A 50,124-nucleotide genomic window follows, 5' to 3' on the forward strand; every position below is an offset into this window, starting at 1 on the left:
CGAAGACCAGTACGCCGTTGCGCCAGTCGTAGAACCACAGCACGATCAGGCCGGTCAGGGCGACCAGCAACGACAATGCCAGCGGCCACTGACTGCGGCGCTGGGCCTCACCCGCCATCAGCACGCCACTCCCCGGACAATCGGGCCGGCGTCCCGCGCGATCACGCCGGCGTCCCAGGCGGTCGTGCCGGTCATTGCGGGAGGGTGGATTCGGCGGCCTCGACGACGTTGGTGAGGAGCATGGCGCGGGTCATCGGGCCGATGCCGCCGGGCATCGGGGCGATCCAGGCGGCCTGCTCGCGGGCGGCTGCCTCGATGTCGCCGACGATCTTGCCCTCGGCGTTCCGGCTGGTGCCGACGTCGAGCAGGACGGCGCCGGGCTTCACCATGTCCGCGGTGATCAGGCCGGCCGAACCGGCGGCCGCGATCACGATGTCACCGGTACGGACGACAGCGGCGAGGTCCTTCGTACCGGTGTGGCACTGCGTCACGGTCGCGTTCTCGCTGCGGCGGGTGAAGAGCAGCCCCATCGGCCGCCCCGCGGTGACGCCTCGCCCGACGACGACCACGTGCGCGCCGGCGATCGGTACGTCGTAGCGCCGGAGGATCTCCACGCAGCCCTTCGGGGTGCACGGCAGCGGACCTTCCTGGCCGAGGACGAGCTTGCCGAGGCTGACCGGGTGCAGGCCGTCGGCGTCCTTGGCGGGGTCGATCAGGCCGAGGATCGTGTTCGTGTCGACGTGCTTGGGGAGCGGGAGTTGGACGATGAAGCCGGTGCACTCCGGGTTCTCGTTGAGCTCCTTGACCTTGGCCGCGATCTCGTCCTGGGTCGCGGTGTCCGGCAGTTCGACCTGGATCGAGGAGATCCCGACTGCCGCGCAGTCGCGGTGCTTGCCCGCCACGTACGTCCGGCTCCCCGGGTCGTCGCCGACCAGGATCGTCCCGAGCCCGGGCACCACGCCCTGCTCGGCGAGCTTCGCGACCCGGACCTTCAGCTCGTCCTTGATCGCCGCCGCCGTCGCCTTGCCGTCCAGAATCTGAGCCGTCACGACTCCGAAGTCTGCCACGCGAGCCGGCTGTCCCCCTACCCGGACCGCCACCACTCACCAAGTCCGCCGGGGTGCTGGTGCTCCCGCGTGGGATCGGCAGGCGGGATGCGCCTGCGGCGGGTTGGTGAGTGGCTGGGGTCCGGACCGCCAGGCCATCACAACTGGCGGCGCCGACCGCGGTCACGCAGGGGGCCGGGAGAGGCGGGCAATTGTGATGGCCTGGGGATCCGGAATGTGCGGGGAGCTGGCGTGGTTCGAGCAGATAGTTTATTCTTGAACTATTAGCCCAGCGAGGAGCACAGCATGCCTGCCGTGACCGTCAGCGACATCACCGTTCTGCCGCGGATCAGCCCGCAGGACCCGGCCGTCGTGCGGGAGCGTCCCGTGAAGTCGGTGACGTCCGCGCCGAGCGGCTTCGAAGGGGAGGGCTTCCCGGTCCGGCGCGCCTTCGCGGGCGTCGACCTGCGCGACCTCGACCCGTTCATCCACATGGACCAGATGGGTGAGGTGGAGTACGCACCGGGTGAGCCGAAGGGCACTCCGTGGCACCCGCACCGCGGCTTCGAGACCGTCACGTACATGCTCGACGGGATCATGGAGCACCAGGACTCCAATGGCGGTGGCGGCGTGATCTCCAACGGGGACACGCAGTGGATGACCGCCGGCAGCGGGCTGTTGCACATCGAGACGCCGCCGGAGCAGCTCGTCACCAGCGGTGGCCTGTTCCACGGCATCCAGCTCTGGGTGAACCTGCCGAAGGCGCTCAAGTGGGCGCCGCCGCGGTACCAGGACATCCGCGGCGGCGACGCGGCGCTGCTGTCCACGCCGGACGGCGGCTCGCTGATCCGCGTGATCGCGGGCTCGGTCGACGGCCACGACGGCCCCGGCTCGACCCACACTCCGATCACGCTGGTGCACGCGACCGTCAGCCCGGGCGCGGAGCTGATCCTGCCGTGGCAGCAAGACTACAACGCGCTCGTCTACGTCCTCGCCGGTCAAGGTACGGTCGGCGCCGAGCGACGCCCGTTCCGCAAGGGGCAGCTCGCCGTCTTCGGTCCGGGCGACACGATCCGTACCCAGGCCGGTACGACGCAGCCGCAGGCCGAGCCGAACCTCGATGTGCTCGTGATCGGCGGCCGCCCGATCCGCGAACCGATCGCGATGGCCGGGCCGTTCGTGATGAACACGCGCGCCGAGGTGATCCAGGCGTTCGAGGACTTCCAGGCCGGCAAGCTCGGCAGCATCCCGGCCGTCCACGGCGCCCCGACCGAGCTCCGCAGTACGGACAACTAACCCTCGGGGTAGAACAAGAACAGCGTGCAGCCCGCGGCGGACTGCGGGATGTGCGACGACCCGGCCGGGGCGTGGATGAACGAACCGGCCGGGTAATCACGTTCGCCGTCGTTGAACACGCCGTCGACCACGAACACCTCCTCCGGACCAGGGTCGTGGACGTCGATGCCCTCCCACTTGGATCCCGCGTCCATCTGCAGTACGTACGCCTTCGCGACGGCCCCGGACCACAACGGCCGCAGCCGGATGCCAGGGAACACGTCACGGACCGGCGCGTCGTCGACCGACGCCCACTCGTAGCTCTCCATGCCCCGATCATCGCGTTGTGCACGCCTTCGACCCAGTGTCTGAATTGTCCCGATCAGGTACTTTTCTGCCATGCATCGCGTCGTCGCGCTGGTCACCGCTCCGCAGGCGAGCTTCGAGTTCGGCTGTGCCGCGGCCGTGTTCCGCGATCCGCCGTACCGCTTCAGCGTCTGCACCGAGCAGGCAGGGAACGTCCGTACCACCGAGGGTTTCGACATGGTGGTCACGTCCGGCCTGCGGGCGCTCGACCGCGCCGACACGATCGTCGTACCGGGCTGGTTGCCGATCAATCGCGAGCCGTCAGCCGCGGTCGTCCGGGCGCTGACCCGCGCACATCGACGCGGCGCGCGGCTGGTCAGCATCTGCTCGGGTGCGTACCTGCTCGCCGCGACCGGGCTGCTCGACGGGCGCCGCGCCGCGACCCATTGGCGGTACGCCGACGAGCTGCAGCGCCGATTCCCTGCAGTACAAGTAGATCCGGACGTCTTGTACGTCGACCACGGGGACGTCGCGACGAGTGGTGGATCCGGGACCGGGATCGACCTGTGCCTGCATCTCGTACGCAGCGATCACGGGGCGGCGTACGCGGCGCGAGTCGCGCGGCGGATGGTGATGCCGCCGCATCGCGAAGGCGGTCAACTGCAGTACCGGACGGAGGAGCCGCAGTCGGCGCAGTCGCTGGGCGCGGTCCTCGACTGGGCGGCCGAGCATCTCGCCGATCCACTCACCGTCGACGACCTTGCCGCGCAGCTGAACGTGTCAACGCGAACGCTGGCTCGTCGTTTCGAGGAGCAACTGGGTACGGCTCCGGGGCAGTGGTTGCTCGCGCAGCGGATCGCCAAAACCCGTGTACTGCTTGAGGAAACGGACCTCCCGGTCGAGACGATCGCGACGAAGGCCGGTCTGTCCTCGGCAACAAATCTCCGCAGACGCTTCCGCGCCGCCGTCCACACCACCCCCAGCGCCTACCGGCGCGCATACCGGGGTACGCCTACGATCCCTTCATGATCCGACCCGCGATGCCGGACTGCCCGGAGTGCAGCCGGCCGTTGCCGCAGGATCGCCGGTACGCGATCTGGTGCCGGCACTGTGGATGGAACCTCGAGCCGGCGCCCGCCCCGCACGAGCCGGCCTGGCAGCTCGAGCGCGAGCGCAGACTTGCCGACTCGCTGGCCGAGCGTCCCGCGTCCGGTCCGGAGCGCTCGGTGAGCGCCTTCCTGTTGTCGGTTCCGGTTCTCCTGATCCCGCTGCCGGGGCTCCTCGGCGGGATCGCGCTGCTCGTGTTCTATCGGCCGATCTGGTTCGCGGCGCCGTTCGCCGCGGTCCTGTTCGTCATCACCGCGATCTTCCGCCCGCGCATCGACCGCCTCCCCGGCAGCGCACAACCGATCACGCGCACCCAAGCACCCCAGCTGTACGACGTACTGGATCGCCTCGCCGCCCAGACCGGGACGCCGAAGCTGCAGTACGTCGTCCTCACCCTCGACACCCGGATCGCGATCGAACGCGTCGGCCTGCGCTACCGCCGTACCCTCAGGATCGGCCTGCCGTCCTGGACGGTCCTCAACCCCCAGGAGCGGTACGCCGTCCTCGCGCACGCCCTGTACGACGACCGGCGCGGCCTGCACGACCGCGTACTCGGTGCCGCGCAGCACGTGATCGGCGAGCTCGCGGCGGCCGTCACGCCAGGTGCGCTCGACTCGGCCGGAGACGGACGGATCAAACACTCCGAGGGGGTCGTGGTTATCGTCGGGCAGGGCAGCGACGACCAGATCCTGCACAGCTGGCTCGTGAAGCTCGGGAGCGCCGTCCTGGGACCGCCGATCCGCGGGTACTACCGGTTGTTGCGCCGCCTCGATCTGGCGGGCCGGCAGCGCCGCGAGTACCGCATCGACCGGCGGGTCGCCGAGCACATCGGTTCCGAACCGGCGGCTGCCGCTCTCGAACGCGTACTGCTCGCCGACATCTGCTACCGCGCGCTGGAGCGGGCTGTCCGCCTCGGTCGTGCGGACGATCCGCTCGAGGCCTTGCGCCGTACGGCCGCCGAGATCCCCGAGCACGAGTTCGCTCGGCTGGTACAGGTCGATCGGGCGGGCAACGGGCGCAGCGACGCGGACCATCCGCCGACCTGGCAGCGGACCCGGCTGCTGCGCGCGCACCCGACGCCGACGACCAGTGTGTTTGCGCCGAACAAGGATGACGAGCTGAGGGCTGCGGCCCGGGCGGCTGTCGTGAGCCTGCACGACTGACGAGATCTGTCAGTCGTCGGGTCGGCCGTGCCGTGACCGCGGATAAGGTCGGCGGTATGACGAGTGTTGCTGCGGATCTTGCGCCGTCCGGTGTGCTGCGGGCTTCGATCAATCTTGGGAATCCGGTGCTGGCGCAGGGGACGCCGGAGGCGCCGGGCGGGGTGACCGTCGATATTGCATATGAGTTGGCGCGGCGTCTCGAGCTGCCGTTGGAGTTGGTGTGTTTCGACGCGGCGCGCAAGTCGTTCGAGGCGCTGACCACGGGGCGTGCGGACATTTGTTTCCTCGCGATCGAGCCGGCGCGGGCGGCCGAGGTCGCGTTCACCGCGCCGTACGTGGTGATCGAGGGCGTCTACGCCGTACCGCAGGACTCGAAGCTGACCGCGGTCGCCGACGTGGATGCGCCCGGCGTACGGATCGGCGTGAAGCAGGGATCGGCGTACGACCTCTATCTGACCAGGACCGTGCAGCACGCGACGATCGTCCGCGGGAGCGACGGCGTCGACGTGTTCCGCACCGACGGGCTCGAGGTCGCGGCCGGGATCCGCCAGCCGATCACGCAGTACGTCGACGCGCACCAGGACCTGCGCCTGATCGACGAGCGCTTCATGCAGATCCAGCAGGCTGTCGGCACGGTCAAGACGAAGCAGCCCGCGACTGTCGCGTACCTGCACGCGTTGATCGAGGACCTGAAATCCAGCGGCGCCATCGCAGCCTCCCTCGCCGCAGCCGGCCAGTCCACCACGCTGGTCGCACCACCCGCCTGACCGCAGAGGCAACCCCGGAGACCGGTTCTCACGTTCTACGTGAAGCAGACACCGATTTCTGGGGTGAGGAACTGTGAAATTCACGCGTAGAGGTATGCCCGCGATCGCCGTGCTGGCGGTCGCGGGCCTAGTGCCTTGCGTCGGAGTACTGACGCCGGCCCAGGCAGCACCTCCCGCCCAACCGGCACCTTCCGCCCAACCGGCCCCGAAAGCGGCGAAGGCCGATGTCAGCGTCACGCTGGTCACCGGCGACCGCGTCCGGCTCCCCGGCGGGGACGTCGGCAAGCTGACGATCGAGCCGGGCGCCGGGCGGCAGCACGTCGGCTTCATGACGCAGCGGGTCGAAGGGCATGCGTACGTGATCCCGGCCGACGTCAGCAAGGACGTCGGCAGCGGCCGCATCGACCGTCGGCTGTTCGACGTCGCCGAACTGGTGAAGGACCGGTACGACGACGCGTCGACCAGCACGATCCCGGTGCTCACGACGTACAGCGGGACCGCCAAGCGCGCTGTACCGGCGGGGGCGAAGGTCACCCGGCAGCTGCCGTCGATCGGCGGCGCGGCGATGAAGGTCACCAAGAGCACCGCCAAGAATTTCATCCGTACGGCGGGATTCAGCAAACTGTGGCTGGACGGCAAGCGGCAACTACTGCTCGACCAGTCGGTGCCGCAGATCGCGGACCGGATGCCTGGCGCGCCGGGTACACCGGTAAGGGCGTCCCGGTCGCCGTACTGGACTCAGGTATCGATGCGACCCACCCCGACCTCGCGCCCCAGATCGCGGGGGAGAAGAACTTCACCACCGAGTCCGCCGACGACGTGGTCGGGCACGGTACGCACGTCGCGTCGACGATCGCCGGCACCGGTGCCGCCTCGGACGGGCGCTACAAGGGCGTCGCGCCGGACGCGCGGATCTACGACGGCAAGATCTGCGAGGTGTACGGCTGTGCGGAGTCGGCGATCCTGGCCGGCCTGGAGTGGGCCGCGAACGACGTCAAGGCGAAGATCGTCAATCTCAGTATCGGCGGCCCGGACACTCCGGAGCTGGACCCGATCGAGGAGGCCGTGAACCGGCTGACCACGGAGGCCGGCACGCTGTTTGTGGTTGCCGCCGGCAACAGTGGGCCGGGTGACGCGACGATCGAGTCGCCGGGCAGCGCGGACGCGGCGCTGACCGTCGGCAACGTGACCAAACAGGACGTGCTCAACGAGACCTCGAGCCGCGGCCCGCGGATCGGCGACAGTGCGGTCAAGCCCGACGTCACCGCGCCGGGCACCGACATCGTGGCGGCGAAGTCGAAGGACTCGACGGTCGGTGAGCCGGTCGGCGACAAGTACCTGCGGCTGTCCGGTACGTCGATGGCAACCCCGCACACCGCCGGCGCGGCCGCGATTCTCCTGCAGGAGCATCCGTCCTGGACGCCGGCCGAACTGAAGGCCGCGCTGATGGGGTCGGCGAAGGTCATGGACGACCAGACGTCGTTCCAGCAGGGAGCCGGCCGGATCAACCTCACCACCGCGATCAAGCAGAGCGTGGTGGCCGAGTCGGGCAGCGTGTCGTTCGGCAAGGCGTCGTTCCCGCACACCGACGACCAGCCGGTCATTCGTGACGTGACGTTCCGCAACCTCGGCGACGCTGCGGTCACGCTGTCGCTGTCGACGGTTCTCAACGGGCCCGACGGGGCAGCTGCTCCGGCCGGTGCGCTCAAGCTCAGCGCGGACTCGGTCACCGTACCGGCGGGTGGTACTGCGGTTGTGCAGGCGACGTCGGACACCAGCCTCGGTGGCGCGGACGGCCTGTACAGCGGGCGGATCACGGCCACGGGTGGCGGCCAGACTGTCGTCGTACCGGTCGGTGTGGAGAAGGAAGGCCCGACGTACAACCTGACCGTCAAGCCCGTCCAGCGGGACGGTACGCCGGCTGTGGACTACCTGGTCAGTGTGATCGGTGTCGACAACGACGTGGTCGCGTTCGACGTGCCGGATGCGACTGGGACGCTGACGATGCGAGTGCCGCAGGGGCAGTACCTGGTCGACACGTTCCAGGAGTTCGAGCGCGGTACGGACGACTGGATCTTCTTCAGCATGGTCGCGCCGCGCGTGCAGCTGACCGAGGACCGGACCGTCGAACTGGATGCCCGGCAGGCGAAGCCGGTCACGACCACGGTGCCGAACGCCGGCGCACAGCAGGCCAGCTCGAGCATCGGGTACGACCGTACGACCAAGAGCGGCATTTATATCAACGACGCCGGGGCTTTTGGCTCGGGCACGTTGTACACCTACAACGCCGGGCCGACGCTGACCGAGGACGAACTGGTCGGGCACGTCACGTCGCAGTGGGGCGTGCCCGGTGCAGACGGTCTGTTCACCAACACGCCGTACCTGTACGGGATCGCGAACTACTTCCCCGGCGGCTTCCCGACCGGTTTCGATCGCAAGGTGAAGCAGTCCGACCTCGCGACCGTGGACGCCACGGTGAACGCGACCGATGGCAAGCGGCTGTTCAAGATGCTGTTCCCGACCGGGCCGAACGGTGACAGCGGCCTCGCCCGGGTGATCCGCCTCGACGCCCCGCGGACCATCCGGTACTACGTCGACGAGACGAAGTACGGCTTCGCCGGCTCGACCGACGAGGACACGGACGGCTCGGACGTCCCGTTCGGGAAGTGGCACCTGGAGGGGAAGTCGATCCTCTACAAGGCCGGGCAGCACTACCAGGAGCGATGGAACGCGGCGGCGTTCACCCCGTCGACGGCCGCTGCGACACGGTCGGCCGATCGGCTCTCCGTGGCGATCTACGGCCTCACGGACGCGGACGGGCACGTCGGCTACACCGAGATGACGCCGGCCAGTACGAAGCTGTACCGGGACGGCGCCGAGGTCGGATCCAGCGACCGGTTCGGCACCGTGGAGGCCGCGGGTCAGCCGGCCGGCAAGGCGACATACAAGCTGGTGACGACCGGGACGCAGGAGCTCTGGCCCTTGTCGACCCGGACCGAGCTGGAGGCGACGTTCAGCTCGTCCGCGGACCAGCAGAGCCTGCCGATCTACACCGTCGGGTTCCGGCCGGACGTGGACGGGACCAACGCGATGGCGCGCAAGCCGGTCACCGTACTGCCGTTCCAGGTTCGGGGCGCCGCGGCGCGGGTGAAGATCGAGTATTCCGGTGACGGGGGCGCCACGTGGCGGCAGGCGCCGGTCGCGGGCGGGAAGGCGATCTTCCCGACGCCCGCCGGCAAGGCGGTCTCGTTGCGCTCGACCGCGACGGATGCGGCCGGCAACAGTACGACGCAAACCGTGCTTGCCGCCTACACCTTGCGGTGAGAACGAACAGCAGGCCCCCACTTTCGTGGGGGCCTGCTGGTGGTTTGCTGTCAGCCGATCAGGCCGAGCGCCTTCACGGCGTCGCGCTCCTCGCCGAGCTCCGCGGTCGAGGCGTCGATCTTGCCGCGCGAGAACTCGTTGATGTCCAGGCCCTGGACGACCTCCCAGTTGCCGTCCTTGGTGGTCACCGGGAACGACGAGATCAGGCCCTCGGGGACGTCGTACGAACCGTCGGAGACGACCGCCATCGAGGCCCAGTCGCCCTCGGCGGTGCCCTTCAGCCAGTCGCGGGTGTGGTCGATGGTGGCGGCCGCGGCGGAGGCTGCCGACGACGCGCCCCGGGCCTCGATGATCGCGGCGCCGCGCTTCTGCGTGGTCGGGAGGAAGTCGTTCTCCAGCCAGTCCTGGTCGTTCACCACCTCGGCGGCGTTCTTCCCGGCGATCTCGGCGTGGAAGATGTCCGGGTACTGGGTCGCGGAGTGGTTGCCCCAGATCGTCAGCTTCTTCAGATCGGTGACGTGCACGCCGGCCTTCTTGGCGAGCTGCGCCATCGCCCGGTTGTGGTCGAGCCGGGTCAGCGCCGAGAACCGCTCCGACGGGATGTCGGGGGCGTTGCTCTTGGTGATCAGGGCGTTGGTGTTCGCCGGGTTGCCGGTGACCGTGATCCGGACGTCGTCGGCGGCGTGGTCGTTGAGCGCCTTGCCCTGGACCGTGAAGATCGCGCCGTTCGCCTCCAGCAGGTCGCCGCGCTCCATGCCCTTCGTCCGCGGCCGCGCACCCACCAGCAGCGCGACGTTGACGCCGTCGAAGACCTTGTTCGGGTCGTCGCCGATCTCGATACCGGCGAGAGTCGGGAACGCGCTGTCGTCGAGCTCCATCACGACACCCTCGAGCGCCTTCAGCGCCGGGGTGATCTCCAGCAGCCGCAGCTCCACCGGCGTGTCCGGCCCGAGCAGTGCACCGCTCGCGATCCGGAACAGCAGGCTGTACCCGATATTCCCTGCGGCCCCGGTAACGGCCACCTTCACCGGTGTAGTGCTCACGACTCGCTCCTAGCTCATCCGATTGTGTGCTTCGGACGCTAGCAAGCCCCAGGCCCGCACCCAACGCTGGGGCACCACCGACTTGCTCACACCGTCCTTGAGCACCCACCAACCGTTTTCACCGGTCGCGGACGGTTGGTGCGTGCTCAAAGACGGGGGCTGAGAGGATGGGCGGGTGGAGCGGCGGACCGGGTCGGGGATGGCCAGCGTTGAAGCGCAGGGGGACGGGACGTTCGTGTTGCGGGTGGACGGGTCGCCGCAGTCGCAGGTCGATCTCGCGGATCCGGCGAACCTGCCGTTCGAGTACATGCGGCGGATCGGGGACGTGGTCGACGCGGTCGCTCCGCGGCGGCAGCCGGTTGCCGTACTGCACGTCGGCGGCGCGGCGCTGAGCCTTCCGCGGTACGTCGCCGTGACGCGGCCGCGCTCGCGGCAGATCGTGCTCGAACCGGACGAGGACCTGACCGAGTTCGTTCGCGAGGCGCTGCCGCTGCCGAAACGGTCCGGGATCAAGGTGCGGCCGGTCACCGGGCGGGCCGGGATCGCCGGCGTGTACGACGACTCCGTCGACCTGGTGATCCTGGACGCGTTCGAGCATGAGGCGGTGCCGGCGAACCTGGTGACGGCCGAGTTCTTCGCCGAGTGCGTCCGCGTGCTGCGGCCGACCGGCGTACTGGTCGCGAACCTCATCGACGGGAAGGCCGGGCTGCCGTTCCTGCGGCGGACGGCGGCGACCGTACGGGACGTGGTCGGGGCCGGCGTCGTGCTCGCGGAGCGGAAGATCCTGCGGGGCAAGGGCTTCGGGAACGTCATCATGGTCGCGTCGCCGCAGCCGGTGCCCGACCTGACGGCCGCGGGCCGCCGCGCGCAACCGCCGTACGACGTGATGCCGCTCCACGAGCTCGCCGGCAAGGCCGCGCCACTGACCGACGCCGAAGGCTTTGTCACCCCCCGCGCGCCGGCCTCGGTCTTCCGCAGCTGACCCTGTACCGCCAGGCAGGCAGAAGTGACCTTTCGAACCATAAAACCCGACCAAATCCGGGGTTCTGCCTGCGTGGCGAACCGGCTCCCGTTCCGCGAGACGGGGCGAAAGCGGGACGGGGCGGGTGCGGGAGTGCCTACGCGGTTCGTAGGGGTGGGAGGGTGGGTCGTCGGGTGGTGAGGCGGTTTAGGGCGTTGGTTGCGGCGGCGCGTTCGGCGGGGGTGGCGCCTACGGTGCGGACCAGGTGGTCGAGGCGGTCGCGGCCGGGGAGGCGGGTGCCACCCAGCCAGGCTTGGATAGTGGCCCGGGGGATCCCGGTTGCCTGCGCGAGTGCGCGCAGCGACCGTGGCCGGACGAGCGCCGCGAGTGCAGTGCCCAGCTCTGCCAGGGTTTCCGCGTGATTCAGCAGGTCGACGAGGTCGCGCGGGTCGCGGCTTGCGTCCTCCCACCGCCGGCGCCAGACGGGCATCAGGTCGGCAGCGACACCACAGCCGGCCAGGTACGCCGCGGTCACCTCCCAGGTCGGCAGTTGCTTGCCGCTGGTCGCGCGGATCAGGTGCGGATGCGAGTAGTGCGCGCGCTGCGCCAACTGACGGTAGCTCAGGCCCGCGTGCCGACGTACCCGTTGCAAGGCCGCGGCGAAGGCTTCGACATCCTGCACGTGATCAAACATAACTCAACATGTTTCAACAGATCAAGAGACCGTTAGGCTGGGGTCCGTGTCTGTCGCGAAGGTTGCCGCCCTGGCCTACTACCCGGTGAAGGGCCTTGCCGGGATCCCCGTCGAGAGCGCTGAGGTCGGTCCGACCGGCCTGCTCAACGACCGGCTGTTCATGCTCGTCGAGCCGGACGGGACGTTCCTGAGCCAGCGCAAACTGCCGGCCATGGCCACGTTGCGCGCCGAGTTGGCGGGTGCCGCGCTCCGCCTGTCGGCGCCGGACGGCCCGGACCTCGAGGTCGGGATCCGGTACGACGGGAAGCGGCGCGACGTCAGCTTGTTCGGGAAATGGTTCGGGCAGGGCGTGGTGCAGGACCCGGCCGCGGATGCGTGGATCACCGATCGACTCGGGACCCCGGCCGCGTTGGTGCGGGTGACGCCCGAGCACGAGCGGCCCGGCTGGGGAGCGCACCGCGGGCTGACCGGCTTCGGTGACGCGCACGCGCTGATGATCACGTCGCAGTCGTCACTCGACGGGCTGAACGCGCGGATCCTCGAGCACGGCGGGAACGCCATCCCGATGAACCGGTTCCGGCCGAATCTCGTCGTGTCCGGCTGGTCCGAGCCGCACACCGAGGACAAGGTGCTCCGGATGACGGTCGGCTCGGTCGAGATCGGGTACTCGGCGCGCGGGATCCGCTGCGCGGTGCCGACCGTCGATCAGGCGTCGGGCGCCAGGTCCGGGCCGGAACCGACCCGGACGCTGGCGACGTACCGCCGCGAACCCACCTACGGCGGCGGGGTCAGCTTCGGCATCAAGGCCGCAGTACTTGCCTCCGGCAACATAAGCGTCGATGACGAGATCGTCGTCCAGGAATGGATCCCGGCCGGCACCGACCCCGCCGAGCCCACTGGTTAACAGCCGACGCGTGCACGGCCGGTGACTGCCTTGTAGGTGCAGGTGTCGAAGGTCTTGCCGGCCGGGGTCTGGAAGCGGGCAGTGTCGCCGGTGTTGTTCCAGACGTACCAGCTCTGGTTCCAGTAGAGCGTCAGCGCCCGGTTGCGGTTCTTGCCAGTACGGACGATCACGGTCGACCGGCCCGGCAGGACGTACCCGCGCGGGAACACGAACACGTGGTTCGCCGCATCCAGGACCCGGAACCCGGACAGGTTGATCGGCCGCGTGCTGATGTTCCGAACGGTGAAGAACTCGTTGTTCAGTTGGGCATTCGTACGGGTGTCCGCCCCCGGCGGGTCGTACTGGATCCCACTGAGCACGGCCGTGATCGCCGCGTCGGCCGTCAATGGTGCGAGTACTGCCGTACCGGCCAGCACCACGGCGGCCGTTGCCGCGGAGAAGAGCGTGCGAAAGCGACGTACGAACAAAGGAATGTTCCCCCTTGGCAGTGGGCCGATGTCCCCCGGCCCGATGAACGCGAACTGCCGGTTCCCCCCGGCGGTCGCACACGCTAGCGGTCACGCTCTGTGCTCGTCAAGCCCTCAATCAAGGGGGGTTGTGACGCCGTGGTCGAGGAGCTTGACCCGGCCCTCCAGGCCGGCCGCACGGAAGGCTGCCACGAAGGTGCCGGGGCCCTCGGTGAAGTGCGTCCAGCCTTCGGTGTGCACCGGTACGACGGTTGCGCCGTCGAGGATGCGTGCGGCCTCGACCGCGTCCTCCGAGGTGAGGGTCAGGTTGGCGCCGTCGAGCAATGCCGTACGGGCGGCGCCGGCGAACAGGATCGCGACGTCGATGGACGGGAAGCGGTCGGCGATCTCCTTGACGTACCCGAGCGAAGCGTTGTCGCCGGACACGTAGACGGTCGGGATTCCCTCGCCCTGCAGGACGAACCCGGTGACGACCCCGAGAAGCTTCTCGGCGCCCTCCGGTCCGTGCAGTGCCGGTACGCCGGTCACCGTCACGACGCCGCCGTCCGGCCTCGGGAGATCGATCGACTCCCAGTTCTGCAGCCCGCGGACACCGTCGATGCGTTCCGCGGCGCCAGGGGTCGAGAGGACGGTCGGGATCGACGGCAGCAGTGCGCGGCCAGCGTCGTCGAGGTTGTCCTTGTGCTCGTCGTGCGAGACCAGGGCGATGTCGATCGGGCCGAGTTCGGCGACCGGGATCGCCGGCCCGGTCAGCTTCGTCATCACCCGGCCGCCGGGGAGTTGGTAGTTCCGCGGCTCGTCGAAGGCCGGGTCGATCAGGAACGTCAGGCCGCCGAGGTTCAGGACGGCGGTCGGGCCGCCGATGTGCGTGAGCTTCATGACTACGATCCTGCGCGCCGGCGGGCCGGGTCGCCATTGGCCCGGGAGCCATAGTTACCGAAGATCGGGCCATAATTATCCCCATGCGTACTGTCGCGGTCTTCGCGTATCCCGGGATGAGCCCGTTCCACCTGTCGGTGCCTTGCCTGGTCCTGGGTGAGCGTCGCGGTCTGCCGGCCCGGTACGACGTACAGGTCTGTGCGGAGACGCCCGGATCGTTCCCGACCAGCGCCGGGTTCGGCCTCACGGTGGAACACGGGCTCGACGCGATGGAGCGGGCCGATGTGGTGGTGCTGCCGAGCTGGGAGCCCGGGCTGGTCGCGTCCGACGTACTGCTGGAGGCGATCCGGCGCGCGCACACGCGAGGGGCGACCGTCGTGGGGTTGTGCGTCGGCGCGTTCCTGGTGGCCGAGAGCGGGATCGCCGCGGGGCGCGAGGTGGTGACGCACTGGCGGTTCGCCGAGGAGTTGCGGTCGCGGTACCCGTCGCTGAAGGTGCGCGCGGACGTGCTGTGGTCGGATCAAGGAGACCTGGTGACGTCGGCCGGTACGGCTGCCTCGTTGGACTGCTGCTTGCACCTGGTCCGGATGCACCACGGGTTCGAGGTTGCGGAGAAGGTTGCCCGCGACATCGTGGTCGCGCCGCATCGGAGCGGTTCGCAGGCGCAGTACATCCCGGTGCCCGTGCCGCCGGATCCGGCCGACGACGTGATCGAGAAGGCGATGGTGTGGGCGCGGGCCCGGCTCGACCAGCCCGTGTCGCTCGACGAGTGGGCCGGGGCGGTCGCGTTGTCGCGCCGTACGTTCACGCGGCAGTTCCGGGCGCGGACCGGGAGCTCGGGGCAGGCGTGGTTGTTGCAGCAGCGGCTGGACCGGGCGCGGTTGTTGCTGGAGACAACCGATCTGTCGATCGAGCGGATCGCGGCGGAGAGCGGGTTCGGCAGCAGCGATGCGCTCCGGCACCATTTCCACATCCTGCTCGGTACGACGCCGCAGCGGCACCGGCAGGAGTTCTACAGCAGCACGAGCAGGATGTAGATCACCGGCGCCGCGAAGGTGACGAGCAGGATCCAGGCCATCATCCGGTGGCCGGGTTTGCCGCGGTCCAGGGACGAGGCGAAGTACAGTACGGCGCCTTCCTCGGTGTGCCGGCTGAGCCCCATCTTGCGGGCCTCGTCGGGCCGCGGATCCGGCCGCTCCTCGCCGAACGCGTCCGGGTGGATCCCGAAGTGCGCCGGCCCGGCCCGATCATCACCCTCGAAAAACATCCAGCCTCCCGCAGGTTGGTGGACCAGGTTGTAGATCCATGGTCGCACCAACCCGCGAGAACAGCGCCGAACCACTACGAGAAGTTCGCCACCCAGGCGTAGCGCGTAGTCGTCCCGCAGAGCAGCGGGCAGAGCAGGCCGCTGTCGTGAGGGGCCGAGCCCGTGCCGACCCCGAGGGTTGTCAGACCGCAGTTCAGAACGGTGCTCTTGCTGTTCTTCATGATCTGGTTGTAGGCCTGCTGCACGGTCATCTTGTCGCCGCCGGCACCTGCTTGCGACCCAGAGCCACCGTTCAGGTTGCTGCCCGACGACGCTCGGCTGCCGGCCGTCGACCGCGCACCATTGGTGAGGCTCGGGTCTTCCTTCAGCGAGGCGCAACCGTTGTTCACGCGGGCGTTGTCGATCATGTCGAAGAGTTGTTGCTCGGTGCCCTGCATGCCGCCGTCGACCGGGGGTGGTGGGGTGGTTCTTGTGGGGGTGGGGCTCGGTTTGGTGGTGGTGACGGTGCGGCCGGGGGAGGTCGGGGCCGTGGTGGGGTCGGTCGACGACGGGGCCGAGGTGGGCGCCGTGGTCGGGTTGCGGGTCGACTCCCTGGTGGGGGTGTCGGTGGGGGTGTCCGTCGGTGAGTCGGTCGGACTGCTCGTCGGAGTCGCCGAGGGAGTGTCGGTCGGGGTCGCGGACGGCGTACCCGTCGGAGGTGCCGTGGGGGTTGGTGTCACCCGGGCCGACGGGGTCGAGACGGCGGGCTTCGTCGACGGGGTGATGTACGTGTCGTCCGTCCGCGTCACCATCGGGATCGAGGCGTCGGCCGGGTCGTTCTGCGGCTGGTGCAGCAGGATCCACGAGATCGGCGTGATCACCACGATGACCGAGGCAACCGCGATCAGGGTCCGCCGCCCGCGCGAAGCCCGTCCGCCGGCCGCCACCCGAGCAGCACTCCGCCGTCCCGGCCCAGACCCCTCACCTCCAGCCCCACCGGACCCGGAACCCCCGGACCCGGCGCCGGAACCTCCGGACCTACCCGGCCCAGAACTCCCACGCCCGCCGGCCCCAGAACCACCGGCCCCAGCAACATGCGAACCTTCGCCGGCCGAGTAAGCCCCCAGCCCACCAGCACCCGCACCTGCGGATGCCTGTCCGTACGCCGACTCACCCGCGGCCGCGCCGCCGGACGCCTGTCCGTACGCGGACTCACCCGCGGGCGTGCCGCCGGGCGTTTGTCCGTACGTCGACTCGCCGGCTCGTGCGCCGAAAGCACTTCCGGCACCATCGCCGAGCCTGCCGCTCGCCGTCCCAGCGCCCACGCCGTCCGCGAAGCCGGCAGACGCTGCCCCGGCCGCGTACTCGGATGGGGTTGTGGTGGTTGGGGGTTCGGGTGTGGAGGGGGTGGTGGGGCGGCGGCCGGCGGTGGCGCCGGTGGCCGCTAGGTCGCCTGATGCGGTGCTGGCGCTGCGCGCGGCAGGTGCTGCTGAGGCGTCGGCCGGCGCGGCGTCCGGTGGCGTGTAGGCGGCAGGCGCGGAGGGCGCAAGCGCGTGGTCGGCCCGCGCGGCGGGGGTGGAGGCCGCGGGGGTTTGGTCGGGTGGGGTGGAGGTGGCGGCGGGGCCTAGGGAGGCCCAGTCGTCGGCTGCTCGGCGGGTCGACCAGGTGCCGGCGGTTTCGCCGAGACCTTGCGGCGCGCCTGCTCCGTCGCCCGTTGCGGTTCCGCGGGTTACATCTGCGTCGCTTGTTGCGGGGCCGCGGGCGGCTCGGCGGGCTCGGGACGGAGGTTCGGCGTCGGCGCCGATCGACTGCTCGACCCACGACGGCGAACCTGCCGGTCGCGCACTCGACAAGCCCTGCGAACCAAGCCCACCCTCGCGCGCACCCGACAGCCCGCCCGAAGCAAACCCGCTTTCGCGCGTGCCTGGCAGGCCCCTGGACGCGTCGGTGCCGGCCAGGTCTGGTGCGTCAGGGGTGGTGTAGCTGGGCAGGGCGCCGCGCGGTGCGTACTGCGGTGTGGCTGGGCGGGACTGGTTGCTCCCGGCCCAGAACGGCGACTCGTTGCCGCCGCCCTTGGGCGCACTCGCCCAGAACGGGGATTCGTCGCTGCGCGGTGCGTAGCGCGGTGGTTCGGGCGGTGCGGGCGGTGTGGATTCCGCGGGCGGAGTGGACCGGTTGCCGGAACGCGACGAGCGGGAGGCCGCTCGGGTCGCCTTCCTCCGGGGTTTGTACCGGCCGTTGCCGGACTCGGACATTATTTCGTTGTTCCCTTCAAAGTCGCGCCCCCACGACGTTCCTCGTCGTCGAGGTGGCCCTCACAAGCCGCCTCACCGGAGCCCCCCAGGAACGTCCGGCAACATGACAAGGACGGATCTACCCGCAGCGACCGACCGGCAACCGGTCGGACATTGTGGCTCTGGGACAACGTTCCAGCCACACTCGGTGCCTTCGGCACAATGACATCCATGACGACAACCACCATGGCGCCGGCCCTCAGCTTCGGCCGAAGTCCTGGACCCAACTGCCCGGCCCGTAGTCGGATTTGACCCGGCCGGCGTCGTACCCGATGCCGATCGTGGTGAACCGGCAGTTCAGGATGTTCTTGCGGTGCCCGTCGCTCTGCATCCAGGCGGCGACCACCTTCTGCGCGCTGTCGTACCCGGCCGCGATGTTCTCGCCCCAGCTCGACCCGCGGTATCCGGCGGCCTTCATCCGGTCGCCCGGATCCCGCCCGTCGGGGCTCGTGTGGTCCATGTAGTGCCGGCGGACCATGTCCGATGCGTGCGCACCGGCCGCCTCGACGAGTGCACTGTCCAGCCGGAGCGGGCCGCAGCCCTGCTGCTGACGGATCTGGTTCGTGTACTCGAGGACCTGCCGCTCCTGCGCGTTCGTCCCGCCACCACCGGTCGGTGGCTCCGACGTGTCCGTCGGCGTCGGGTCGGACGTACGGGTCTTGGTCGGCGACGGCCTGCCGGTCGGTGTCGTACTCGGCCGGCCAGTCGTACCGCGGGTGGTGCGCGGCGTGGTCGGACGTACGGTCACGGTCGTCACGCCCGTCGTAGGCACAGTCGGCCCGGTCGGCCCGGTCGGCGTCGTGGACACACTGCTGGGCGAGTCGCTCGGCGTACCGGAGGTGGCCGGCGTACCCGAGGTCGAGACCGAGCTCGGCGTCGGCGCCGCGCCGAGGGCCGGTGTGCCGACCACGGCTGTCGTCGTCGTGCCGTTCGGCAGCGTCTTGGTGATGGTGATCAGCGGCGTCCCGGCCGTCGTACCCTCAACGGCCGAACCGTTGTCGAGGCGGGTGTCCTCGGAGACGTTGAGCACCTTGGCGGCGCCGTCGGCCTGGCTCGTGTCGTGCGACATCAGCCAGACGACCGGTCCGATCGCGACCAGCACCGAGAGCGCGCTGACAACCGGAGCGACCAGGCCACGGCTCCGCCTGCGAGCTCGTCTGCTGCCGCGGTGCCGCCGGGGGGTGGGCGAATCCGTCATGGGGTGGGCGAATCCTCTTCGTTTCTTCGTGTTGCCGAAACTGCGCGTCGTTCCCCGTGGTCCAGCCAGGTCCCCCCTGGTCACCGAACAGCGACCTTAACCGACGCGCGAGGTCATCGTTACAGAGACGAGAGGCCTCTTAACGATTCCTGAAGAAAACGATTGACTGAACGTCGCCGCGCCGCCTGGACTTCCCGGCGATCAGCCGCCGAAGTCCTGCACCCAGCTGCCGTTGCCCCACTCCGGTTTGACCTGGCCGCCGTCGTACCCGATGCCGATCATCGTGTAGTCGCAGTTGAGGATGTTCGCGCGATGCCCGGGGCTGTTCATCCACCCGGTCACGACCGCGGACGCGGAGGTGTAGCCGACGGCGATGTTCTCGGCCATCGCGCCGCCGCGGAACCCGGCCGCCTTCATCCGGTCGAACGGGCTGCGGCCGTCCAGGCTGTCGTGCGCGAAGAAGTGCTCGGCGACCATGTCGGCCGCGTGCGCCTCGGCCGCCCTGGTCAGCGATTTGTTGAACGTCAGCGGGCCGCAACCGGACTTCGCCCGCTGCTGGTTGGTCAGCGTGAGCACCTGCTGCTCGACCGTTCCCGATCCACCGCCCGGCTTCGGCGGCTTGGTCGTCTTGGTCTGCGTCGGTGTGGGCGTCGCGGTGTGCCGCGGTTTCGGTGTGTACGTCGACTTGCCGGGCGTCTTCGTGGCAGTACGCGAAGGAGTCTTGCTCGGTGTCCGCGTACTGCCCCGGCTCGGCGCTGTCGTGGATCTGGTCGGCGTCGGGATCGGCGTCGGTGTCGGTGTCGTACGGGACGGTGTGTACGTCGGAGTTGCGGACGATGCGTCGTCACTCGCGGGAGCGACCGACGTGATCGGAGTCTCCTGGCCGGTCGCCTTCGGGTTGTCGGTCTGGCGTACGACGAACCACCCGACGCCGCCCAGCAGGACAAGGGCCGACAACGATGCGATCAGCGGACCGGCCACGCCGTTGCCGGGGGACCGTTTGTGGTTCGTCATGCTGAGCAGCCTTGCCCAGGTCAGCGCTTGCCAACTCCCCGAGCACCAGCCACTTCACGAACCTTTGACTATGGCAGTCGTTTGAAAGGAAGGAGAAGAAATCCCGCTTCGCGGGGGTTGGGGGACGTCAGCGGGAGCGGGCGATGACGATGTCTGCGACGACCTTCCAGCCCAGGCTGCGGTAGAGCCGGAGGCCGTCGATCGACGCGATCAGGATGCCGCGCTTGGCGCCCTTCGCCGCGGCCGTCTCGACCAGCGACGCCATCACCGCACTGCCGAGGCCGCGCCGGCGGTGCGCCGGATCGGTCTCGATCCGGTCGGCCACGGCGTCCTCACCGACCACGGCCATCCGCCCGCTCGACACCACGCCGCCGTGCTGCGTGGCGCGGGTGATGATCAGGTCGTCCTCGAGCTCGGTGTGCAACGCGTAGCGTTCGTGCAGCTTCAGCGCCGGCTGCTCCGACAACTGGATCGTCATCAGCCAGTCCTGGTCCTGCTGGACCTCGAGACCGAGGTCCTCGAGCTGCTCGATCCGGGCTTCCTTGTCGTCGGTGGCCAGCGTGATCCAGCCCGAGCCACGGCCGCCGCCGTCGGCGAAGGCCAGCTGGGCGGCGCGTTCCACCCGATCCGGTTTGCCGTCGGCATCCAGTACCACGTACTCCGTCGGGCGGCTCTCCTCGCCGGCCCGGACGATCAGGATGCCGTCGTCGGCGTCCTCAACCGTGGTCCAGCCCCGCGAGACGGACCACCCGGCCTGCCAGCGGCGGACGAGTTCCTCACGATCTCTCACCCGTCGATTCAAGCAGCCCGGCAGCGCGACGGCGAGGGGAACCGGTGTCGCGTGACACCAACTGGCCGTAAACCACTGCCTGCGGGCGGTGACCAATACTCCCCCACGCTCGCGCAGGTCAACCCTTCGGGCCGCCCCCACACTCCAACGGATATCCATCCGCGTTGCGGGTTCTCCACTGGAATGCGAGCAGAGAAGCCACAACAGGAGTGGATATCCGCTCCTGTTGGGGGGCGCCGCTCAGTCGGTGGCCGGCGGGGTGGTGACCGGCGGGGTGGTGGTTTGTGGGGCGGTGTACTCGTCGGCGAGCAGGTCGTAGGTGAGCATGTTGTCGTAGCTGCCGTCGCGGCGCGGGTCGGCCTGGCGTTCGTTGCCGACCTTGGTGAATCCGTTGATCTCGGCAACGTGCGCGGAGGCGGTGTTCGCGTCGGCGCAGCGCACGATCATTCGCCGGCGCCCGAGGCCGCCGTCCTCGATCGGCCTGAACGCGTGGCTCAGCAGCAGTTGGACCGCGGTCGTCATCACCTGGCGGCCGCGCGCGGCGGGGTGCATCCAGTACCCGATCTCGCCACGGGTCTTGTCCATCCGGCCGCCCAGGCCGAAGACGCTGACATTGCCAAGGAGTTCGTCGGTCTGCGCGTCCGCGATCGCCCACGCGACTGCCTCACCGCTCGCCGCGGCCTCCGAACGGGTCGTGATGAAGCCCAGTGCGTCCTCGAGCCCGTACGGCGACGGCATCCCCGTCAGCCACAGCTGGGTCCGCTCGTCGTTGCACGCCTCCATCACCCGCTGGGCATCCGACTCGCGCAACGGCCGCAGCCGGATCCCGTCGCCTTCGAGTACGGGCACGGTCCACCAGTTGCCCTTCGGCTCCAGCGGGTCGTCGCGCCCGATCGTCGCGACCCATTCGTCCTTGCGGACGCCACGGGCGCGGCCGCCGCCCGGGATCGTCACCAGGTCGTGGAACCCGACCTTCCAGGCGACCTTGCGGCTGCCCAGGTTGCCGACGAACGCCCGCCAGATCACGCGCTTCCAGCCCAGCTCGTCGAACGCGTACCGGACGACGAGCTTGAGCGCCCGCGTCATCACGCCCTTGCCGCGGACCTCGGGCGACACGGCGAAGCCGACCTCGCCGACGCCGCCCTCACCGTCGTGCAGGTCGATCGTTCCGACGTACTGGCCGTCGTACTCGATCACCCAGCCCCACGCGGTGTTCTCACGCCAGCCGTTCGGGACCAGCTGGGTCAGGAAGTTCACGGCGTGCTCGCGCAGGTACGGGAGCGGGATCGTGGTCCACTGCTGCATCTCCGGGTCCTGGCAGAGCCGGTACGCGGGGTCTACGTCGGCCGGTGTCGCCGCACGCAGGGTCACCACGTCGTCGGTCAGCACGGGCACGTCTTCGGGAAAGCGCATGCTTCAGGGTGACTCGCTGCCACCTCGTCGGCAACGCATTTCACTGACACGAAGACGTTTCGACACTAGGCTGTGGAGCGTGAACGCAGCCGGAGCAGAACCGCCCCGCGGGCGTGGGGGCCAGTTGGCCGCCCAGCGGCAGGCCACGATCGTTGCCGAGGTCAACAGCCGCGGTGCGATCACGGTCGCCGAGCTGGTCGACCGGTTCGGCGTGTCGGACATGACGATCCGGCGCGATCTGGACGCCCTCGACTCCAGCGGCCTGCTGCACAAGGTGCACGGTGGCGCGACGTCGGTCGGTCTGCGCAGCGCGCACGAACCGGGCTTCGACGCCAAGCTGACGCAGGAGTCCGCGGCCAAGCAGGCGATCGCTGCAGAGGCCGCCACCCGCGTGCAGCCGGACAGCGCGATCGGCATCGGCGCCGGTACGACGACGTACGCGCTCGCCCGTCAACTGCTCCGCGTGGAGAACCTGACCGTCGTCACGAACTCGGCCCGGATCGCGGACGTGTTCCACGGCAACGGCCGCTCGGATCGCACCGTCGTACTGATCGGCGGCATCCGGACGCCCTCGGATGCATTGGTCGGCCCGATCGCCACCGCCGCGCTGGCGTCGCTGCACCTGGACCTGTTGTTCCTCGGGGCGCACGGCGTCGACGCCGAGCACGGGCTGAGCACACCGAACCTGATGGAGGCCGAGACCAACCGGTCGTTCATCGCCGCCAGCCGCGAGGTGGTCGTGGTCGCGGACCACACCAAGTGGGGGACCGTCGGTCTGAGTACGTTCGCGAACTGGCCGGATCTGGACGTGATCGTCACGGACAACGGCCTCTCGGCCGCCGCCCGCAAGGCGATGCGCGACACCGGCTGCGACCTGATCGTCGCGTCCTAGCCCGAGTCGCGTCCTTACCCGAGTCGCTTCCTAGCTGACCCGCGAAGCCCCCGCGGACGGTGTCGCGGCGAGTGAGGTCGGGGCCGTGAAACCGTGCTCCGCAAAGGCTTTCTCGATCGCGGACAGCACCGCGTCCGCCGCCGGCGCCTCGACCAGCGCGATGATGCAGCCGCCGAACCCGCCGCCGGTCATCCGCGCACCGAGCGCACCGGCCTCAAGTGCGGTGTCGACCGCGACGTCCAGCTCCGGAACGGTGATCTCGAAGTCGTCGCGCAGCGAGGCGTGCGATGCGGTGAACAGCGGACCGACCTCGCGCAACTTCCCGGCGTGCATCAGCGCGACCGCGTCCTCGACCCGCCGGATCTCCGTCACCACATGCCGTACGCGACGCCGTACGACGTCGTCGGACAACCGGGTCAGCGCATCGTCGAGATCCCCGAACGCAATCGATCGCAGAGCCGGTACGCCCAGCTCGGCGGCCGCCTGCTCGCAGCTCTTCCGGCGCGCGGCGTACTCGCCGTCGACGTGCCGGTGCGGTGCCTTCACGTCGACGACGAGCAGGGCGAGGTCGTCGGCCGGCGGGTCGAACGGGATCTGGTCGGTAGACATCGCGCGGATGTCGAAGAACAGCGCGTGGCCCGCGGTGCAGCACATCGACGCCATCTGATCCATCAGCCCGACCGGCGCACCGACGTACTGGTTCTCGGCGCGCTGGGCGAGCCGGGCAACCTCGGCCGGGTCGACCTCGATGCCGCGCAACCCGAGCAGCGCGACGGAGGTGGCACACAGCAGCGCGGCGGACGACGACAGGCCTGCGCCGGACGGGAGGTCGGAGTCGACGAGCAGGTTCGCCCCGCCGATCGCGTACCCGGACTCGCGCAGCACCCAGGCGGCACCAGCGGGGTACGCGGCCCAGTCGCCCACCGAACCCGGGGCCAGCTCGTCGAGCGCGAACTCGATCACGCCGTCGTGCCCACTGGACGCGACCGCGATCCGTCCGTCGTCGCGCTTCGACGCGGTGATCAGGATCCGGTTCGGCAGCGCGATCGGCAGCACGAGCCCGTCGTTGTAGTCGGTGTGCTCACCGATCAGGTTGACCCGGCCCGGTGCCCGCCAGCTGCCGTCCGGCGCCGTACCGAAGACTTTCTCGAAGGAGCTCACGAACCGGCCTTCCGCAGGGTCTCGGCCACGTCTTCCGGCCGGGTGTCGCTGATGAATGCGCCCATGCCGGACTCGGAGCCGGCCAGGTACTTGATCTTGTCCTTCGCGCGCCGGATCGACAACACCTCCAGGTGCAGGTAGCCGAGCTCGCGGTCGACCCGGACCGGGGCCTGGTGCCAGGCGGCGATGTAGGGCAGCGGCTCGCCGTACAGGCCGTCGAGGCGGTGCAGGACGTCGAGGTACAGCTCGGCGAAGTCGTCGCGCTCGCCGACCGACAGTTCGTCGATGCCGCCGACCTGGCGGTGCGGGTACAGATGCACCTCGACCGGCCAGCGGGCGGCCTCCGGGACGAACGCGGTCCAGTTGCCGTTCTGCGCGACGACGCGGGTGCCCTCCTTGCGTTCGGCGGCCAGGACGTCGGCGAACAGGTTGCTGCCGGCAACCTCCTGGTGCTTGCGGGCCTGCGCCAGCAGGGTCCGCATCCGCGGCGGGACGAACGGGTAGGCGTAGATCTGGCCGTGCGGGTGGCTGAGCGTGACGCCGATCTCGCGGCCGCGGTTCTCGAACGGGAAGACCAGTTCGACGTCGTCGCGGGCGCTCAGGTCGGCGGTCCGGTCGGCCCAGGTGTCGACGACCAGCCGCGCCTGACCCTGCGACAGGCCGGTGAACGAGCCGTTGTGGTTGCTCGTGAAGCAGACCACCTCGGTCCGGCCGGGGCCGGCGAAGGACGGGAACCGGTTCTCGAAGACGGCGACGTTGTAGTCGTGGTCCGGGATCTCGGTCGGGTTGCCCGGCTTGCTCGGGCAGAGCGGGCACTGGTCCGCCGGCGGCAGGTAGGTCCGGGTGTTGCGGTGCGTGGCGTACGTGATCACGTCACCGGTCAGCGGGTCGGTGCGCAGCTCCACCTGGGGCTGCGGGGCGGGCAGGCCGCGGGTGTCCTCGAGCGGTACCCGGACCGGCGCGTCGGCCGGGTCGTAGTAGATCAGGTCGCGGCCGTCCGACAAGGTGGTGTCGGTACGGCGTACACCGCGCGGTGTCTTCATCGTGTGACCTCCCCGGCCGCACGCTGCGTCCGGCCAGGAATCATCGTAAACCAACAAACTCGAACATGCATCGTGATACCCGTCGCCGGTAGAGTAGCTAGATGGACGACTACGCCCAACGCCCGCCCTCTCGGCTGTCTACGAGAGGGCGCTAGGAACTCCGACCCATGAACGACACCCTGCTGAACATCGTTCTGATTCTGGTCTTCGTGCTGATCGGCGGGGTCTTCGCCGCCGCCGAGATGGCCCTCGTATCACTGCGGGAAAGCCAGCTGAAGGCCCTCTCCCAGCGCGGCAAGCGCGGCGAGATCGTCGCCAAGGTGGCCGCCAACCCGAACCGCTTCCTGTCCGCCGTGCAGATCGGCGTGACCCTGATGGGCTTCCTGTCCGCCGCCTTCGGTGGCGCGACGCTGGCCGACGGCCTCTCGCCGCACCTGCAGAACCTCGGCCTCCCGGAGTCGGTGGCGGACACGGTCGCGCTGATCCTGATCACGATCCTGATCTCGTACGTCTCGATCGTGATCGGCGAGCTGGCCGCGAAACGTCTCGCGCTGCAACGGGCGGAAGGCTTCGCGCTCGCCCTCAGCCCGCTGGTGGACCGGATCGCGTCCGGCGCCCGCCCGGTGATCTGGCTGCTCTCGCGGTCGACCGACCTGGTGGTGCGCGCGCTCGGCGGCGACCCGAACGCGAACCGCGAGGTGATGAGCGACGAGGAGCTCCGGGACCTGGTCTCGGCGAGCGAGTCGCTCGGCGAGGAGGAGCGCAAGATCGTCGACGACGTCTTCGAGGCCGCCAGCCGGCAGCTCCGGGAGCTGATGCTGCCGCGCACCGAGGTGGACTTCGTCGACGCCGAGATGCCGGCCTACAAGGCGGTCAAGTTCGCCGCCGAGCGGCCGCACTCGCGGTACCCGGTGATGAACGGCTCGGCCGACGACATCGTCGGGTTCGTGCACGTCCGGGACCTGTTCGACCCGGCCGTCGCGTCCCGCTCGGTCCGGGTCGGGGACCTGGCGCGCGACGTCCTGATGCTGCCCGACACCGCGAAACTGCTGCCCACGCTGACCGAGATGCGCCGGCGCAGCACGCACCTCGCGATCGTCCTCGACGAGTACGGCGGTACGGCGGGCATCGTGACGCTCGAGGACCTGGTCGAGGAGCTGATCGGCGACATCAAGGACGAGTACGACGAGGAGCCGGCCGAGACCACCCGGCTGCGCAGCGGCGACATCGAGGTCGACGGCCTGCTGAACCTCGACGACTTCGCCGACGCCACCACGATCGAGCTGCCCGACGGCCCGTACGAGACCGTCGGCGGCTTCCTCGCCGCCCGCCTCGGGAAGGTTCCGTCGACCGGCGACGAGGTCCAGCTGATCGCGCACACCCTGACCGTCACCGAGATGGACGGCCGCCGGGTCGCCCGCGTCCGCCTGCACCTGGTCACACCGGCTGAGGAACAGTCCGAGTCTCCAGCGCCTGTCGCCGAATGAGGACGACCAGCCCGCCGACGACGTACCCGAGGCCTTGGAAGACCAGTACCGGGATGATGCCGACGATGTCGCCGAGCAGGCCGGCGGCGGCGATGCCGAGCAGTACGGCGACGCTCTCGGCGGCACCGACAGCGCCGTAGATCCGGCCGCGGGTGCCGTCGACGGTCAGGTTCTGGAAGACGGTCATCATGCCGGCGACGGTGAGCGCTCCGGGCAGGCCGACGACGATCATGCAGACGAACGCCGGAATCACACTCTGCGATGCCAGCGGGTAGAGGAACAGCGCGGTGTCGATCAGCCCGAACGCGAGTGCACCGATACCCCACAGGCTCGCGGCCGGCCAGCGGGATCCGATCGCGGCCGCGACCAGTCCACCGACGATCCCGCCGATCGCCTGCGACGAGACGATCAGTCCGTACACCTGCCCGTCGCCGCCGATCTCGGCGCTCACGAACGGCGCGAACAGCGTGCTCATGATGCCCTCGCCGAAGCCGGTGACCAGGCAGAACACGAAGAACAACCGCATCGCCGGACCCGCGACACACAGCCGCAGCCCTTCGGTCCACTCCTCCTTGAGCCGCTTGATCGCGCCGCCCGCCGACTCCTCGTCGTGCTGCGGTTTCGCGTGCCGGTGCCGCATCCCAGCGACCAGGACAACCGCAACCAGGAACGTCGCGGCGTCCCCGAGCGCGAGCAGGGTGAGCCCGCCGGCCGCTGCCAGTACGCCGCCGAGCGCCGCGCCGATGAGCCGGGCGAGGTCGCGGATCTGGCTGTTCAGCGCGTTCGCGGTCACCAACTGGTCCGCGTTCACCAGCACCGGTACGAGTGACTGCTCGGCCGGCGTGAAGAACTGCTGCAGACAGCTCTGCGCGAGCACGACGCCGTACACGATCCAGATCGTGCTTGCGTCGTGGACGGCGATCAGCGGCAGCAGGACCACCGCGTTCAGGACGTTCGTCACGATCATGGTGGTCCGCTGGTTCCACCGGTCGACGAAGACGCCGGCCAGGGAGCCGAGCAGTACGGCGGGCAGGAACGACGCGAGCAGCAGGCCGCCCGAGGCCAGCGTGGATCCGGTCAGTACGTACACCTGGAACGCGAGTCCCGTGCGCAGCAACCAGTCGCCGATCAGCGAGATCAGCCCCGCGCTGAGCATCAGCCGATAGTCACGCTGCCGTACCAGGACGCCCCACAAGTCCTTCATGCTCTTACTCCTCGGGCGAGATCGTGACGATCTGGGTCATGGAGACGTGCCTGCTCCCGGGCGGACGGGTGGACTGGTCGTCGATCGGTCGCTCGTCGACCCAGTGCTGGATCAGGGCGTCGATCTGGGTGACGAGCTCGGCCAGCTCGTCGCCGGTCAGGTAGAAGCCGCTCTGGCCGATGCCTGCGTGCTCGCGCCAGACCTCGTCCTCGGACGGGCGTTGCTGCTGCCACTGGCTGAGGCGTTCCAGTGCGCGTTCGGCCAGCAACTGCTCGAGTACCTCGGCCGCCGCGGCGCCCTCGGGAGTTCGGGCGGCATCCCGCCAGGACTGCGAGGTCGACACCAGTCGCCAGGGCCGTTCCCGGTTGTCCTTGCCGGGCGCGGGCTCGACGAAGTCGTACTTCGCCAGCTGCCGCAGGTGATGTGACGCCAGCGCCTGACTGATCCCGAGCCGCCGCGCCGCCTCGGCCGCCGTCAGCGGCCCCTCGCGCCCGAGCAGCGACTGCAGATCCAGCCGCACCGGATGCGCCAGCGCCCGGATCGCCAGCGGATCGTCGAGCAGCCGGGCCCGCCGCGGATCGTTCTCCAAAGACATGCTTGGAATATGCATTGGACCCGATGGCGATGTCAAGCCATTGCTTGGAATGTGGTGCGGCGTGCCGAAGAACGGGTAGTGGTCCGCCCTCATCCGGTGGTGCGTGGCCGACTGCGGTGCGGCGCGGCGGCGCGGCGGGGCCGACCGGGAACCACTACCCGTTCTTCGGTACGGCGTGCTCGTGGAGCCAGCGCAGGGCGGGTTCGGCCTGGGTGAGGATGGTGATGTGGCTGAGGGCCTGGTGGAGGTCCAGGGTGGCGGTGGGGAGGTGGGCGGCCAGCCATTCGCCGTGTGAGCTGGGGATGATGCGGTCGGCGGTGCCGTGCTGGAGCAGGACGGGCGCGGTGATGGTGGTCGGGTCGCAGCCCCACGGGACGACGTACGAGCAGTCGTCGTCGACCGCGCCGTCGGGGCCGTTCGGCATTGCCTTGTCGCCCGCGACCGAGCCGAGCCAGCCCCACTCGCCTGCGAACAGTGCGAGATCGTCGTCGGTGAACTCCGGGTCGTACTCGACGGACTCGTTCTGGAGGCGTTCCGCGCGCCCGGCGGCCGCGGCGTGCAGCGATGCGAGACCCGACGGGATCATGCCGTCGTACCAGTCGAGACCTTCGGCGGAGTACGGCGCGATCGCGGCCAGTGTGGCGACAGCGGTGACCCGATCGCCCAGGACCGCGGCCGCGCCGAGCGCGAACGTGCCGCCGCCGGAGTAGCCCATCAGGGCGCAGGTCTCGATGCCGAGTGTGTCGAGGACTGCGATGAGGTCGGCCGCACCCGATGCGACCGTGCGACCCGGATTCGGTGACGAGCCGCCGTAGCCCGGTCGGTCGAACCCGATCCAGCGGATCCCGAGCCGTTCGCTCATCGCGGCAAGCGGCGCGGGCGGCGTACCGAGGTTGGGTGTGCCGTGATGCCAGACGACGGTCAGCTGCGCGTCGCCGCCGGGCGCGCTGTCGTACCCGTGCAGCACTCGTCCGTCGGCCAGCCGGAAGTCGATCTCGTCCATGCCGCGAAGCCTAAATGCTCCGAATGTCGAGTGCGCGGTGTCGTGTCCGACCTCTGCTGCGAAGATCCACTTGACCCGAAAGGACTACCGGACATGAAGTACCTGCTGCTCATCCACAGCAACCCGATCACCTGGGGCCACCCGTCGTTCCTGCACACCGAGGAGGGCAAGGCGCTGCCGAAGAAGGCCCGCGAGGCGCTCGCCGCGCAGCTCGACAAGCTGCTCACCGACCTCGACAAGAGCGGCGAGCTGATCACCGCCGTACCGCTCGACCCGCCGTCGAAGACCCGGGTGGTCCGGGTCCGCGAAGGCATCCGCGCCACCACCGACGGCCCGTACTCCGAGGCCAAGGAGCAGCTCGCCGGCGTCTTCCTGATCGACGTCGCCGACCAGCAACGCGCCGAAGAAGTGGCCGCCACCATCCCCGAGGCCGAGTTCTACGCCGTCGAGGTCCGCCCGGTCTCAGTGTTCGACTAGGCGGGCGTGGTTCTCGGTTGTGGCCAGGGCGGGGTTGAGGGCGCCGAGGGCCAGCCAGGTGGCGCCTCCGACTCCGTCGCGGGCGGTGTGGACGTCGCCGGCGAAGTGTTCCCGGATCAGTTGGCCGACCGGGGAGGACTCGCCGGCGACGCTGCCGGCCAGCACCATGGGGCCGCTGTGTGCGGAGGTCTTCAGCCGTGCGACGGTCTCTGTGAGCAGTTCGGCTGCGCGTTTCACCAGGGTTTGTGCAGTCTCGTCGTGCTGGGCGTACGCCGCGATCACCGCGGGCGCCAACTCTGCGAGCAGGACCGGTGGCCGGCTGTTCACCGTCCGCACCACATCGTCACGTAGTGAGTCGTATCCTTCACGATGTGCAACGGCAGGCTCGTCCCGATCGGGCAGGAGCGCCTGCACGACGGCCCGTTCGAGGAGGCCCAGCGGCTCCCGCAGGTCCAGCGCCTGCAGGACGCTGCGGACCGCTTCCCGGCCGAGCCAGAATCCGGATCCGTCGTCGCCGAGCAGCCAACCGTGCCCGCCGGACGTACGGAGCAGTTGATGGTTGCGCACCAGGCCGGCGTTGCTGCCGGTGCCTGCGATCAGTACGGTGCCGTCCGGCTCCGGCGTACCGGAGGCGAACGCGACCTCGAGATCACCGATGTACGCCGGGGCCACGGTGAGGCCCGCGCCGGTCCAGGCGGCCTCGAACTGCGCGGCCACCTCCGGCCGCTGCAGCGCGACGCCCCCGGCCATGCCGACGACCCCGGCCCGCACGGCCGCCGCATGCAGCCCGGCGAGCGCGGTGTGAAGCGCCTGGCCGAAGTTGGCCGCCGCACTTGCGGGATGACTGGTCGGATTGCCGCCCGCGGCAGCACCGCGACCGACTACGTTGCCCTCGGAGTCCGCGATCACGATCCGGGTGGAGGTGCCGCCGAGGTCCCCGCCCAGGACAAGTTCGTCCGACATACGCCATGCTCCAAACTGCTTACGCAACTGTCCCGAATGGGGAGATCAGACGGATGAGCCTTGACTTTAGCTGTGAGTTGAGAAAAGTTCTGTCCAGCAAACCGCAAACTCGCGCATTTGTCGGCACTTCGAGTGTCGCAACGAGCGGATCAGTCGAGGGGTGGGCCTGATGGCCGGCAGTCACATGGGGGAGACGGGCAGTACGGGCGGCGTGAGCGCGCAGGCTTATGTGCAGACCCTGATGCCGGTGCTGGCGGCGGTCACCGCCGAGATCGACGGCCCGATCCAGGACGCCGCCGAGCTGATGACGACCTCGCTGCGCGCTGACGGCGTCATCCAGGCGTTCGGTTCCGGGCACTCCGAGGCGCTCGCGATGGAGATCGCCGGCCGGGCCGGTGGGCTGATCGCGACCAACCGGATCGCGCTGCGTGACCTGGTGCTGCTCGGTGGCGAGCCGCCGGAGCTGCTCCGCAGTGCCGAGCTGGAGCGCAACCCGGAGTACTCGCGGAAGCTCTACGACCTGTCCGCGGCCCGGGCGGGCGACGTCTTCGTGATCGCCTCGAACTCCGGTGTGAACGGGTCGATCGTCGAGCTCGCGAGCGTGGTGAAGGAGAAGGGTCACCCGCTGATCGCGATCACCTCGCTGCAGCACACCGGTGGGATGGATTCCCGGCACCCGTCCGGCAAGAAGCTGATTGACTTCGCGGACGTGGTGCTCGACAACCAGGCCCCGTACGGCGACTCCGTCCTGGACCTGCCCGACGGTGCCGGCAAGGTGTGTGCGGTCTCGTCGATCACCGCCGCGCTGATCGCGCAGATGCTGGTCGCCGAGGTGCTGCGCCGGATGACCGACGCCGGCGAGACGCCTCCGGTGTACCTGTCCGCGAACATCCCGGGCGGCGACGAACACAACCACGCCCTGGAGGCCCGGTACGCGGGTCGCATCCGCCGTACGGCCTGAAGCCACCCCGACGTACTAGCCTGCCGTGATGCTTAAACGGCGGACGTTACTGCAGGGGGCGCTGGCCGGTGCGGTGCTGAGCGGTTGTTCCAAGGAGCCGGTCGCGCCGTCCGTGTCGCCGAGCAACCCGTTCACCGTGGACGGGTCTGCCTCGGTGGACGTGATCGTCACCGAGGAGTACGGCGGGTTCGCGGCGGCGGCGTACCGGAAGAAGTACGCCGGCGCGACCATCAGCCCGAAGCTGACGGCTCAGCTGTCGGACGACCTGCTGCCGCGGTTCGCGACCGGCACGCCGCCCGACGTGGTGCTCTCCACCGGCGACCAGAAGCTGACCCTCGGCAAACTGGTCAAGGACGGCCAACTCGCGGAGCTGCAGCAGCTCCTGGACGCGCCGTCCTGGGACGACCAGGCGGCCAAGGTCAAGGACCAGTTGGTGCCCGACATGCTGGAGGTCGGGCAGTTCGACGGTACGCAGCGGACGCTCAACTACATCTCGAGCGTGTACGGCATCTGGTACTCGGCCAGCCTGTTCCAGCGCAACGGCTGGGATGTTCCGCGGACCTGGCCGGACCTGCTGGCGCTCGGCTCCGACATGAAGGCGGCCGGCCTCGGCCCGTTCATCTACGCCGGTACGCACCCGTACTACCTCCTCGAACTGGTCCTCACGCTTGCGGCCAAGACCGGCGGCCCGGACGTGACGAAGCGGATCGACAACCTGGAGGACGGCGCCTGGAAGGACGAGAGCGTCACCAAGGCGATCAACGCGGTCGGCGAGCTGACCAAGCGCGGTCTGCTCGCGCCCGGCACCGCGCAGTACGACCATCTCGGCTCGCAGAAGCGCTTCCTCGCCTCCAAGGCCGGGATGCTGCCGTGCGGGAACTGGCTCGAGAACGAGATGAAGGGCCTGGTCTCGGACGAGTTCGCGCTGACCGTGTTCGCCGTACCGGCGCTGGACTCCTCGCCCGCGATGGCGAGCGGGCTGCACGTTGCCGGGACCGCGCCGTTCCTGGTCCCGGACAAGGCGAAGAACAAGGCCGGTGGGCTGGAGTACCTGCGGGCGTTGCTGTCGGCGGACGTCGCGCGGCAGGTCAGCTCGGAGTCCAAGCAGCTCACCATCGTTCGCGGCGCGGCCGACGGGCTGGAGTTGACCACGGCGCTCGGCTCGGCCCGGGACCTGCTGTCGGCAGCCGGCGACCAGATCATCAAGTGGTACTTCGACACCTGGTACCCGGACTTCGCCACCACGGCTGCCGAGGCCACCGGGCAGTTCATGGCCGGCGGGCTGCAGCAGTCCGAGTGGGCCGGCCGCATCCAGGCGGCCGCGGACAAGGTCAAGCAGGACGCCGCGGTCACCAAGTACCACCGGGACTGAGATCTGAGTTAGGTTAGGGCAACCTAACCAACCCTGTGAGGTTCGCATGCGCCCGCTGGTGCTTCTGGCCGTACTCCTGCTCGCCCTGACCGGCTGCGGAAGCGGAGCCGACGACGACGTGCCGCTGGCTGCCGCCCAGCAGGGTGGCGCGTTCCCGGTGACGATCAAGAACAAGTACGGCGACACCGTCGTCAAGCAGGCACCGCAGCGGATCGTGACGGTCGGCCTGGTCGAGCAGGACGCGCTGCTCGCGCTCGGCGACGTACCGGTGGCGACGACCGAGTGGTTCGGGGAGAAGCCGGGCGCGCTCTTCCCGTGGGCGAAGGTGAAGCTCGGTGATGGCGCCGTACCGCAGGTGCTGAGCGGCAAGGACGGGCTGCAGTTCGAGAAGATCGCCGCGCTGCAGCCGGACCTGATCATCGGGCTGTACTCCGGGATCACGGCCGACGACTACCAGAAGCTCAGCGACATCGCGCCGACGGTCGCGCAGCCGGCCGGTGTACCGGACTACGGCGTGTCGTGGCAGGTGGTGGCGCGGACGGTCGGGCGGGCGGTCGGCAGGCCGGACCAGGCCGACGAGCTGGTGAAGGGCATCGAGAAGCGGTTCGCCGACGCACGGGCCCAGCATCCGGAGTTCAAGGGCAAGACCGCGCTGATGGCGACGCCGTACGAGGGCTACTTCATCTACGGGACGCAGGATCCGCGCTCGCGGCTGCTCACCGACTTCGGGTTCACGCTGCCGGCCGGGCTGGACAAGACGATCGGGGACAAGTTCGGCGCGAACATCAGCAAGGAGCGGATCTCGCTGCTCGACCAGCAGGCGCTGGTGTGGTTCCCGACCAAGGGCGGTACGGCGAAGCTGCAGGCGGACCCGCTCTACAAGAACCTCAAGGTCCGTACCGAGGGCCGGGACGTGTTCATCGAGGAGAACTATGACGACCAGCTCTACGGCGCGACCAGCTTCGTCTCCGTACTGAGCCTGCCGATCGTCCTCGACGAGCTCGTCCCGAAGCTCGCGGCCGCGGTGGACGGAAACCCCGCAACTAACGGGTAGAACCGCGCCGCCGCCCGGCCTTACGCTCTGAAGTGGGAAGTGAGAGCGATGGCCTGGCTGACAGCATTCGGTGTGTTCCTGCTGCTCTGCGGCCTGCTCGGGCTCCTCTTGCCGAACCCGCCGCCCGCACCCTGGCGGCGTCGTATGCGTCGTCGGGTGCGTCGCCGGACCGCTCGGCTGACGGCGCGGCTGCACCGGACGACGGTCCCGGCGCCGGATCCGTTCGACACATTACGCCTGCAGACCCGCCTGACCTGCCTGTCGAGCAAGATCCGTCGGGTCGAGTCCACACCCCACGTCTACGCCCGTGCCCACCGCCTGATGGCGCTCGAGGCCGCGTACGACGACCTGCTGGACGAGGCCTGCCGCCTGGCCGGTTGCCCCGACCCGCCCGACCAGAAACGCTCCGAGGCGAAGCGCTGGCAGGAGGAGCAGGAACTGGCCGCCCGCGGCTGGACCTGGTGACTCATAGTCCCTGCGATATGACTGATCCGCCGCCCGGTGACGGGCCGGACTTCGATCGCTGGCAGAATCAGCCCCATGTCCCATGCTGCGTCTGACCCCTCCGCAGCCGGTTCTCAGCGGCGCCCGCGGGTGCTCTCCGGGATCCAGCCGACGGCGGACTCCTTCCACTTCGGCAACTACCTCGGTGCGTTGCGGCAGTGGGTTGCCCTGCAGGACGACCACGAGGCGTTCTACTGCGTCGTCGACCTGCACGCGATCACCGTGGAGTACGACCCGAAGGCCCTTCGCGAGCGCACCCGGCGGTCCGCCGCGCAGCTGCTCGCGGCCGGGATCGACCCGGAGCGGTCCACCCTGTTCGTCCAGTCGCAGGTGCCGGAGCACGCCCAGCTCGCCTGGGTGATGTCCTGCATCACCGGGATGGGCGAGGCCAGCCGGATGACGCAGTTCAAGGACAAAACCGCGAAGGGCGGCGCCGACCGCGCCACCGTCGGCCTGTTCACCTACCCGATCCTGCAGGCCGCGGACATCCTGGTCTACCAGGCCGACCGGGTCCCGGTCGGTGAGGACCAGCGGCAGCACGTGGAGCTGACCCGCGACCTGGCGCAGCGCTTCAACCACCGGTTCGGCAAGACCTTCCGGGTGCCCGAGGCGTACATCGTCAAGGAGACCGCGAAGATCTTCGACCTGCAGGACCCGAGCTCGAAGATGAGCAAGTCCGGGTCGTCGCCGGCCGGCATCATCGACCTGCTCGACGAGCCGAAGGCGAGCGCGAAGAAGATCCGCTCCGCGGTCACCGACTCCGGCCGGGACGTGGTCTTCGACGAGGAGAACAAGCCCGGCGTCGCGAACCTGCTGACCATCTACTCGGCGCTCACCGGCAAGAAGATCAGCGAGCTCGAGGACGAGTACGCCGGTCGTGGGTACGGCGACTTCAAGAAGGACCTGGCCGACGTGGTGGTCGAGTTCGTCACCCCGTTCCGGGAGAAGACGCTGACCTACCTGGACGACAAGGCACAGCTGGACGCGATCCTCGCGGCCGGTGCCGAGCGCGCCCGCGCGGTCACCGAGCCGACCCTGGCCCGGGTCTACGACCGGCTCGGTTTCGTCCACGCATGACCACTATTGGTGTCGCGATTCCGATTGCGGAGCCGTACGGTACGGAGCTGCAGAAGTACCGCTCGGACTTCGGGGACCCGATGGCCGCGTCGATCCCGACCCACGTCACGCTGCTGCCGCCGACCGAGATCGAGGCCGCCGAACTGCCGGTGATCGACGAGCACCTGCTCGCGCTGGCGGCCCGGTTCCCCAGGTTCCGGATCCGGCTGCGCGGCACGGCGACGTTCCGGCCGATCTCGCCGGTGGTGTTCGTACCGCTCGCGGAGGGCATCTCTTCGTGCGAGGTGCTGCAGTCGCGGGTCCGGTCCGGCCCGCTGCAGGTCGATCTCAAGTTCCCGTACCACCCGCATGTCACGGTCGCGCACGACCTGGACACGGATGCCCTCGACCGCGCCTACGACGCGCTCTCGGAGTACGACTGCGTCTTCGACGTCGAGTACTTCAGCCGTTACGAACACGGCGCGGACGGCGTGTGGCGGCCGCAGCGTTCGTTCCCGCTGGCAGGCTGAGGCTCCTTACCCCGGGTACAGGAGATCCATGAACCTCAAGTCGGCGTGGCAACGGTTCCGCCGGACCCAGCTGTGGCGCGCCTGGAAACGGTACGGCGACCGCCGCGGCAACCGCCTGGCCGGAGCGACGAGCTTCTTCGGGTTCCTGTCCCTGTTCCCGCTGATCGTGCTCGCGGCCGCGGTCACCGGCCCGCTGCTCGGCCACGACGCGATCGAGGCGCTCAAGGACGCGCTGCAGAAGAACCTGCCCGGGATCGGCGACAAGATCGACATCGACTCGCTGATCTCGAACGCCGGCACCATCGGGCTGGTGTCCGGGGTGTCGCTGCTGCTCACCGGCCTCGGCTGGATCGACTCGCTGCGGGCCTCGATCCGCTCGATGCACGAGCTGGACGACGAGCCCGGGAACGCCGTCAAGCTGAAGGTCGTCGATCTCGGCGCGCTGATCGGCCTCGGGCTGCTCGGCCTGATTGCCACCGGCGCCTCGTCGATCCTCACCGGGCTGTCCAAGCGGATCGTCGACTGGACCGATCTGGACGGGACCTGGCTGGCGCACTGGGGGCTCGGGCTGTGCAGCATCGTGGTCGGGATCGCGGCCGGCGCGGTCCTGTTCACGTACCTGCAGACCGCGCTGCCGCGGATCCTGCTGCCGCGCAAGGTGGTGCTGATCGCGGCGCTGGCCGGCGGCATCGTGTTCTACCTGGCGCAGCGGCTCGGGAACGTCTACGTGAACCACGTGATCGGCGCGAACGCTGCGTACGGCGCCCTCGCCCTGCCGCTCGCGCTGCTCGTCTGGATCTACCTGATGACCCGCGTGATCATGCTGGTCGCGGCCTGGACCAAGGAAGCCACCCTCGACCGCGAGCCGGCCATCGAGACTGCCTCCGAGACTGCTTCCGAGACTGCCTCCGAGATCGACTCAGAGCCTGAGCCGTTGCTGCTCGGGCCGCCCGGCAAGCGGTTCAAGGTGGTGCCGATCCCGGAACGTAAGGCCGACACCGTGGCGGTCGCCGCGGGCGCGGTGCTCGGAGCCACCGTCACCACGCTGGCCGTCCAGGCGCTCCGAGCAGTACGTACGGTCCGCCGTTCTTGACCGTCGGGTCAGTGACGGCGGCGGCGGAGGGTTCGCGGGCGGCGCAGGAACAGGCTGAGAAGCAGGACCGGCGGCGCGGCGTACACCCAGACGGGGATCCGGAACGCGAGCGACGTGACGGCCTGGCCGGGGTTGAGCGCGGCGCGGGTCGGCGGTTCGCCGGCCTTCCGTACGGTCGGCTTGTCCTGGCCGCCGGACTTGCCGGTGGACTGGTTCTTCGGCGGGGCGGCGGCCGGCTTGATCAGCGTACCGACCGGCTTGAGCTTGGCGTAGTTCGCGAACGACCAGGTCAGCAGGTTGCCGGCGTCCTCGGTGATGCCGTGCGGCGCGTTCATCATCGTCACCACCAGCGTGTGCCCGTTGCGGCGGGCGGCGCCGACGAACGTGTTCCGGGCGAGGGTGGTGTAGCCGGTCTTCACGCCGAGCGCGCCGTCGTAGCTGAACAGCAGTTTGTTCTGGTTGGCGACCTGGTAGGTGCCCTTGTTCCCGACGTTCGGGAAGTTCGTGTACTTGGTCGACGCGTACTTCGCGAAGTCCTGCCGCTGCAGTCCGGCCCGCGCGAACAGGGCCAGGTCGTACGCACTGGAGAACTGACCGTCGGCGTCCAGCCCGGTCGGGTCCGTGACGTGCGTGTCGAGCGCGTTCAGGTCCTTGGCCTTCAGGTTCATCCGCTGGATGGTCGCCGGGACGCCGCCCTGGTCGTGGGCGCAGAGCGCGTGCACGGCGTCGTTCCCGGAGGCCAGGAACATGCCCTGGAAGAGCAGGTCGACGGTGTAGTGCAGGCCCGGGTAGACGCCGACCTTGCTGCCGATGATCCCGGCGTCCGCGCTCGTCCCGATGACCGGATCGGTCTTCTTCAGCCGCGGCAGCAGGACCAGGGCGGTCAGCGTCTTGAGCGTGCTCGCCGGTCGGAGCTTGGCGTGCGGAGCCTTGGCGGCCAGCACCTGACCGGTGTCCAGATCGGCCACCACGTACGCCGATGCCTGGACGGCCGGCGGTGCCGCCCCGTTGGCGACCACCGTCGGCTTCGCGGTCATCAGCTCGCCGCCGACGGGGCCTTCTGGGCCCTGCCCGGCAGCGGTCGCTGTCAGAGGTCCGGCTCCCACCAGTGCGGCGGTAGCGCAGGCCGTCAGAAGCAAACGCATCGGCCGCACTCTAGTTCCCCACCGGTCCAGATGTCACAGTCGGGTCTCGCTGCCTGGATCGGGTACCGCATTGACAGCGGTCGCCAGGCTTGAGTCAATGGACTGGAAACAGACCAATAGGGTTTGGGAGTGGTCGGGTTGGATGTGGAGGAGCTGCGGGGACTGGTGGCGGCGGGGGTGGTCGACACGGTGCTGGTGGCGATCACGGACATGCAGGGCCGGTTGCAGGGGAAGCGGTGCGGGGCTCGGTACTTCCTCGAGGAGGTGCTGAAGCACGGGACCGAGGGGTGCAACTACCTGCTGGCTGTCGACGTGGACATGAACACCGTCGACGGATACACGATGTCGTCCTGGGAGCGCGGGTACGGCGACCTGGTGATGGCACCCGACCTGGACACGCTGCGGCTGATCCCCTGGCTCGAGGGGACCGCGCTGGTGCTCTGCGACGTGCAGTGGCTCGACGGTACGCCGGTGGTCGCCTCGCCGCGGCAGGTGCTCCGCAAACAGCTCGACCGGCTCGCTGAGCGCGGGCTGCAGGCGTACGTCGGCACCGAGCTCGAGTTCATGGTCTTCGACGACACCTACGAGACCGCCTGGACCAAGCAGTACCGCGACCTGGTCCCCGCGAACCAGTACAACGTCGACTACTCCCTGCTCGGCACCTCGCGGATCGAGCCGCTGCTGCGCGACATCCGCACCGGGATGGAGGGCGCCGGCCTGTACGTCGAGTCCGCGAAGGGCGAGTGCAACCTCGGCCAGCACGAGATCGCGTTCCGGTACGACGAGGCGCTCGCGACCTGCGACAACCACTCGATCTACAAGACCGGCGCGAAGGAGATCGCGGCGAAGCACGGCAAGAGCCTCACGTTCATGGCGAAGTACGACGAACGTGAGGGCAACTCGTGCCACATCCACCTGAGCTTCCGCAGCCCGGACGGCGATCCCGTACTGGCCGGCGACGGTGCCCACGGTTTCTCGCGCCTGATGGAGCACTTCATCGCCGGGCAGCTCGCCTGCCTGACCGAGTTCACCTACCTGCTCGCTCCGAACATCAACTCGTACAAGCGGTTCGCGAAGGGCAGCTTCGCCCCGACAGCTGTTGCGTGGGGCCTCGACAACCGCACCTGCTCGCTGCGCGTGGTCGGTCACGGCGACTCGCTGCGCGTGGAGAACCGCCTCCCGGGCGGCGACGTGAACCCGTACCTCGCGGTCGCCGCGATCGTCGCGTCCGGCCTGCACGGCATCGAGGAGGAGCTGGAGCTCGAGCCGCTGCTGGAGGGCAACGCGTACGAGTCCGACAAGGAGCACGTCCCGTCGACGCTGCGGGAGGCCGCCGCGCTCTTCGCCGGCTCGAAGCTCGCCCGGACCGCGTTCGGCGACGAGCTGGTCGACCACTACGTCAACGCCGCGCGCGTGGAGCTCGACGCGTACGACGCCGCCGTCACCGACTGGGAGCGAGTCCGTGGTTTCGAACGCCTTTAGGGCCTGTCGGGTAGTCCAGCGCCTACTGCGGGGCACTCGGCACGGCACCTCGCCGCACGGGACCGAAGGCCACGATGCTCCGCATCGAGACCTTCGCCCCCGCACGCCGAGCTACCGCACCGAGCACCTCCTCGCTACGGCCCTGGACTACCCGACAGGCCCTGAACGGCCGCCGCGGATCGGCATCACTACGTACCTCGAGCCGGCGACCTGGGGGATCTGGAACCGTGAGGCCGCGATCCTTCCGCGCGTCTACCTGGACGCGATCGCGGCCGCCGGTGGTACGCCGATCCTGCTGCCCCCGGTCGGCACCGATCCGTCGGTACTGGGCCTGCTGGACGGTCTCGTGATCGCGGGTGGATGCGATGTCGATCCAGGCTCGTACGGAGCGACGCCGCATCCCGAGACCGCCGACACCAGGCCCGGCCGGGACCACCACGAAACCGTCCTGATCCGAGAGGCCCTGGATCGGGAGCTGCCGTTGCTCGCGGTCTGCCGTGGGTTGCAGATGCTGAACGTCGCGCTGGGCGGGACGCTGCACCAGCATCTGCCCGACGTTGTCGCTCACGAAGCGCATCGCCCACAGCCGGCGGTGTTCGGTGCGGTCGAGGTCAAGACCGAGCCGGGCACGCTGACGGCGCGGATCCTCGGCGAGCGCGCGACCGGGAGCTGCTACCACCATCAGGCGCTGGACGTCGTCGCCCCGGACCTGCGGGTGACGGCCCGGGCCGGCGACGGAACGGTCGAGGCCGCGGAGGTCGCCGGCCACGACTTCGCTCTCGGTGTGCAGTGGCATCCGGAGGAGACCCTCGACGACCTGCGGCTGTTCACCGCGCTGATCGACGCATCCAGGAGAAGTACCGCATGACGACGTACGACGTGATCAACCCGGCCACCGAGAAGGTCGTCCGCACGATCCCGCTGGCCACCGAGGCCGAGGCGGACCAGGCGATCGCCAGGGCCGCGACAGCCTTCCAGACCTGGCGGAACGTGACTCCGGCCGATCGGGGACGGCTGCTCCGCAGGTTCGCCGACGCGGTCGACGCGGACCTGGAGAACCTGGCCGCGCTGGAGGTCGAGAACGCCGGGCACACGATCGGCAACGCCCGCTGGGAGGCCGGCAACGTCCGCGACGTACTGACCTACTACTCCGCCGCGCCGGAACGCCTGTTCGGCCGGCAGATCCCGGTGGCCGGCGGCATCGACCTCACCTTCTCCGAACCGCTCGGCGTGGTCGGCGTGATCGTCCCGTGGAACTTCCCGATGCCGATCGCCGGCTGGGGTTTCGCGCCCGCACTGGCGGCCGGCAACACGGTCGTCCTCAAGCCCGCCGAGCTGACTCCGCTCACCGCCATGCGCCTCGGCGAACTGGCACTCGAGGCAGGTATCCCGCCCGGCGTCTTCGAAATCGTCCCGGGTCCCGGCAAGACGGTTGGCCAACGGTTCGTCACCCATCCCGCGGTCCGCAAGATCGTCTTCACCGGCTCCACCACGGTCGGCAAGCAGATCATGGCCGGGTGCGCCGACCAGGTGAAGCGCGTGACGCTCGAGCTGGGCGGCAAGTCCGCGAACGTGGTGTTCGCCGACGCCGACCTGGAGAAGGCGGCAGCGCAAGCGCCGTACGGGGTGTTCGACAATGCGGGGCAGGACTGCTGCGCGCGGTCCCGGATCCTCGTCGAGCGATCGGCGTACGACAGGTTCATGGAGCTGCTGGAACCGGCCGTGAAGAACGTCAAGGTTGGTGATCCCAACGATCCGGCGACGGAGATGGGGCCGTTGATCTCGCAGGCGCAGCTCGAGCGCGTCGCTTCGTACGCCCAGAACCCCGCCTTTCAAGGCAATGCGCCCAGCGGTGCCGGCTTCTGGTTCCCGCCGACCGTGCTGGCGCCGGGATCGGAGCGGGCCCAGCGCGAGGAGATCTTCGGGCCGGTCGTTGCGGTGCTTCCGTTCGAGGACGAGGCGGATGCGCTGCGGATCGCCAACGACAGCGAGTACGGGCTGTCCGGCTCGATCTGGACGCGGGACGTCGGGCGGGCGATCCGGGTCGGTCGTGGGGTCGAGGCCGGCAACCTGTCGATCAACTCCAACGCCTCGGTCCGGTACTCGACGCCGTTCGGCGGCTACAAGCAGTCCGGTCTCGGCCGGGAGCTCGGCCCGGACGCGCTCGCCGCGTTCACCGAGACCAAGAACATCTTCATCAGCACGGAGGATTGAGACATGGACGTCAAGGCGCATCGGCTCGAGGGGCGCGTCGCAGTCGTTACGGGTGGCGCAAGCGGGATCGGGCTGGCCACGGTACGCCGGCTGGCCGCGGAGGGCGCGCACGTCGTGATCGGCGACCTGGACCCGGCTGCCGGCAAGGACGCCGCGGACGAGGTGGGTGGCCTGTTCGTGGCGACCGACGTGGTCGATCCGGCCGCGGTGGAGAACCTCTTCCAGCAGGCGTTCGCGACGTACGGCAGCGTGGACATCGCCTTCAACAACGCGGGCATCTCGCCGCCCGACGACGCCTCGATCCTGGACACCGGGCTGGAGGCGTGGCGCAAGGTGCAGGAGGTCAACCTGACATCGGTGTACCTGTGCTGCAAGGCCGCGATCCCGTACATGCAGCGGCAGGGCAAGGGCTCGATCATCAACACCGCGTCGTTCGTCGCGGTGATGGGCGCGGCGACGTCGCAGATCTCGTACTCGGCCTCGAAGGGCGGCGTGCTGGCGATGAGCCGCGAGCTCGGTGTCGAGTTCGCGCGGCAGGGGATCCGGGTGAACGCGCTCTGCCCGGGCCCGGTGAACACGCCGCTGCTGACCGAGCTGTTCGCGAAGGACCCGGAGCGCGCCGGGCGCCGGCTGGTGCACGTCCCGATGGGCCGCTTCGGCGAGCCGGAGGAGATCGCCGCCGCGGTCGCGTTCCTGGCCAGCGACGACTCGTCCTTCGTCACCGCCAACACGTTCCTCGTCGACGGCGGAATCTCGGGAGCCTACGTCACCCCGATCTAGTGTTAGCTCATGGTCGTTCAGGCAGATGACGCGGTGTTCCGGCCGGTCCGGGCCGGGAACCCGTTCGAGGAGACGGTCGAGCGGTTGCTGCAGGCAATCAAGCTCGGCGTCGTCGCGCCCGGCGACCGGTTGCCGCCGGAGCGCGAGCTCGCGACCCGGCTGAACGTCAGCCGGGTCACGCTCCGGGAGGCGATCCACGCCCTCACCGAGGCCGGGTACGTCGAATCCCGCCGCGGCCGGTACGGCGGCACGTTCGTCAACGAGCAGCTCCCGAAACCCCGGCGTACGTCCGCCAAACGCCTCGCCCGCGACCTGGCCTCCGGCATCGACGACGCGCTGACGCTCCGGTTCGTACTGGAGACCGGTGCTGCCGAAGCCGCCGCATCCCGCACCCTCAGCGACGCCGAACGCGACCACCTGCAACGCTGCCTCGACGAGAACGCCGCCGCCTCCCTCACCGACTACCGCCGCCTCGACTCCCGCCTGCACCTCGCCATCGCCGAGGTCACCGGCTCGCCGTCGCTGACGTCTGCGATGGCCGACGTCCGCATGCGCCTGAACGCGCTGCTGGACGCGATTCCGCTGCTCGAACGCAACATCGAGCACTCCAACGAACAGCACCGGACGATCGTCGACGCCATCCTGGCCGGCAACGCACCGGCCGCCCGCCAAGCCATGCAAGAACATCTCCAAGGCACAGCAGTACTGCTGCACGGCTTTCTCGACTGACTTCTTGACACCTGGGCCGCCCGGCTGCCTCAATGAGTTAAAGGTCTGGGGGGAGACCATTGAGGCGCCACTGTCCAGGAGGCCAGCAGTGAGCAACGACGAATCCGCCGCCCCGATGACCGACGACGAGCAACGCCTGCACCAGTTGGGCTACGCCCAGGAGCTGAACCGGACGATGTCCGGGTTCTCGAACTTCGCGGTGTCCTTCACGATCATCTCGATCCTGTCCGGCTGCCTGACCCTGTACGGGTTCGGGATGAACACCGGAGGCCCGGTACTGATCGTCTGGGGCTGGCCGATCGTCGGGCTGATGACCCTGTTCGTCGGCCTCGCGATGGCGGAGGTCTGCTCGAGCTACCCGACCGCGGGCGGCCTGTATTACTGGGCCGCGAAGCTCGCGCCGTCGAACGGCGCCGCCTGGTCCTGGTTCACCGGATGGTTCAACTTCCTCGGCCAGGTCGCGGTGACGGCCGGCATCGACTTCGGCGCGGCGTTCTTCCTGAACGCGTTCCTCGACCTGCAGTTCGGCTTCAGCGCCACGCCAGGGCACACGATCCTGCTGTTCGGGTTGATCCTGATCGTGCATGGGCTGCTCAACTCGTTCGGCGTGAAGCTGGTCGCGCGCCTCAACGACATCAGCGTCTGGTGGCACATCCTCGGCGTACTGGCCATCGTCGTCGTCCTGATCGTCGTACCGGACAAGCACCAGTCCGCGTCGTTCGTGTTCGGGCACTTCGTGAACAACACCGGCTGGGGCTCGACGTTCTACGTCGCACTGCTCGGCCTGTTGCTCGCGCAGTACACCTTCACCGGGTACGACGCGTCCGCGCACATGACCGAGGAGACGCACGACGCGGCGCGCTCCGGCCCTCGGGGCATCGTGATGTCGATCCTGGTCTCGCTCGCCGCCGGGTGGGTGCTGCTGATCGGTCTGACGTTCGCGATCCAGAGCTACGACGGGGCGCTCGACAGCTCCACCGGCGTACCACCCGCGCAGATCTTCATCGACGCCGTCGGCCAGGTGACCGGGAAGATCCTGCTGCTCGTGGTGATCGGCGCGCAGCTGTTCTGCGGGATGTCGTCGGTGACCGCGAACTCGCGGATGATCTACGCGTTCTCGCGGGACGGCGCGCTGCCCGGGTCGAGGCTCTGGCACAAGATCAACCACCGCACGCGGACGCCGACCAACGCGATCTGGCTGGCCGCCGGCGGCGCGTTCGTTCTCGGTCTGCCGTACCTGTGGAACGCGACGGCGTACGCAGCGGTCACGTCGATCGCGGTGATCGGCCTCTACATCGCCTACGTCCTGCCCACGTTGCTCCGGCTGCTGCAGGGCAACCGCTTCCAGCCCGGCCCGTGGAACCTCGGTCGCTGGAGCCGCCCGATCGGCATCGTCGCGATCGTCTGGGTCTGCTTCATCACGATCCTGTTCATGCTGCCGCAGGTCAGTCCGGTCACCGGTAGCACTTTCAACTACACGCCGATTGCCGTCCTGGTCGTGCTCGGCTTCGCGGCCGCGTACTGGTTCTTGTCGGCGCGCCGCTGGTTCACCGGCCCCAAGGTCCAGGGCACCGAGGCCGAACTCGCCGCCATCGAACGCGATCTGGAGTCCATCTGAAGACCATCCGGTGCCCCGGCACGATCGTGCCGCCCCGACTGCTCGGAACTGAGCAGTCCGGAGTGTCAGGATGGTGGCCAACACTTTTCCTCATGTGACACTCGCCGTGTCGATCGCCCTTAAGCTGTGATAATCGGCGCAGGTAATCCTTCGGGGAGCTGGATGACAGACGACGAGCTGGTTGGCCGGAGCGGACTGGTCGAGCGTGCTACCAAGCAGCTCGAGACCAGCGGAAGCGTGCTGCTGTACGGCCCGACCGGTATCGGAAAGTCTGCCCTCGGCCGGGCGCTCGTCGCGGACCGCAGCCGCGAGGGCTGCCGGATCCTCAGCGCGGCACCGTCCAACTCCGAGGCCGGCCTGCCGTACGTCACACTCCTCGACCTGCTCTCCAACCAACTCGACTTCGCGTGGCAGGTGCTGCCCGACCACCTCCGCCAGCCGCTCGAGGTGGCGCTGCTGAAGGCCAGCGCGCCAGACACGGTGCGTGACGAGCTTGCGGTACGTCTCGCCGTACTGCACGTGCTCCGCCGCCTCGCCACCACGGGGCCGGTCCTGATTGTGGTCGACGACATCCAATGGGTGGACCCGTCCAGCCTCGAAGTGCTCACGTTCTGTGCTCGTCGGCTGGACGAGGGTGTGCACCTGCTGGCGACCGAGCAGGTCGCCGACGGGGACCTCCCGATGATGGTCGACGCCTGCCCCGAGCCCGTTCTCCAGCTCGAGGTCCCGCCGCTGACCGAGCCCGATGTGCTCGGCCTCCTTCGGCAGCGCCTGTCCAGCCCGCTCCCGGTCCGTACCGCCCGTCGCATCTTCGCCGCGAGCGCCGGCAACCCGTTCATGGCTCTGGAGCTCGGCCGCGCGGTGCTGCGGCATCCGAAGAGCGTCTCGCCGAACGATCCGCTCCCGGTCTCCAGCCGCCTGAAGACGCTCCTCGGCGAGCGCCTCGCGGACATGTCGACCAGTACGCACGAGCTGCTGCTGCATGCCGCGTCGTCGCCGCGCCCGACCACGACCCAGCTGGCGCGGTCGCTCGACCGCCCGGTCGACGCCGATCTGGCCGAGGCGGAGACGCTCGGGCTGATCGACGTCGCCGCCGATCGGCTCCGCTTCACCCACCCCTTGCTGCGCGAGTTCGTGTACGCCGAGGCCACCTCGGCCGATCGCCGGCGGGCGCACGCGAAGCTCGCCGCCGTCGTCGACGAGCCGGTCGAGAACGCGACCCATCGCGCACTCGCCACCCAGGCGGCCGACGCGCACCTGGCCACCGCGATCGAGGAGGCCGCCACGGTGGCCGCCGGCCGTGGCGCGCCCGGTGCGGCCGCGACGCTCTGGCGGCTGAGCGCGGAGCGGACCCCGCTGACCGAGCCCGACGAACGTGCCCGCCGCCTGACCCGCGCCGCCGACGACGCGACCGCCGCCGGTCACATGGCCGAGTCGGCCGACATGGCGCAGCTCGCCGCCCAGGTCGCCACGACGGCGAAGACCAAGGTCCCGGCCCTGCTGCTCTGTGCGGACGCCGTGTGGCCGGAGCGGGACCGGCGGGTCGAGCTGCTCGCCGAGGCGTTCGCCGCGGCTGTGGGGCACAAGGAGCTTGAGGCCCGGGTTCGGATCGAGCTCAGCAACAGCCACTACTTCGACCGGAGCCTCGACGAGGCGCAGGAGCACGCGCGGATCGCCGAGCAGCTGGCCCGCGAGGCCGGCGACACCGAGGCGGTCGTCGACGCGTTGAGTGCGGCCAGTTCGGTGCTGGTGGTCCGCGATGCCGGCGAGTCCGCTGACGCCGTACTGCAACAGGCCGCCGAGCTGGCGAAGGGCCTGCCGCTGACCCGGACCACCATGAACGCCCGGCAGATGGCCGCGATGCAGCAGCTGTTCCGCGGCCGGACCGCCGAGGCGATCACCGAGATCAACGCGCTGGCCGACGAGGTGCGAGATCACGGCGCGATGCGCTGGCTGGCGTCCGTACTGATCTCGGCGACCGCGATCAACGAGCGCAGCGGCCGCGGTGCCGACGCGCTGATCTCCGGGCACGAGTGCTACCAGCTGATGCAGGACATCGGCGACGAGGCCGAGGTCGGCATGGTGATCGCCTGCCGCGCGGAGTGGGCCGGTGGTACCGCGTCTGCGGGCCGGCAGCTTGCCGAGTCGGCGCTGGAGGCCGTCCGCCTGGTCGGGAACGACGAGTGGACCGGCCCGGCGCTCGCCGCACTCGGGCAGATCGGCGTCCTGACCGGCGACCCACAGCACGCGGTGGAGGCGTTCGACGCGATCGCGGAGTCGGGGGAGGCGGCGATGCCGTTCGACCCCGCGGTGATCCCGTGGCACGCGGACTACGCGGAGGCACTGATCGCGGCCGGCCGGCTGGACGACGCGGCCGCCCTGATCGCCGAGATCCGCACCCGCGCCGAGAACCTGGACCGCGTCGTGGTCAAGCTCGGCCTGGACCGCGCCGAGGCGCTGCTCGTCGCCAAGCAGGGTGACCCGGCCGCCGCGCTGGAGCTGCTGGAGAAGTCGATCAGTACGGCCGGGGACCGGGTCTACCCGATCGATCTCGCGCGCGGCGAGCTGACCCGCGGCCGGATCGCCCGGCAGGCGCGGCGGCGTTCGGTCGCGCGGACCGCGTTCCTGGACGCGATCGAGCAGTTCGAGTCGTACGGTGCGTCAGCGTGGCGCGAGGTGGCGGAGACCGAGCTCGCCCGCCTCGACGTACCGAGCCGGAGCCGGCAGCCCTCGGAGCTGACCGACAACGAGCAGCAGATCGTCTCGATGGTCCGCGACGGCTCCACCAACCGCGAGATCGCCGCCGCGCTGTACCTGTCTGTGAAGGCCGTCGAGTCCCAGCTGACCCGCCTCTACCGCCGCTTCGGAGTCGCGAACCGTACCCAGCTGCTCCGCATGGTGGACCGCCCGAGTCAGAATGGCTGAGTGAAACTCGAAAGAAAGCACGCCTACGTCCTGCTCGGTATCGCGGCCTGGAACGTCGTCACGTACCTGCGTTTCATCAAGGCGCTGATGGACACCGAGGACCGCCCGACCGGGTACTACGTCGCGCACACGATCCTGATCATCGTGAACCTGCTGATCGCCGCGCTGCTCGGGACCTGGGGCGTTCGCGCGTACAAGGCAGCAAAGGCTCCGGTCAGCCCCGGACAAAACTCATCGGTGTGACCCCGAGGACCTTCTTGAAGTGCCGGGTGAAGTGGGACTGGTCGTAGAACCCGGCCAGCCTCGCCACCTCGGCCGCCGGCCGCCCATCGAGCAGGTAGCGCCGGGCCAGGTCGACCCGCCGACCGGTCAGATACCGGTGCGGCGGCATCCCGTACTCCCGGGTGAACGCGCGGACCAGATGCGCCGGATGCGCATGCACGACCTTGGCCGCGTCCTCCAGCGTGATTCCGTCCGGTACGTTCGCATCCAGCAGATCGCGCAACGCGCCGGCCACGCCCGCGTCACTCCGCTCGGTCGGCGCCACGACCTGCCGCCGCAGGTGCTGGCCGAGACGCTCCTCGATCAACGTCAGCCTGCTCTGCGCCTCCAGGTCCTCCTGGCCGCCCAGGAGCACCCCGTGGAGCTGGTGGATGCGGTGCCTCAGCATTGGGTCGACGTACTCGGGCTGATCGACCGCTGCCCCGATCAGTCCCTCTCCGAGCCGATCCGGCGCCAGGTACAGCACCCGTTTCCGGAAGCCGCCGGGGAGCACCGAGCGGCCGTCGTGCGGCACGTGCGGTGGCAACAGCGAGACCTGAGCCTGCGCGAGACCGTGCTCGTGGTGGTCCAGGTCGTACCGGACGGCGCCCTCGTCGACGATCAGCACGGTCCACGCGTCGTGCGTGTGGACCGGATAGGCGTGTGTCGGGAAGTGCGCATGCAGGACCTCGACGAGCCCGGGCAGTCCGGGCCGCCACGCCCGAACCACGGCGCCACCGCTCATACGAAGAACATACGCTCTGGGATGTGAAGGTCTATGTGAGCGCGGACATGGAAGGCGTCACCGGAGTCGTCGACGCGGAGGACGTGCAGCCACCGGGGCGCGACTACGAGCGCGGCCGGGTGCTGATGACCGAGGACGTGAACGCTGCGATCCGCGGTGCGTACGCTGCCGGCGCCACCGAAGTACTGGTGAACGACGCGCACGGCCCGATGCGGAACCTGCTGCCGGACCTGCTCGATCCGCGCGCCCAGCTGATCAAGGGCCGTCCGAAGCCGATGGGCATGATGGAAGGCCTGACCGCGGAGCACGACGCCGTGCTGTGCATCGGCTACCACGCCCGCGCCGGTGTGCTCGGTGTGCTGAGCCACAGCTTCATGGGCCACGAGATCGAGGACATCTGGCTGGACGACGAGGTCACCGGCGAGATCGGCCTGTTCCACGCGGCGGCGGCAGCGTACGGCGTACCGGTCGCGCTCCTGACCGGCGACGACACTGCCTGCGACGAGATGAAGGCCTGGGACCCGTCGGTCGCGACCGTGCCGGTGAAGTTCGCCAAGGACCGCTTCGCCGCCCAACTCGTACCGGTCGCGGAAGCCCGGAGCGCAATCGAGACCACCACCACACAGGCCCTGGCCGCCCTGACCCCGGCGACGCGACCGACCGGCCCACGCACCCTGGCCGTCCGCTGGCAGTCCGCATCAGTCACTTCCCACCTGACCGCGATCCCCGGTGTAACCCGCCGCGACGACCGAACAGTCGTGGTCGAAGCCGACATGCTTCACCTCTACCGCCTCTTCAACCTCTTCCTCCGAGTCTGCACAGCAGTCACCTCGAACCCGCCGTAGGGACTGTAAGAAGTTCGGTGTAACTCCCCGATCGTGGGAGTAGATCTGATGACCGAGATGATGTCTGACGTGGAGCACGCTGAGGAGTCGGAGC

The 50,124-nt window shown here is 69.4% G+C and carries 48 protein-coding genes (1 of these 48 only partly in view); 27 read left to right on the forward strand and 21 right to left on the reverse strand.

Annotation, left to right across the window (positions count from 1 at the left end; all coding sequences use genetic code 11):
* Together ACGFI6_RS39945 and ACGFI6_RS39950 are read right to left on the reverse strand one after the other, a co-directional pair.
* A protein-coding gene (locus ACGFI6_RS39945) for a DUF3017 domain-containing protein (protein ID WP_393127914.1) crosses the window boundary here: on the reverse strand, positions 1–118 show its beginning. 152 nt of this gene lie to the left of the window's left edge; 118 of the gene's 270 nt are visible here — the first part of the coding sequence; its start codon is at positions 116–118; the stop codon falls past the left edge of the window.
* Between the two features lie 73 nt (positions 119–191).
* On the reverse strand, positions 192–1,049 hold the full coding sequence (locus ACGFI6_RS39950) for a bifunctional methylenetetrahydrofolate dehydrogenase/methenyltetrahydrofolate cyclohydrolase (RefSeq protein WP_393127915.1): 858 nt from the start codon (positions 1,047–1,049) through the stop codon (positions 192–194).
* Positions 1,050–1,352: 303 nt separating this feature from the next.
* On the opposite strand from ACGFI6_RS39950, the gene ACGFI6_RS39955 reads away from it, so the two are divergent.
* Complete coding sequence (locus ACGFI6_RS39955; protein ID WP_393127916.1) at positions 1,353–2,342, forward strand: pirin family protein; 990 nt, start codon at positions 1,353–1,355, stop codon at positions 2,340–2,342.
* On the opposite strand, the gene ACGFI6_RS39960 is transcribed toward ACGFI6_RS39955, so the two are convergent.
* The gene (locus tag ACGFI6_RS39960; RefSeq protein ID WP_393127917.1) at positions 2,339–2,650 is read right to left on the reverse strand and encodes a cupin domain-containing protein; all 312 of its coding nucleotides are present in this window, start codon (positions 2,648–2,650) and stop codon (positions 2,339–2,341) included. The two genes, ACGFI6_RS39955 and ACGFI6_RS39960, sit on opposite strands and share 4 nt — an antisense overlap.
* Before the next feature lie 70 nt (positions 2,651–2,720).
* On the opposite strand from ACGFI6_RS39960, the gene ACGFI6_RS39965 reads away from it, so the two are divergent.
* The 4 genes from ACGFI6_RS39965 (at position 2,721) to ACGFI6_RS39980 (ending at position 8,988) form a co-directional block, all read left to right on the forward strand.
* The gene (locus ACGFI6_RS39965) at positions 2,721–3,656 is read left to right on the forward strand and encodes a helix-turn-helix domain-containing protein (RefSeq protein ID WP_393127918.1); all 936 of its coding nucleotides are present in this window, start codon (positions 2,721–2,723) and stop codon (positions 3,654–3,656) included.
* Positions 3,653–4,897 carry a M48 family metallopeptidase gene (locus tag ACGFI6_RS39970; RefSeq protein WP_393127919.1) on the forward strand — a complete coding sequence of 415 codons (1,245 nt, stop codon included), beginning with the start codon at positions 3,653–3,655 and terminating at the stop codon, positions 4,895–4,897. Before ACGFI6_RS39965 ends, ACGFI6_RS39970 begins: the two co-directional genes overlap by 4 nt.
* Positions 4,898–4,953: 56 nt before the next feature.
* Complete coding sequence (locus ACGFI6_RS39975) at positions 4,954–5,664, forward strand: transporter substrate-binding domain-containing protein (RefSeq protein WP_393127920.1); 711 nt, start codon at positions 4,954–4,956, stop codon at positions 5,662–5,664.
* 624 nt (positions 5,665–6,288) lie between these two features.
* Positions 6,289–8,988 (forward strand): S8 family serine peptidase, encoded by a 2,700-nt coding sequence (locus ACGFI6_RS39980; RefSeq protein WP_393127921.1) that lies wholly within the window; start codon positions 6,289–6,291, stop codon positions 8,986–8,988.
* Positions 8,989–9,038: 50 nt separating this feature from the next.
* On the opposite strand, the gene ACGFI6_RS39985 is transcribed toward ACGFI6_RS39980, so the two are convergent.
* A complete protein-coding gene (locus ACGFI6_RS39985; RefSeq protein ID WP_393127922.1) occupies positions 9,039–10,031 on the reverse strand; it encodes a malate dehydrogenase in 993 nt (330 codons plus the stop codon).
* A 175-nt stretch (positions 10,032–10,206) separates the two neighbouring features.
* Between ACGFI6_RS39985 and ACGFI6_RS39990 the strand changes: the two genes are divergently transcribed.
* Positions 10,207–11,013: a spermidine synthase gene (locus tag ACGFI6_RS39990; protein ID WP_393127923.1), complete on the forward strand. Its 807-nt coding sequence runs from the start codon at positions 10,207–10,209 to the stop codon at positions 11,011–11,013.
* Between the two features lie 136 nt (positions 11,014–11,149).
* Here ACGFI6_RS39990 and ACGFI6_RS39995 read toward each other — a convergent pair whose 3' ends face one another.
* Positions 11,150–11,674, reverse strand: coding sequence for a helix-turn-helix transcriptional regulator (locus ACGFI6_RS39995; protein ID WP_393127924.1), 525 nt, complete (start codon positions 11,672–11,674; stop codon positions 11,150–11,152).
* Positions 11,675–11,732: 58 nt separating this feature from the next.
* Here ACGFI6_RS39995 and ACGFI6_RS40000 point away from each other — a divergent pair, with 58 nt between their 5' ends.
* Positions 11,733–12,590, forward strand: coding sequence for an MOSC domain-containing protein (locus ACGFI6_RS40000; protein ID WP_393127925.1), 858 nt, complete (start codon positions 11,733–11,735; stop codon positions 12,588–12,590).
* Here the strand turns inward: ACGFI6_RS40000 and ACGFI6_RS40005 are convergent.
* Both ACGFI6_RS40005 and ACGFI6_RS40010 read right to left on the reverse strand, forming a co-directional pair.
* Entirely contained in the window at positions 12,587–13,057 is a 471-nt protein-coding gene (locus ACGFI6_RS40005) for a lamin tail domain-containing protein (protein ID WP_393127926.1), read from the reverse strand. The genes ACGFI6_RS40000 and ACGFI6_RS40005 overlap by 4 nt on opposite strands.
* Before the next feature lie 114 nt (positions 13,058–13,171).
* Positions 13,172–13,936 (reverse strand): MBL fold metallo-hydrolase, encoded by a 765-nt coding sequence (locus ACGFI6_RS40010; RefSeq protein WP_393127927.1) that lies wholly within the window; start codon positions 13,934–13,936, stop codon positions 13,172–13,174.
* 83 nt (positions 13,937–14,019) lie between these two features.
* Here ACGFI6_RS40010 and ACGFI6_RS40015 point away from each other — a divergent pair, with 83 nt between their 5' ends.
* Positions 14,020–14,973 (forward strand): GlxA family transcriptional regulator, encoded by a 954-nt coding sequence (locus ACGFI6_RS40015; protein ID WP_393127928.1) that lies wholly within the window; start codon positions 14,020–14,022, stop codon positions 14,971–14,973.
* On the opposite strand, the gene ACGFI6_RS40020 is transcribed toward ACGFI6_RS40015, so the two are convergent.
* The 6 genes from ACGFI6_RS40020 to ACGFI6_RS40045 form a co-directional block, all read right to left on the reverse strand.
* Positions 14,949–15,203, reverse strand: a complete 255-nt coding sequence (locus tag ACGFI6_RS40020; protein WP_393127929.1) for a hypothetical protein — start codon at positions 15,201–15,203, stop codon at positions 14,949–14,951. The genes ACGFI6_RS40015 and ACGFI6_RS40020 overlap by 25 nt on opposite strands.
* Before the next feature lie 74 nt (positions 15,204–15,277).
* Positions 15,278–17,437 (reverse strand): hypothetical protein, encoded by a 2,160-nt coding sequence (locus tag ACGFI6_RS40025; RefSeq protein WP_393127930.1) that lies wholly within the window; start codon positions 17,435–17,437, stop codon positions 15,278–15,280.
* A 238-nt stretch (positions 17,438–17,675) separates the two neighbouring features.
* On the reverse strand, positions 17,676–18,674 hold the full coding sequence (locus ACGFI6_RS40030) for a CAP domain-containing protein (RefSeq protein WP_393127931.1): 999 nt from the start codon (positions 18,672–18,674) through the stop codon (positions 17,676–17,678).
* Positions 18,675–18,875: 201 nt separating this feature from the next.
* The gene (locus ACGFI6_RS40035) at positions 18,876–19,688 is read right to left on the reverse strand and encodes a CAP domain-containing protein (RefSeq protein WP_393127932.1); all 813 of its coding nucleotides are present in this window, start codon (positions 19,686–19,688) and stop codon (positions 18,876–18,878) included.
* Positions 19,689–19,815: 127 nt separating this feature from the next.
* Positions 19,816–20,478 carry a GNAT family N-acetyltransferase gene (locus ACGFI6_RS40040; RefSeq protein ID WP_393127933.1) on the reverse strand — a complete coding sequence of 221 codons (663 nt, stop codon included), beginning with the start codon at positions 20,476–20,478 and terminating at the stop codon, positions 19,816–19,818.
* A gap of 240 nt (positions 20,479–20,718) precedes the next feature.
* The gene (locus ACGFI6_RS40045; protein WP_393127934.1) at positions 20,719–21,891 is read right to left on the reverse strand and encodes a GNAT family N-acetyltransferase; all 1,173 of its coding nucleotides are present in this window, start codon (positions 21,889–21,891) and stop codon (positions 20,719–20,721) included.
* Positions 21,892–21,970: 79 nt separating this feature from the next.
* On the opposite strand from ACGFI6_RS40045, the gene ACGFI6_RS40050 reads away from it, so the two are divergent.
* On the forward strand, positions 21,971–22,783 hold the full coding sequence (locus ACGFI6_RS40050; protein ID WP_393127935.1) for a DeoR/GlpR family DNA-binding transcription regulator: 813 nt from the start codon (positions 21,971–21,973) through the stop codon (positions 22,781–22,783).
* 30 nt (positions 22,784–22,813) lie between these two features.
* Here the strand turns inward: ACGFI6_RS40050 and galK are convergent, their stop codons facing one another.
* Entirely contained in the window at positions 22,814–23,944 is a 1,131-nt protein-coding gene (gene galK / locus ACGFI6_RS40055; RefSeq protein WP_393127936.1) for a galactokinase, read from the reverse strand.
* Positions 23,941–24,987, reverse strand: coding sequence for a galactose-1-phosphate uridylyltransferase (gene galT / locus ACGFI6_RS40060; protein ID WP_393127937.1), 1,047 nt, complete (start codon positions 24,985–24,987; stop codon positions 23,941–23,943). Before galT ends, galK begins: the two co-directional genes overlap by 4 nt.
* Before the next feature lie 167 nt (positions 24,988–25,154).
* Between galT and ACGFI6_RS40065 the strand changes: the two genes are divergently transcribed.
* Positions 25,155–26,474, forward strand: coding sequence for a hemolysin family protein (locus tag ACGFI6_RS40065; RefSeq protein WP_393127938.1), 1,320 nt, complete (start codon positions 25,155–25,157; stop codon positions 26,472–26,474).
* Here the strand turns inward: ACGFI6_RS40065 and ACGFI6_RS40070 are convergent.
* The 3 genes from ACGFI6_RS40070 to ACGFI6_RS40080 all read right to left on the reverse strand — a co-directional run bounded on the left by ACGFI6_RS40070 (position 26,425) and on the right by ACGFI6_RS40080 (position 29,276).
* The gene (locus ACGFI6_RS40070) at positions 26,425–27,678 is read right to left on the reverse strand and encodes an MFS transporter (protein ID WP_393127939.1); all 1,254 of its coding nucleotides are present in this window, start codon (positions 27,676–27,678) and stop codon (positions 26,425–26,427) included. The two genes, ACGFI6_RS40065 and ACGFI6_RS40070, sit on opposite strands and share 50 nt — an antisense overlap.
* A gap of 4 nt (positions 27,679–27,682) precedes the next feature.
* Complete coding sequence (locus ACGFI6_RS40075; protein ID WP_393127940.1) at positions 27,683–28,273, reverse strand: helix-turn-helix domain-containing protein; 591 nt, start codon at positions 28,271–28,273, stop codon at positions 27,683–27,685.
* 154 nt (positions 28,274–28,427) lie between these two features.
* A complete protein-coding gene (locus tag ACGFI6_RS40080) occupies positions 28,428–29,276 on the reverse strand; it encodes an alpha/beta fold hydrolase (RefSeq protein ID WP_393127941.1) in 849 nt (282 codons plus the stop codon).
* A gap of 93 nt (positions 29,277–29,369) precedes the next feature.
* Between ACGFI6_RS40080 and ACGFI6_RS40085 the strand changes: the two genes are divergently transcribed.
* A complete protein-coding gene (locus ACGFI6_RS40085; protein ID WP_393127942.1) occupies positions 29,370–29,753 on the forward strand; it encodes a YciI family protein in 384 nt (127 codons plus the stop codon).
* On the opposite strand, the gene ACGFI6_RS40090 is transcribed toward ACGFI6_RS40085, so the two are convergent.
* Positions 29,739–30,716: an N-acetylglucosamine kinase gene (locus ACGFI6_RS40090; protein ID WP_393127943.1), complete on the reverse strand. Its 978-nt coding sequence runs from the start codon at positions 30,714–30,716 to the stop codon at positions 29,739–29,741. The two genes, ACGFI6_RS40085 and ACGFI6_RS40090, sit on opposite strands and share 15 nt — an antisense overlap.
* A gap of 169 nt (positions 30,717–30,885) precedes the next feature.
* Here ACGFI6_RS40090 and ACGFI6_RS40095 point away from each other — a divergent pair, with 169 nt between their 5' ends.
* From ACGFI6_RS40095 to ACGFI6_RS40125, 7 genes are all read left to right on the forward strand, one after another.
* Positions 30,886–31,677 (forward strand): sugar isomerase domain-containing protein, encoded by a 792-nt coding sequence (locus ACGFI6_RS40095; protein ID WP_393127944.1) that lies wholly within the window; start codon positions 30,886–30,888, stop codon positions 31,675–31,677.
* A 28-nt stretch (positions 31,678–31,705) separates the two neighbouring features.
* Positions 31,706–33,049, forward strand: a complete 1,344-nt coding sequence (gene ngcE / locus ACGFI6_RS40100) for an N-acetylglucosamine/diacetylchitobiose ABC transporter substrate-binding protein (protein ID WP_393127945.1) — start codon at positions 31,706–31,708, stop codon at positions 33,047–33,049.
* A gap of 46 nt (positions 33,050–33,095) precedes the next feature.
* The gene (locus tag ACGFI6_RS40105; protein WP_393127946.1) at positions 33,096–34,103 is read left to right on the forward strand and encodes an iron-siderophore ABC transporter substrate-binding protein; all 1,008 of its coding nucleotides are present in this window, start codon (positions 33,096–33,098) and stop codon (positions 34,101–34,103) included.
* A 48-nt stretch (positions 34,104–34,151) separates the two neighbouring features.
* The gene (locus ACGFI6_RS40110; protein ID WP_393127947.1) at positions 34,152–34,568 is read left to right on the forward strand and encodes a hypothetical protein; all 417 of its coding nucleotides are present in this window, start codon (positions 34,152–34,154) and stop codon (positions 34,566–34,568) included.
* Positions 34,569–34,643: 75 nt separating this feature from the next.
* Entirely contained in the window at positions 34,644–35,684 is a 1,041-nt protein-coding gene (gene trpS / locus ACGFI6_RS40115) for a tryptophan--tRNA ligase (protein ID WP_393127948.1), read from the forward strand.
* Positions 35,681–36,193 (forward strand): 2'-5' RNA ligase family protein, encoded by a 513-nt coding sequence (locus ACGFI6_RS40120; protein WP_393127949.1) that lies wholly within the window; start codon positions 35,681–35,683, stop codon positions 36,191–36,193. The genes trpS and ACGFI6_RS40120 overlap by 4 nt, the downstream gene beginning before the upstream one ends.
* A gap of 28 nt (positions 36,194–36,221) precedes the next feature.
* A complete protein-coding gene (locus ACGFI6_RS40125; RefSeq protein ID WP_393127950.1) occupies positions 36,222–37,286 on the forward strand; it encodes a YihY/virulence factor BrkB family protein in 1,065 nt (354 codons plus the stop codon).
* Positions 37,287–37,294: 8 nt separating this feature from the next.
* On the opposite strand, the gene ACGFI6_RS40130 is transcribed toward ACGFI6_RS40125, so the two are convergent.
* Complete coding sequence (locus ACGFI6_RS40130; protein WP_393127951.1) at positions 37,295–38,431, reverse strand: D-alanyl-D-alanine carboxypeptidase family protein; 1,137 nt, start codon at positions 38,429–38,431, stop codon at positions 37,295–37,297.
* A 129-nt stretch (positions 38,432–38,560) separates the two neighbouring features.
* Between ACGFI6_RS40130 and ACGFI6_RS40135 the strand changes: the two genes are divergently transcribed.
* The 8 genes from ACGFI6_RS40135 (at position 38,561) to ACGFI6_RS40170 (ending at position 48,422) form a co-directional block, all read left to right on the forward strand.
* Positions 38,561–39,913 carry a glutamine synthetase family protein gene (locus ACGFI6_RS40135; protein ID WP_393127952.1) on the forward strand — a complete coding sequence of 451 codons (1,353 nt, stop codon included), beginning with the start codon at positions 38,561–38,563 and terminating at the stop codon, positions 39,911–39,913.
* Entirely contained in the window at positions 39,894–40,781 is an 888-nt protein-coding gene (locus ACGFI6_RS40140; protein WP_393127953.1) for a gamma-glutamyl-gamma-aminobutyrate hydrolase family protein, read from the forward strand. The genes ACGFI6_RS40135 and ACGFI6_RS40140 overlap by 20 nt, the downstream gene beginning before the upstream one ends.
* The gene (locus ACGFI6_RS40145) at positions 40,778–42,127 is read left to right on the forward strand and encodes an aldehyde dehydrogenase family protein (protein ID WP_393127954.1); all 1,350 of its coding nucleotides are present in this window, start codon (positions 40,778–40,780) and stop codon (positions 42,125–42,127) included. Before ACGFI6_RS40140 ends, ACGFI6_RS40145 begins: the two co-directional genes overlap by 4 nt.
* Positions 42,128–42,130: 3 nt before the next feature.
* Complete coding sequence (locus ACGFI6_RS40150; RefSeq protein ID WP_393127955.1) at positions 42,131–42,907, forward strand: 3-oxoacyl-ACP reductase; 777 nt, start codon at positions 42,131–42,133, stop codon at positions 42,905–42,907.
* 9 nt (positions 42,908–42,916) lie between these two features.
* Positions 42,917–43,636 (forward strand): FadR/GntR family transcriptional regulator, encoded by a 720-nt coding sequence (locus ACGFI6_RS40155; protein ID WP_393127956.1) that lies wholly within the window; start codon positions 42,917–42,919, stop codon positions 43,634–43,636.
* 88 nt (positions 43,637–43,724) lie between these two features.
* Complete coding sequence (locus ACGFI6_RS40160) at positions 43,725–45,254, forward strand: amino acid permease (protein ID WP_393127957.1); 1,530 nt, start codon at positions 43,725–43,727, stop codon at positions 45,252–45,254.
* Between the two features lie 162 nt (positions 45,255–45,416).
* Positions 45,417–48,179: an AAA family ATPase gene (locus tag ACGFI6_RS40165; protein ID WP_393127958.1), complete on the forward strand. Its 2,763-nt coding sequence runs from the start codon at positions 45,417–45,419 to the stop codon at positions 48,177–48,179.
* Positions 48,180–48,422 (forward strand): SCO4848 family membrane protein, encoded by a 243-nt coding sequence (locus tag ACGFI6_RS40170; protein ID WP_393127959.1) that lies wholly within the window; start codon positions 48,180–48,182, stop codon positions 48,420–48,422. It abuts the gene before it with no gap.
* Here the strand turns inward: ACGFI6_RS40170 and ACGFI6_RS40175 are convergent.
* A complete protein-coding gene (locus ACGFI6_RS40175) occupies positions 48,394–49,185 on the reverse strand; it encodes an AraC family transcriptional regulator (protein WP_393127960.1) in 792 nt (263 codons plus the stop codon). The genes ACGFI6_RS40170 and ACGFI6_RS40175 overlap by 29 nt on opposite strands.
* Before the next feature lie 23 nt (positions 49,186–49,208).
* Between ACGFI6_RS40175 and ACGFI6_RS40180 the strand changes: the two genes are divergently transcribed.
* Complete coding sequence (locus tag ACGFI6_RS40180; RefSeq protein ID WP_393127961.1) at positions 49,209–50,030, forward strand: M55 family metallopeptidase; 822 nt, start codon at positions 49,209–49,211, stop codon at positions 50,028–50,030.
* Positions 50,031–50,124: the final 94 nt, after the last annotated feature.

This window comes from Kribbella sp. NPDC048928 (assembly GCF_043197975.1).
Taxonomy (GTDB): domain Bacteria; phylum Actinomycetota; class Actinomycetes; order Propionibacteriales; family Kribbellaceae; genus Kribbella.

Bases quoted from the DNA above. Each gene is read 5' to 3' on its own strand.
- ACGFI6_RS39955 (WP_393127916.1), top strand. From the start codon at position 1,353: ATGCCTGCCGTGACCGTCAGCGACATCACCGTTCTGCCGCGGATCAGC.
- ACGFI6_RS39960 (WP_393127917.1), bottom strand. From the start codon at position 2,650: ATGGAGAGCTACGAGTGGGCGTCGGTCGACGACGCGCCGGTCCGTGAC.
- ACGFI6_RS39965 (WP_393127918.1), top strand. From the start codon at position 2,721: ATGCATCGCGTCGTCGCGCTGGTCACCGCTCCGCAGGCGAGCTTCGAG.
- ACGFI6_RS39970 (WP_393127919.1), top strand. From the start codon at position 3,653: ATGATCCGACCCGCGATGCCGGACTGCCCGGAGTGCAGCCGGCCGTTG.
- ACGFI6_RS39975 (WP_393127920.1), top strand. From the start codon at position 4,954: ATGACGAGTGTTGCTGCGGATCTTGCGCCGTCCGGTGTGCTGCGGGCT.
- ACGFI6_RS40010 (WP_393127927.1), bottom strand. From the start codon at position 13,936: ATGAAGCTCACGCACATCGGCGGCCCGACCGCCGTCCTGAACCTCGGC.
- ACGFI6_RS40015 (WP_393127928.1), top strand. From the start codon at position 14,020: ATGCGTACTGTCGCGGTCTTCGCGTATCCCGGGATGAGCCCGTTCCAC.
- ACGFI6_RS40020 (WP_393127929.1), bottom strand. From the start codon at position 15,203: ATGTTTTTCGAGGGTGATGATCGGGCCGGGCCGGCGCACTTCGGGATC.
- ACGFI6_RS40025 (WP_393127930.1), bottom strand. From the start codon at position 17,437: ATGTCCGAGTCCGGCAACGGCCGGTACAAACCCCGGAGGAAGGCGACC.
- ACGFI6_RS40030 (WP_393127931.1), bottom strand. From the start codon at position 18,674: ATGACGGATTCGCCCACCCCCCGGCGGCACCGCGGCAGCAGACGAGCT.
- ACGFI6_RS40035 (WP_393127932.1), bottom strand. From the start codon at position 19,688: ATGACGAACCACAAACGGTCCCCCGGCAACGGCGTGGCCGGTCCGCTG.
- ACGFI6_RS40045 (WP_393127934.1), bottom strand. From the start codon at position 21,891: ATGCGCTTTCCCGAAGACGTGCCCGTGCTGACCGACGACGTGGTGACC.
- galT (WP_393127937.1), bottom strand. From the start codon at position 24,987: ATGAAGACACCGCGCGGTGTACGCCGTACCGACACCACCTTGTCGGAC.
- ACGFI6_RS40065 (WP_393127938.1), top strand. From the start codon at position 25,155: ATGAACGACACCCTGCTGAACATCGTTCTGATTCTGGTCTTCGTGCTG.
- ACGFI6_RS40070 (WP_393127939.1), bottom strand. From the start codon at position 27,678: ATGAAGGACTTGTGGGGCGTCCTGGTACGGCAGCGTGACTATCGGCTG.
- ACGFI6_RS40075 (WP_393127940.1), bottom strand. From the start codon at position 28,273: ATGTCTTTGGAGAACGATCCGCGGCGGGCCCGGCTGCTCGACGATCCG.
- ACGFI6_RS40080 (WP_393127941.1), bottom strand. From the start codon at position 29,276: ATGGACGAGATCGACTTCCGGCTGGCCGACGGACGAGTGCTGCACGGG.
- ACGFI6_RS40085 (WP_393127942.1), top strand. From the start codon at position 29,370: ATGAAGTACCTGCTGCTCATCCACAGCAACCCGATCACCTGGGGCCAC.
- ACGFI6_RS40090 (WP_393127943.1), bottom strand. From the start codon at position 30,716: ATGTCGGACGAACTTGTCCTGGGCGGGGACCTCGGCGGCACCTCCACC.
- ACGFI6_RS40095 (WP_393127944.1), top strand. From the start codon at position 30,886: ATGGCCGGCAGTCACATGGGGGAGACGGGCAGTACGGGCGGCGTGAGC.
- ngcE (WP_393127945.1), top strand. From the start codon at position 31,706: ATGCTTAAACGGCGGACGTTACTGCAGGGGGCGCTGGCCGGTGCGGTG.
- ACGFI6_RS40105 (WP_393127946.1), top strand. From the start codon at position 33,096: ATGCGCCCGCTGGTGCTTCTGGCCGTACTCCTGCTCGCCCTGACCGGC.
- ACGFI6_RS40110 (WP_393127947.1), top strand. From the start codon at position 34,152: ATGGCCTGGCTGACAGCATTCGGTGTGTTCCTGCTGCTCTGCGGCCTG.
- trpS (WP_393127948.1), top strand. From the start codon at position 34,644: ATGTCCCATGCTGCGTCTGACCCCTCCGCAGCCGGTTCTCAGCGGCGC.
- ACGFI6_RS40120 (WP_393127949.1), top strand. From the start codon at position 35,681: ATGACCACTATTGGTGTCGCGATTCCGATTGCGGAGCCGTACGGTACG.
- ACGFI6_RS40125 (WP_393127950.1), top strand. From the start codon at position 36,222: ATGAACCTCAAGTCGGCGTGGCAACGGTTCCGCCGGACCCAGCTGTGG.
- ACGFI6_RS40130 (WP_393127951.1), bottom strand. From the start codon at position 38,431: ATGCGTTTGCTTCTGACGGCCTGCGCTACCGCCGCACTGGTGGGAGCC.
- ACGFI6_RS40145 (WP_393127954.1), top strand. From the start codon at position 40,778: ATGACGACGTACGACGTGATCAACCCGGCCACCGAGAAGGTCGTCCGC.
- ACGFI6_RS40150 (WP_393127955.1), top strand. From the start codon at position 42,131: ATGGACGTCAAGGCGCATCGGCTCGAGGGGCGCGTCGCAGTCGTTACG.
- ACGFI6_RS40155 (WP_393127956.1), top strand. From the start codon at position 42,917: ATGGTCGTTCAGGCAGATGACGCGGTGTTCCGGCCGGTCCGGGCCGGG.
- ACGFI6_RS40165 (WP_393127958.1), top strand. From the start codon at position 45,417: ATGACAGACGACGAGCTGGTTGGCCGGAGCGGACTGGTCGAGCGTGCT.
- ACGFI6_RS40175 (WP_393127960.1), bottom strand. From the start codon at position 49,185: ATGAGCGGTGGCGCCGTGGTTCGGGCGTGGCGGCCCGGACTGCCCGGG.